Source organism: Mucilaginibacter ginsenosidivorans, from assembly GCF_007971025.1.
Lineage (GTDB): Bacteria > Bacteroidota > Bacteroidia > Sphingobacteriales > Sphingobacteriaceae > Mucilaginibacter > Mucilaginibacter ginsenosidivorans.
In genome coordinates this window covers 4,840,778-4,898,448 of record NZ_CP042436.1, presented here as the reverse complement: position 1 = coordinate 4,898,448, position 57,671 = coordinate 4,840,778, and the positions used below count along the sequence as shown (strand labels likewise).

59 protein-coding genes (2 of these 59 running past the window's edge) are annotated in these 57,671 nt (G+C 44.8%); 28 read left to right on the top strand and 31 right to left on the bottom strand.

Features of this window, described 5'->3' with window-relative positions; all coding sequences use genetic code 11:
* Positions 1-506 carry the 3' portion of an NADP-dependent isocitrate dehydrogenase gene (locus tag FRZ54_RS22340; protein WP_147034024.1) on the top strand. 724 nt of this gene lie to the left of the window's left edge, so the window shows 506 of its 1,230 coding nt (coding positions 725-1,230); its start codon lies beyond the left edge, outside the window; the stop codon is at positions 504-506.
* Between the two features lie 54 nt (positions 507-560).
* On the opposite strand, the gene FRZ54_RS22335 is transcribed toward FRZ54_RS22340, so the two are convergent.
* Both FRZ54_RS22335 and FRZ54_RS22330 read right to left on the bottom strand, forming a co-directional pair.
* Entirely contained in the window at positions 561-1,094 is a 534-nt protein-coding gene (locus tag FRZ54_RS22335) for a DUF3267 domain-containing protein (RefSeq protein WP_147034023.1), read from the bottom strand.
* A gap of 9 nt (positions 1,095-1,103) precedes the next feature.
* Positions 1,104-2,132 (bottom strand): tetratricopeptide repeat protein, encoded by a 1,029-nt coding sequence (locus tag FRZ54_RS22330; protein ID WP_147034022.1) that lies wholly within the window; start codon positions 2,130-2,132, stop codon positions 1,104-1,106.
* Between the two features lie 112 nt (positions 2,133-2,244).
* Between FRZ54_RS22330 and FRZ54_RS22325 the strand changes: the two genes are divergently transcribed.
* Complete coding sequence (locus tag FRZ54_RS22325) at positions 2,245-3,225, top strand: type I phosphomannose isomerase catalytic subunit (RefSeq protein ID WP_147034021.1); 981 nt, start codon at positions 2,245-2,247, stop codon at positions 3,223-3,225.
* 82 nt (positions 3,226-3,307) lie between these two features.
* Here the strand turns inward: FRZ54_RS22325 and FRZ54_RS22320 are convergent, their stop codons facing one another.
* The 5 genes from FRZ54_RS22320 to FRZ54_RS22300 form a co-directional block, all read right to left on the bottom strand.
* Positions 3,308-4,789 (bottom strand): PAS domain-containing sensor histidine kinase, encoded by a 1,482-nt coding sequence (locus tag FRZ54_RS22320; protein ID WP_147034020.1) that lies wholly within the window; start codon positions 4,787-4,789, stop codon positions 3,308-3,310.
* A gap of 358 nt (positions 4,790-5,147) precedes the next feature.
* Positions 5,148-5,609: a YciI family protein gene (locus FRZ54_RS22315; protein ID WP_147034019.1), complete on the bottom strand. Its 462-nt coding sequence runs from the start codon at positions 5,607-5,609 to the stop codon at positions 5,148-5,150.
* A 50-nt stretch (positions 5,610-5,659) separates the two neighbouring features.
* Positions 5,660-6,316, bottom strand: a complete 657-nt coding sequence (locus tag FRZ54_RS22310; protein ID WP_147034018.1) for a DNA alkylation repair protein — start codon at positions 6,314-6,316, stop codon at positions 5,660-5,662.
* Between the two features lie 65 nt (positions 6,317-6,381).
* A complete protein-coding gene (hppD, locus tag FRZ54_RS22305; RefSeq protein WP_147034017.1) occupies positions 6,382-7,506 on the bottom strand; it encodes a 4-hydroxyphenylpyruvate dioxygenase in 1,125 nt (374 codons plus the stop codon).
* A gap of 108 nt (positions 7,507-7,614) precedes the next feature.
* Complete coding sequence (locus tag FRZ54_RS22300; protein ID WP_147034016.1) at positions 7,615-8,775, bottom strand: homogentisate 1,2-dioxygenase; 1,161 nt, start codon at positions 8,773-8,775, stop codon at positions 7,615-7,617.
* 434 nt (positions 8,776-9,209) lie between these two features.
* Here FRZ54_RS22300 and FRZ54_RS22295 point away from each other — a divergent pair, with 434 nt between their 5' ends.
* Both FRZ54_RS22295 and FRZ54_RS22290 read left to right on the top strand, forming a co-directional pair.
* Positions 9,210-10,208 carry a fumarylacetoacetate hydrolase family protein gene (locus FRZ54_RS22295; RefSeq protein ID WP_147034015.1) on the top strand — a complete coding sequence of 333 codons (999 nt, stop codon included), beginning with the start codon at positions 9,210-9,212 and terminating at the stop codon, positions 10,206-10,208.
* On the top strand, positions 10,208-11,098 hold the full coding sequence (locus FRZ54_RS22290) for a flavin reductase family protein (protein WP_147034014.1): 891 nt from the start codon (positions 10,208-10,210) through the stop codon (positions 11,096-11,098). Before FRZ54_RS22295 ends, FRZ54_RS22290 begins: the two co-directional genes overlap by 1 nt.
* Before the next feature lie 19 nt (positions 11,099-11,117).
* Here FRZ54_RS22290 and FRZ54_RS22285 read toward each other — a convergent pair whose 3' ends face one another.
* From FRZ54_RS22285 to FRZ54_RS22245, 9 genes are all read right to left on the bottom strand, one after another.
* On the bottom strand, positions 11,118-11,822 hold the full coding sequence (locus tag FRZ54_RS22285) for a L,D-transpeptidase family protein (protein ID WP_147034013.1): 705 nt from the start codon (positions 11,820-11,822) through the stop codon (positions 11,118-11,120).
* A gap of 202 nt (positions 11,823-12,024) precedes the next feature.
* Positions 12,025-12,771: a LytR/AlgR family response regulator transcription factor gene (locus tag FRZ54_RS22280; protein ID WP_147034012.1), complete on the bottom strand. Its 747-nt coding sequence runs from the start codon at positions 12,769-12,771 to the stop codon at positions 12,025-12,027.
* Positions 12,771-13,802, bottom strand: coding sequence for a sensor histidine kinase (locus tag FRZ54_RS22275; RefSeq protein WP_187359696.1), 1,032 nt, complete (start codon positions 13,800-13,802; stop codon positions 12,771-12,773). Before FRZ54_RS22275 ends, FRZ54_RS22280 begins: the two co-directional genes overlap by 1 nt.
* 25 nt (positions 13,803-13,827) lie before the next feature.
* Positions 13,828-14,691: a LiaF transmembrane domain-containing protein gene (locus tag FRZ54_RS22270; RefSeq protein WP_147034011.1), complete on the bottom strand. Its 864-nt coding sequence runs from the start codon at positions 14,689-14,691 to the stop codon at positions 13,828-13,830.
* A gap of 227 nt (positions 14,692-14,918) precedes the next feature.
* The gene (locus FRZ54_RS22265) at positions 14,919-15,266 is read right to left on the bottom strand and encodes a LiaF transmembrane domain-containing protein (protein WP_147034010.1); all 348 of its coding nucleotides are present in this window, start codon (positions 15,264-15,266) and stop codon (positions 14,919-14,921) included.
* A gap of 152 nt (positions 15,267-15,418) precedes the next feature.
* Positions 15,419-15,787 (bottom strand): type II toxin-antitoxin system VapC family toxin, encoded by a 369-nt coding sequence (locus FRZ54_RS22260; RefSeq protein WP_147034009.1) that lies wholly within the window; start codon positions 15,785-15,787, stop codon positions 15,419-15,421.
* 12 nt (positions 15,788-15,799) lie between these two features.
* Entirely contained in the window at positions 15,800-16,018 is a 219-nt protein-coding gene (locus FRZ54_RS22255; protein WP_147034008.1) for a hypothetical protein, read from the bottom strand.
* Positions 16,019-16,119: 101 nt separating this feature from the next.
* Positions 16,120-17,196, bottom strand: a complete 1,077-nt coding sequence (locus tag FRZ54_RS22250) for an agmatine deiminase family protein (protein WP_147034007.1) — start codon at positions 17,194-17,196, stop codon at positions 16,120-16,122.
* The gene (locus FRZ54_RS22245) at positions 17,186-18,055 is read right to left on the bottom strand and encodes a carbon-nitrogen hydrolase (RefSeq protein WP_147034006.1); all 870 of its coding nucleotides are present in this window, start codon (positions 18,053-18,055) and stop codon (positions 17,186-17,188) included. The genes FRZ54_RS22250 and FRZ54_RS22245 overlap by 11 nt, the downstream gene beginning before the upstream one ends.
* Positions 18,056-18,235: 180 nt before the next feature.
* Here FRZ54_RS22245 and FRZ54_RS22240 point away from each other — a divergent pair, with 180 nt between their 5' ends.
* From FRZ54_RS22240 to FRZ54_RS22225, 4 genes are all read left to right on the top strand, one after another.
* Positions 18,236-19,207, top strand: coding sequence for a lysylphosphatidylglycerol synthase transmembrane domain-containing protein (locus tag FRZ54_RS22240; RefSeq protein WP_147034005.1), 972 nt, complete (start codon positions 18,236-18,238; stop codon positions 19,205-19,207).
* 61 nt (positions 19,208-19,268) lie between these two features.
* Positions 19,269-21,035, top strand: coding sequence for an aromatic amino acid hydroxylase (locus FRZ54_RS22235; RefSeq protein ID WP_147034004.1), 1,767 nt, complete (start codon positions 19,269-19,271; stop codon positions 21,033-21,035).
* 23 nt (positions 21,036-21,058) lie between these two features.
* Positions 21,059-21,763 carry an SDR family NAD(P)-dependent oxidoreductase gene (locus FRZ54_RS22230; RefSeq protein WP_147034003.1) on the top strand — a complete coding sequence of 235 codons (705 nt, stop codon included), beginning with the start codon at positions 21,059-21,061 and terminating at the stop codon, positions 21,761-21,763.
* A 71-nt stretch (positions 21,764-21,834) separates the two neighbouring features.
* Complete coding sequence (locus FRZ54_RS22225; protein ID WP_147034002.1) at positions 21,835-23,259, top strand: PAS domain-containing protein; 1,425 nt, start codon at positions 21,835-21,837, stop codon at positions 23,257-23,259.
* Positions 23,260-23,270: 11 nt separating this feature from the next.
* Here FRZ54_RS22225 and FRZ54_RS22220 read toward each other — a convergent pair whose 3' ends face one another.
* Together FRZ54_RS22220 and FRZ54_RS22215 are read right to left on the bottom strand one after the other, a co-directional pair.
* Entirely contained in the window at positions 23,271-23,549 is a 279-nt protein-coding gene (locus FRZ54_RS22220) for a hypothetical protein (protein ID WP_147034001.1), read from the bottom strand.
* Positions 23,550-23,682: 133 nt separating this feature from the next.
* Positions 23,683-24,027, bottom strand: coding sequence for a single-stranded DNA-binding protein (locus FRZ54_RS22215; RefSeq protein WP_147034000.1), 345 nt, complete (start codon positions 24,025-24,027; stop codon positions 23,683-23,685).
* A gap of 220 nt (positions 24,028-24,247) precedes the next feature.
* On the opposite strand from FRZ54_RS22215, the gene FRZ54_RS22210 reads away from it, so the two are divergent.
* On the top strand, positions 24,248-24,985 hold the full coding sequence (locus FRZ54_RS22210; protein ID WP_147033999.1) for a hypothetical protein: 738 nt from the start codon (positions 24,248-24,250) through the stop codon (positions 24,983-24,985).
* 296 nt (positions 24,986-25,281) lie between these two features.
* On the opposite strand, the gene FRZ54_RS22205 is transcribed toward FRZ54_RS22210, so the two are convergent.
* The 4 genes from FRZ54_RS22205 to FRZ54_RS22190 form a co-directional block, all read right to left on the bottom strand.
* Positions 25,282-26,256: an IS1595 family transposase gene (locus FRZ54_RS22205; RefSeq protein WP_147033998.1), complete on the bottom strand. Its 975-nt coding sequence runs from the start codon at positions 26,254-26,256 to the stop codon at positions 25,282-25,284.
* Between the two features lie 282 nt (positions 26,257-26,538).
* Entirely contained in the window at positions 26,539-26,835 is a 297-nt protein-coding gene (locus FRZ54_RS22200; RefSeq protein ID WP_147033997.1) for a hypothetical protein, read from the bottom strand.
* A complete protein-coding gene (locus tag FRZ54_RS22195) occupies positions 26,832-27,209 on the bottom strand; it encodes a hypothetical protein (protein ID WP_147033996.1) in 378 nt (125 codons plus the stop codon). The genes FRZ54_RS22200 and FRZ54_RS22195 overlap by 4 nt, the downstream gene beginning before the upstream one ends.
* Positions 27,210-27,521: 312 nt before the next feature.
* Positions 27,522-27,950 (bottom strand): hypothetical protein, encoded by a 429-nt coding sequence (locus FRZ54_RS22190; RefSeq protein ID WP_147033995.1) that lies wholly within the window; start codon positions 27,948-27,950, stop codon positions 27,522-27,524.
* 163 nt (positions 27,951-28,113) lie between these two features.
* Here FRZ54_RS22190 and FRZ54_RS22185 point away from each other — a divergent pair, with 163 nt between their 5' ends.
* On the top strand, positions 28,114-28,476 hold the full coding sequence (locus FRZ54_RS22185; protein ID WP_147033994.1) for a hypothetical protein: 363 nt from the start codon (positions 28,114-28,116) through the stop codon (positions 28,474-28,476).
* A 6-nt stretch (positions 28,477-28,482) separates the two neighbouring features.
* Here the strand turns inward: FRZ54_RS22185 and FRZ54_RS22180 are convergent, their stop codons facing one another.
* Positions 28,483-29,679 (bottom strand): cation:proton antiporter domain-containing protein, encoded by a 1,197-nt coding sequence (locus tag FRZ54_RS22180; RefSeq protein WP_147033993.1) that lies wholly within the window; start codon positions 29,677-29,679, stop codon positions 28,483-28,485.
* Positions 29,680-29,889: 210 nt separating this feature from the next.
* On the opposite strand from FRZ54_RS22180, the gene namA reads away from it, so the two are divergent.
* A complete protein-coding gene (gene namA / locus FRZ54_RS22175) occupies positions 29,890-30,957 on the top strand; it encodes an NADPH dehydrogenase NamA (protein ID WP_147033992.1) in 1,068 nt (355 codons plus the stop codon).
* Positions 30,958-31,065: 108 nt separating this feature from the next.
* Complete coding sequence (locus tag FRZ54_RS22170; protein WP_147033991.1) at positions 31,066-31,485, top strand: OsmC family protein; 420 nt, start codon at positions 31,066-31,068, stop codon at positions 31,483-31,485.
* 50 nt (positions 31,486-31,535) lie between these two features.
* Here the strand turns inward: FRZ54_RS22170 and FRZ54_RS22165 are convergent, their stop codons facing one another.
* Positions 31,536-32,354 (bottom strand): SDR family NAD(P)-dependent oxidoreductase, encoded by an 819-nt coding sequence (locus FRZ54_RS22165; protein ID WP_228462568.1) that lies wholly within the window; start codon positions 32,352-32,354, stop codon positions 31,536-31,538.
* A 188-nt stretch (positions 32,355-32,542) separates the two neighbouring features.
* On the opposite strand from FRZ54_RS22165, the gene FRZ54_RS22160 reads away from it, so the two are divergent.
* Both FRZ54_RS22160 and FRZ54_RS22155 read left to right on the top strand, forming a co-directional pair.
* Complete coding sequence (locus FRZ54_RS22160) at positions 32,543-33,922, top strand: M16 family metallopeptidase (protein ID WP_147033990.1); 1,380 nt, start codon at positions 32,543-32,545, stop codon at positions 33,920-33,922.
* 15 nt (positions 33,923-33,937) lie between these two features.
* A complete protein-coding gene (locus FRZ54_RS22155; protein ID WP_147033989.1) occupies positions 33,938-35,269 on the top strand; it encodes a M16 family metallopeptidase in 1,332 nt (443 codons plus the stop codon).
* Between the two features lie 29 nt (positions 35,270-35,298).
* Here the strand turns inward: FRZ54_RS22155 and FRZ54_RS22150 are convergent, their stop codons facing one another.
* The 4 genes from FRZ54_RS22150 to FRZ54_RS22135 form a co-directional block, all read right to left on the bottom strand.
* The gene (locus tag FRZ54_RS22150; RefSeq protein ID WP_147033988.1) at positions 35,299-37,569 is read right to left on the bottom strand and encodes a tetratricopeptide repeat-containing sensor histidine kinase; all 2,271 of its coding nucleotides are present in this window, start codon (positions 37,567-37,569) and stop codon (positions 35,299-35,301) included.
* Between the two features lie 215 nt (positions 37,570-37,784).
* Positions 37,785-39,242: a glycine--tRNA ligase gene (locus FRZ54_RS22145; RefSeq protein ID WP_147033987.1), complete on the bottom strand. Its 1,458-nt coding sequence runs from the start codon at positions 39,240-39,242 to the stop codon at positions 37,785-37,787.
* A gap of 109 nt (positions 39,243-39,351) precedes the next feature.
* Positions 39,352-39,720 (bottom strand): response regulator, encoded by a 369-nt coding sequence (locus FRZ54_RS22140; RefSeq protein WP_147033986.1) that lies wholly within the window; start codon positions 39,718-39,720, stop codon positions 39,352-39,354.
* 208 nt (positions 39,721-39,928) lie between these two features.
* Positions 39,929-41,047, bottom strand: coding sequence for a PAS domain-containing sensor histidine kinase (locus tag FRZ54_RS22135; protein WP_147033985.1), 1,119 nt, complete (start codon positions 41,045-41,047; stop codon positions 39,929-39,931).
* Between the two features lie 244 nt (positions 41,048-41,291).
* Here FRZ54_RS22135 and FRZ54_RS22130 point away from each other — a divergent pair, with 244 nt between their 5' ends.
* Positions 41,292-41,999: an ATP-binding cassette domain-containing protein gene (locus FRZ54_RS22130; protein WP_147033984.1), complete on the top strand. Its 708-nt coding sequence runs from the start codon at positions 41,292-41,294 to the stop codon at positions 41,997-41,999.
* 82 nt (positions 42,000-42,081) lie between these two features.
* Here the strand turns inward: FRZ54_RS22130 and FRZ54_RS22125 are convergent, their stop codons facing one another.
* Positions 42,082-43,143 (bottom strand): hypothetical protein, encoded by a 1,062-nt coding sequence (locus tag FRZ54_RS22125; RefSeq protein WP_147033983.1) that lies wholly within the window; start codon positions 43,141-43,143, stop codon positions 42,082-42,084.
* A 267-nt stretch (positions 43,144-43,410) separates the two neighbouring features.
* Here FRZ54_RS22125 and FRZ54_RS22120 point away from each other — a divergent pair, with 267 nt between their 5' ends.
* The 7 genes from FRZ54_RS22120 (at position 43,411) to FRZ54_RS22090 (ending at position 50,518) form a co-directional block, all read left to right on the top strand.
* Entirely contained in the window at positions 43,411-43,938 is a 528-nt protein-coding gene (locus tag FRZ54_RS22120; RefSeq protein ID WP_147033982.1) for a hypothetical protein, read from the top strand.
* Between the two features lie 119 nt (positions 43,939-44,057).
* Entirely contained in the window at positions 44,058-44,549 is a 492-nt protein-coding gene (locus FRZ54_RS22115) for a hypothetical protein (protein ID WP_147033981.1), read from the top strand.
* Positions 44,550-44,713: 164 nt separating this feature from the next.
* Complete coding sequence (gene gldG, locus FRZ54_RS22110; RefSeq protein ID WP_147033980.1) at positions 44,714-47,113, top strand: gliding motility-associated ABC transporter substrate-binding protein GldG; 2,400 nt, start codon at positions 44,714-44,716, stop codon at positions 47,111-47,113.
* 35 nt (positions 47,114-47,148) lie between these two features.
* A complete protein-coding gene (dnaN, locus tag FRZ54_RS22105) occupies positions 47,149-48,273 on the top strand; it encodes a DNA polymerase III subunit beta (RefSeq protein WP_147033979.1) in 1,125 nt (374 codons plus the stop codon).
* Between the two features lie 113 nt (positions 48,274-48,386).
* Positions 48,387-49,082, top strand: coding sequence for a DUF4397 domain-containing protein (locus FRZ54_RS22100; protein WP_147033978.1), 696 nt, complete (start codon positions 48,387-48,389; stop codon positions 49,080-49,082).
* A gap of 2 nt (positions 49,083-49,084) precedes the next feature.
* Entirely contained in the window at positions 49,085-49,822 is a 738-nt protein-coding gene (locus FRZ54_RS22095) for a DUF4397 domain-containing protein (RefSeq protein WP_147033977.1), read from the top strand.
* A gap of 39 nt (positions 49,823-49,861) precedes the next feature.
* A complete protein-coding gene (locus FRZ54_RS22090) occupies positions 49,862-50,518 on the top strand; it encodes a DedA family protein (protein ID WP_147033976.1) in 657 nt (218 codons plus the stop codon).
* Here the strand turns inward: FRZ54_RS22090 and FRZ54_RS22085 are convergent.
* Together FRZ54_RS22085 and FRZ54_RS22080 are read right to left on the bottom strand one after the other, a co-directional pair.
* Positions 50,508-51,236, bottom strand: a complete 729-nt coding sequence (locus FRZ54_RS22085; protein WP_147033975.1) for a TMEM175 family protein — start codon at positions 51,234-51,236, stop codon at positions 50,508-50,510. The genes FRZ54_RS22090 and FRZ54_RS22085 overlap by 11 nt on opposite strands.
* 1 nt (position 51,237) lies before the next feature.
* Complete coding sequence (locus FRZ54_RS22080; protein ID WP_147033974.1) at positions 51,238-52,197, bottom strand: zinc dependent phospholipase C family protein; 960 nt, start codon at positions 52,195-52,197, stop codon at positions 51,238-51,240.
* 192 nt (positions 52,198-52,389) lie between these two features.
* Between FRZ54_RS22080 and rpsT the strand changes: the two genes are divergently transcribed.
* The 6 genes from rpsT to rny all read left to right on the top strand — a co-directional run.
* The gene (gene rpsT, locus FRZ54_RS22075) at positions 52,390-52,644 is read left to right on the top strand and encodes a 30S ribosomal protein S20 (RefSeq protein ID WP_147033973.1); all 255 of its coding nucleotides are present in this window, start codon (positions 52,390-52,392) and stop codon (positions 52,642-52,644) included.
* 344 nt (positions 52,645-52,988) lie between these two features.
* Positions 52,989-53,690 carry a RadC family protein gene (gene radC / locus FRZ54_RS22070; protein ID WP_147033972.1) on the top strand — a complete coding sequence of 234 codons (702 nt, stop codon included), beginning with the start codon at positions 52,989-52,991 and terminating at the stop codon, positions 53,688-53,690.
* Between the two features lie 149 nt (positions 53,691-53,839).
* Entirely contained in the window at positions 53,840-56,239 is a 2,400-nt protein-coding gene (gene pheT / locus FRZ54_RS22065) for a phenylalanine--tRNA ligase subunit beta (RefSeq protein ID WP_147033971.1), read from the top strand.
* 85 nt (positions 56,240-56,324) lie between these two features.
* Positions 56,325-56,615: a hypothetical protein gene (locus FRZ54_RS22060; protein ID WP_147033970.1), complete on the top strand. Its 291-nt coding sequence runs from the start codon at positions 56,325-56,327 to the stop codon at positions 56,613-56,615.
* A gap of 21 nt (positions 56,616-56,636) precedes the next feature.
* Positions 56,637-56,927: a cell division protein ZapA gene (locus tag FRZ54_RS22055; protein ID WP_147033969.1), complete on the top strand. Its 291-nt coding sequence runs from the start codon at positions 56,637-56,639 to the stop codon at positions 56,925-56,927.
* Positions 56,928-57,145: 218 nt separating this feature from the next.
* A protein-coding gene (gene rny / locus FRZ54_RS22050) for a ribonuclease Y (RefSeq protein WP_147033968.1) crosses the window boundary here: on the top strand, positions 57,146-57,671 show its 5' end (the start). It continues 1,040 nt past the right edge of the window; only the first 526 of its 1,566 coding nucleotides appear in the window; it begins with the start codon at positions 57,146-57,148; the stop codon falls past the right edge of the window.

Genomic DNA, 57,671 nt, shown 5'->3' with positions numbered 1-57,671 from the left:
AGCTGACTTATGAGCACCGCCTGATAGACGATATGGTGGCTTCGGCCCTGAAATGGCATGGCAACTTTGTTTGGGCTTGCAAGAATTATGACGGCGACGTACAGTCGGACACCGTGGCACAGGGCTTTGGATCGTTAGGGTTGATGACATCCACCCTGGTTACACCCGACGGTAAAACCATGGAGGCTGAAGCGGCGCATGGTACCGTTACCCGCCACTACCGCGACCACCAGGCTGGCAAGCCAACATCAACCAACCCTATTGCATCTATTTTTGCATGGACAAGAGGTTTGGAGTTCCGCGGCATGCTGGACGATAACAAAGAGTTAATAAAGTTCTGCAAAACACTGGAAGAGGTTTGTATCGAAACCGTTGAAAGCGGCAAAATGACCAAAGACCTGGCTATCACCATTAAACCAAAAGTTGAGCACGGCACAGACTACCTGTATACCGAAGAATTTTTGGAAGCGATAGATGAGAATTTGAAGAAGAAGTTAGGTAAATAAATGGCCATGTATGTCCGGATATAATAAAAAATGCCCGCATTATGCGGGCATTTTTTATGCAAAAAGTTTTACGATCAGATTAGGAAGGCCAACGGCAACAGCACCTCCGTATATCAGGTCGAGCCAAAAGAAACTACCAAGAGATCCCACATAGATCAGGCCGATAACAGGGTACCCTACAATCTTTACCCAAACAGGTGTTTCCGGCTCTTTCAGGTCATTTAGTATCGATTTGGCATCGCCGGTGCTTGGAAAAGCGTGCATGGCGATAGATACTCCAAGATAGATAAGAAGATAATCCAGCGGGTTAGCATTGTTGAATACAAAAACCGGCATGGCTGCCGGGAATGCAATGAGCGCACCCAAGATTGTGTTGACAAAGAATGGTCCCACGCTTATCATCATCGAATGCCACTTGTTTGATATGATCTCGTGCTGAACATATCCGGCCGGATTTCCGGCCCTGAAATATACCACCCGAAAAACCGGTATTTTAAACCATCTGCAAAATAGCTGGTGTGCAAGCTCGTGTACAATTACGCCTGGAAACGTAGCTATAGTGATCAATATGCCTGGTACGAAAAACATAATTTTTGATTATTGGTATTTTATTTTTCCTGAAAATATATCCTTCGCGTACTTCATGTACGAATTTGAAGCACTGTCCTTTTCCGCTTGTTTAATAAGTTGGTCGCGTTTCTTATAGTCCTTGTTGAAGTGATAAGCAATCGCAAGTGTTGTAACGTTATATGGGTCGTCTTTGCTAAGATCATCGACCTGTTTTGCAAGTTTAAGTCCTTCCGCATTCTTCCCTGATTTTATAAAAGTACGTGCTTTGGCCGACATGGCATATGTGGATTGATGATTGATAGCCAGCAGCTTGTCGCAATAATAAAATGAAGAATCAAATTGACTCAGCTCTCTTTTCACCATACATTTCATACAGATAGCAGGCATAAAATTTGGATCGATGGCCAATATTTTGGACACGGCTGTATCTGTCTTTCCATATTGCTCTTTGTCTGAATAGGAAGAAGCTAATAGATACATCGCATAGGTGTCGCCGGGACTCTTGTCAACATATCGTTCAAGAGCGCTGTCGGGAATAACGGATTTCTTATACGCGCTGAAGGCGGTATCAAACGACGCCGAAGGATAATAAGATTTAACGTTTTCCAAAAGATCATTTACCTTACCCAAAAGCGCCGTATCTTCAAAGGTCCGATTTTGTATCTTTTTTAGTACCGAATCCATACTAGCGTATTCCAGGTTATAGAAATCGGCAATAGCCAAATGTGATAATATGCCGATAGAATTGGGTACGGTCTTTTCGGCCTTTTCAAGTTCGTGTTTTTCTGTCAGATAGTTTTTGTTTTCTTCTGCATGCTCAGCGCGCTTTAATGCGAGCGCGGCACCGAAATCTCCTCCCGACCAGAAAAGCGACATTAACGATAATACGGCAATAGCTGCACCAAATAACTTTACCCAAACAGGAATAGGGAATTTAATTAATTTATCGCGGCATTCAGCGCAGAGTTTATTCGGATACCCTTCTAATATTTCAGGGTTTCCGCAGGCAATGCAAGCAGGCTTTTCGTCAGGTTCAAGGTTCAGGTCGGTATCCACTACAATTATGATTAGGTAGCCTAAAATATAAAATTTTGAGCAAACAATTCAACGAAACTTAAATTTTTCATTGAATATTTAACTTTTATCTTAGCGGTCAAATTAAAGAAACATGTCACCACTCTATCCTTTAAAATTCAAAACCATTTACAAAGACAAAATATGGGGAGGTCAGAAGATAAAAACTTACCTGCATAAAGACTTTGGCGGCCTGCCCAATTGCGGTGAAACCTGGGAGATATCGGGCGTTAAATCAGATGTTTCTGTAGTGGCAAATGGGGCGCTGGAGGGCGAGTCGCTGGCCGATCTGCTGGAAAAATATAAGGGTCAGCTGGTAGGCAAAAAGGTGTACGATCATTTTGGAAATATATTCCCGCTGCTGGTGAAGTTTATCGATGCCAATGATGATCTTTCGATACAGGTGCACCCGGATGATGAATTGGCTAAAAAACGACATAATTCGTTCGGCAAGACCGAAATGTGGTATGTGATCGAGGCTGATCCCGGTTCGACGCTGATATCGGGCTTTAATCAGCAGGTGAGTGAGGAAATATATGTTGATAAATTGAATAGCGGCCACATTATGGATATCCTGAACCGTGAGGATGTAGCAGCGGGCGATGTTTTCTTTTTGCCTGCCGGCAGGGTGCATACCATAGGCAAGGGTTTGCTGATAGCCGAGATACAACAAACATCAGACATCACCTACCGTATTTATGACTTTGACAGGGTAGATGATAAAGGCAACAAGCGCGAATTGCATACTGAAGAAGCATTGGCCGCCATTGATTATAATTTTTATCCGGATTATAAAACCAAATACCAGCCAGAAAAAAATGAGACTGTTCCCCTGGTAAAGTGCCCTTACTTCACTACCAATATTCTTGATTTTACAGAAAGCACGACGAAGGACTACACGGGCCTCGATTCATTTGTTATTCACGTTTGCGTTGAAGGCAATTATGTGATAGAGTGCCAGGGTAAGCAACATCCGGTAAAAATGGGAGAGTGCATTTTGCTGCCAAAAACCATTGATCGGGTAAACCTGATAACCGTGAACGGATTTAAGATATTGGAGAGTTATATTGAATAAAGATGTGATGGTGATTAGTTAACTAGTGACTTGTTTTTACTTATCATCCTAACCACGAATCACCAGTTAACTTATCACTAACTCAAACCAACTTCACAGTAAATTTCGTGCCTTCGTTAACGGTGCTGTCAATGTCGATGGTACCGCCCAGTGCTTCAACCTGGTTGCGGGTCATGAACAGGCCGATGCCCTTTGCATCGGGGTTGTGGTGGAAGGTTTTATACATGCCAAATACCGAGTCGCCGTATTTGTCAAGATCGATACCCAGGCCATTATCTTCAAAATATAAATAGATATGGTGCCTGATCTTAGCCGACCGGACCTTAATAAGCGGCTTGCGGTCGGGGTGGCGGTATTTGATCGAATTGGTGATCATATTCTGGAAGATACTTTCCAGGTAAGCAGGAATATAAAATACCTCGTCAACCTCGCTGAAATCATATTCTACTTTTGCGCCTGACGATCTGATATTACTTTGAAGTACTGAAAGCACTGATTTCAGCGAGTCTTCAAGGTTTAGCATCTTTCTTTCCTTGCCTATTTCGGCCTGTATCTTTACTATCTCGCTCAGGTGCTCGATCGTAGTATTTAAGCTGCCGCTGATAGATTTGATATGGGAGAATATCTCCTTACGGTCGTCCTCGGTTTCGGTTTGATCGAACAGGTCGACCATAAACTGTAAATTGCCGGTATGCGAGCGCAGGTTATGCGACACGATGTAGGCAAAATTTTGCAGGCGCTTATTTTGATCGCTCAATAAATTAACAGCGTCCTGAACTTCCAGCTCTTTCTTTTTGATATAGTCGATATTCTGGAAAATGCTGCGTACTGTTATACATTTGCCATAATCGTCGATAACTGCAATACCCTTTGCACGCAGCCAGATGAGGTTATTGCGCGCCGTACGGAATTGCAGTTCCAGGTCAAACGGGCGGGAATATTTTATAATATTATCGATGGCCCGGGCCATTATTTGCCGGTGATCGGGCTCGAAAAAGCTGATGGCCTCTTCGATACTTAACTTTACGCTTTCCTGCAGCTCATAAATTTCATAAGTCTCGCGGGAAAGGGTAAGCGTCATGCTCCTTACGTCTATCTCCCAGCCGCCAACTTTTGCGATTTTGATGGTTTCCTTAAACAGGAAATCATTCCGGCCCGACTGCAGTTCGAGAAGTTTGTTCTCATGAATATCGGCGATGGAACCCGTTATTTTCGGTACCGAATTATCATCCCATCTTTTGGCGGTGCTTTTAAACCAGCGATAGCCCGACTGCTTGGTAAGGAGCCTTACCCTGATGGTTTCGGGTGCATCATTAAAGTGGCGATTAATTGATTTTAGAAAGGCCGGCTTGTCGTCGTAGTAGAGCAGGTTCTCAAAAAAGTAATCGTACGAAGGCGGTATCTCGCCAGGTTCATAGCCCAAAAGGACATAAAAACCCGGCGACCATTTTACTTCCCTGGTGCTGATGTTATATTCCCATAAACCCGTATTCAGATCATTGATGATATGGGTTATATGGAAGTCACCATCATAAGAAAATTTATCACCTTCCGTAATGCTCATCTTAGCTTTCTGACCACAGAAATTTTTTCAATGGTGGCTATCAATAGTCAATTAATTAGTGTTATACGTATTACAGGCCTTTCGGGGTGCAGTACGCGTATGTGCGATTGCAAATTCGGGACCAATAATTTTTTCGCCGAAATTTGCCGGTTTAAGTGTTCTTTACATTTACTTCATTCACAATCCATTGTTATACGTAAAATTGGCAATGCGGGTTATTGAAAGCAGCGGCTTGAAAGGGATAAAATATAGATTTATTGAGGATATGGGTAATATTTTTCCCATGATTATCAACTGTTTAACGTAACATTTAATGTTTGTATTTTGATTTAAAAAACAACCTAAAGATTTAAGAATATCAGTCTGCCACACTTTTTTTCTCTACTTTTTTGTGCAAATGGAATGCTTCGACTAAACCAACCGAACCATACCATGGATGCAGCTCCATTACCAGCGAACCCGCTTTGATGGCAGGATCGGTTTCGGTCAGAGCCTTGGCTTCTTCCACGGTACTTACATTAAAAATAAAGATCCCGCGTATGGGCTGATCATCCAAAAATGGTCCGGCTACAATTAGCTTACCCTCGTTAGCCAGGCGCATGATATTTTTAAGATGGGCCATTTGCAATTCATTGCGGGCTACCGAATCTTTTACACGGTTGGGCCCATCCTTCAGGAAAGCCATTACATACGTTTTCATACCGTAATCATCCGCGCCAAGTTTTTGGGCCAGTTGGGCATCATATTGCGGATTATTGGATTGCGCAAAACATGTGCCTGCTGCTATTAGCAACAGGACAATAAAAGTGTTCCTGATCATGGGGATAATCAATTAATTAAGACTTTAAAGATACGCTTTAGCCTTGAAAATCAGAAGCGTTTTTCAAGTTCCCTGAGCGCATCCGCAGCGATCCATTTGGCTGCTTTGCTGTCCTGAAGTGCTATCCGCAGAGCCGTAGCGATAGCCATTTGATGGAGTGTTTTGTTCCTTTTGCCGATCTGCCGCAAAGCCCAGTTAACGGCTTTTTTTACAAAATTCCGTTTGTCCCATGCTTCCCGTTCCATTACGGGAAAAAATTGGACGAACACTACATCGTCCGCTTTCTTATCATGTACCGCAAATTCAGCCATCAGCACAAAGCCGGCGCGTTTTACAAATTCGTTTTCAGATGCCGAGTATTCAAGCGCCTTCTCAACAGCAAAAGGAGTGCGGTCAAATAAATTTCCACAGGCCTGGTCGCATATATCCCATGAGTAAAATTCACCTGTCCATTTATCCATTTGTTCCCGCGTTACCTGTTTAGCGTCGCCGATCATCGAGGCTAGTATCCGGCATTCATGTATGCCTGTATCCCACAAGTCAATTGATAGTTGCTGATCTTTTTTGATTGTTTTGGCTAATTGGCGTAATTCGGGCACTTTTACACCTAATGCTTTCGAACTATCAATGCCAAAATGAGCCATGCCTTTGCGATAGGCCGGGTCAGATTTTTGTTTGAGGAGGTCGATTACATCGTCAGTATCCATCCCGCTAATTTAAAGCAAAAAGCCCCGATTCGCCGGGGCTCCTAAACTCATATCTCAAATCTACCTTACAAATTCCCTCTCAACTCCTGCTCATGCTCGATCGCTTCAAACAAGGCCTTGAAGTTCCCGGCACCAAAGGAACGTGCTCCCTTGCGCTGGATGATCTCGAAGAATACGGTCGGCCTGTCTTCGAGCGGCTTGGTAAATATTTGCAGCAGATATCCTTCGTCATCACGGTCGACCAGGATGCCCAATTCCTTTAAAGGCGCAAGGTCCTCATCGATACGCCCGACGCGGCTTAATAAGTCGTCGTAATAAGTGGTTGGTACATGGAGGAACTCCACACCGCGGTTTTTCAATTCGGTTACCGTCTCAACAATATGGTCGGTAGCCAGCGCTAAATGCTGCACGCCTTCGCCTTCGTAAAACTCCAGGTATTCCTCAATTTGCGATTTCTTTTTGCCCTCGGCCGGTTCGTTGATCGGAAACTTCACATAGCCGTTGCCATTACTCATCACCTTGCTCATCAGGGCCGAATACTCGGTCGAGATCATTTTATCATCGAAAGTGAGGATGTTTTTAAAGCCCATCACATCTTCATAAAAATTCACCCATTCGTTCATTTTATGCCAGCCCACGTTGCCTACACAATGGTCCACATACTTAAGGCCTGTTTCTGACGGGTTGTATTCTGTTTTCCATTCCTCGTATCCGGGTAGGAAGATACCATTGTAGTGTTTGCGCTCGACGAATAAGTGCACCGTTTCTCCATAAAGCTTAATGCCGCTTGTTTTTACCTCACCGTTTTCATCTGTAAGGGTTTGAGGTTGCTGAAATGTTTCAGCACCGCGACTGGTAGTTTGCTCAAACGCATCATAAGCGTCATCAACCCAAAGGGCCAATACTTTTACCCCGTCGCCATGCTTTTTGATGTGCTCTGCGATAGGATGGTCAGAATGTAAAGGCGTAGTCAACACCAGGCGTATCTTATCCTGTTTCAAAACGTATGACGCCCGGTCGCGCACGCCGGTCTCGGGCCCTGCATAAGCCAGGCTCTGAAAGCCGAAGGCCGTTTTATAAAAGTGAGCAGCCTGCTTGGCATTGCCCACATAAAATTCAACATGATCCGTGCCTTTCAAAGGCAGGAAATCGGTTGACGTTGGTTTTCTATCTAAAGTTTGTGTTTGCATTTTTGTTGTTTTGGCCTCAACCCGGCCCTCTCCAAGGAGAGGGAGTGGTTGGCGTTGCTAATTTTATTTTATTAAAGTCCTCTCCTTTGGAGAGGATTTAGGTGAGGCTTATTCACTCGCCCAGCTTTTATAATAATTCGGATCCTCAATTTTTATGGCGTCCTCGGTAAGCATAAGGGGTTTGAACGGGTCTATCATCACGGCCAGTTCTTCTGTCGATTCTTTGCCGATGGATTTTTCTACCGTGCCGGGGTGCGGGCCGTGCGGTATGCCACCCGGGTGAAGGGTTATCTGGCCTTTAACCACGCTTTTGCGGCTCATAAAGTCGCCATCTACGTAATAAAGCACCTCGTCGCTATCCACATTGCTGTGGTTGTATGGCGCCGGGATAGAAAGCGGGTGATAATCGTACTTACGGGGCACGAAAGAGCAAATGACAAAATTATGCCCTTCGAAGGTTTGATGCACAGGTGGCGGCTGATGCAGACGGCCTGTTATCGGTTCAAAATTGTGTATCGAAAAACCGTATGGATAGTGGAAACCATCCCAGCCTACAAAATCGAAAGGATGCGTGCCGTAAATATACGGATAGATCAGGCCCTGTTTTTTTATCAGGATCTTGAAGTCGCCTTTTTCGTCGTGCGTTTCCAGGTTTTCCGGTAATTTCAGGTCGCGTTCGCAATAGGGCGAATGCTCCATTAACTGGCCATATTGGTTCAAATACCTTTTTGGTGAACGTATCGGGCTGAAGCTTTCAACAATAAAAAGGCGGTTATCCTCGCTGTTAAATTCCAACTGGTAAATGGTACCGCGCGGAACTATCAGGTAATCGCCATATTCAAACTTGATATTGCCGAAACCGCTTTTTAGCGTACCCGAACCAACGTGCACAAATATTACCTCATCGGCCTGGCTGTTCTTGTAGAAATATTCCGTCATGGATTTACGCGGAGCGGCCAGCGAAATATGCAAATCGCTGTTTACAAGTACAGGTTTGCGGCTTTTCAGGTAATCGTCCTCTGGCTGAATATTAAAGCCGATGAGGCTGGTATGCTTCAAGTGCTTTTCCCGGGCTATTTTGGGCTCGACCGAATACGGTTCACCCAAAGTTTTGACGATAGTAGGGGGGTAGGCATGGTACACCAGCGAATACAGGCTCGAAAAGCCTTCGGTTGATACCAGTTCCTCGGCATATAAAGTGCCGTCGGGCTTACGGAATTGTGTATGCCGCTTCGGTGGGATCTGTCCTGATTTATGATAAACGGGCATGTCGGTTATATATTGGTTTAATATAAAACGTTTAAGAAGTTGTAAAAGTTTAAAAGGTTTGCAGAGGGTAGCGGTAGTCGAGGTCTAAAATATCAGTTTAAATTTAACCAATTCGAACAGTAAAACTACTATGATTTTTATTAACCTTTCAACAGCAAATTAGTATTGCGCGAGGACGATCTTTGCCAGCACAGCATCCCTGAAGGAAGAGGCATCGCTCATGGAAGTGAGCCCAAGGGAGAACAGAAAATGGCATTGTATGCTAAGCATGGTATGCAAAATTAAGCAATAATTTATTTATTATGCAAGGTTGGTTGACTGGTTGATCAAGTTAAGTGGTTGAATGAGTTTTTGAACTCAACTTATTCAACCTATTCAACTCAGTCCAACTAATCAACTAAAACCATTAGCTTTGACGCACCAACTAACCCATTATGAAACTTGTATCCTACAAAACGGAAGACCGTGAGCACCTGGGCATATATGTGAACGGCCATATTTATAATCTCAACTCGTGCCATAAACTGCTGCCCGATAATATGAATGATTTTTTGTGGGGTGGCGATGAACTGATGGACCGCGCCCGGAAAGTGAACGATGATATCGCTTCGGGCAAGCTGGAAGCTAAGGAGGAGTTATTTTTCGAACTGCTAGCGCCCGTGCCGCATCCGACATCGTGCCGTGATGGGTATGCGTTTCGCCAGCATGTGGCGGCTGCCAGGCGTAACCGGAAAGCCGAAATGATACCGCAGTTTGATCAATACCCGATATTCTACTTCACCAATCATAACGCGATACAGGGTATAGGGGAGATAGAATGCATGCCCGACCATTTCGAAAAATTGGATTTCGAGCTGGAAGTTGCTGTTGCACTAAACAAAAAAGGTCGCAATATTAAAGCGGCTCACGCTGATAGTTACATAGCAGGTTACATGATCATGAATGATATGAGCGCCCGCACGCTACAAATGGAGGAGATGTTGCTGAACCTTGGTCCGGCAAAGGGGAAGGATTTTTCGACCGTTATTGGCCCCTGGCTGGTAACGCCGGATGAACTGGAAAAATATAAAGTTGCGCCCAAGCCAGGTCATACAGGGAACGCCTATAATTTAACGATGAAATGCCACGTGAACGGCAAGGAAGTATCCGCCGGCAACATGGCCGATATGGACTGGACCTTCGCCGAGATCATCGAACGTTGTGCTTACGGCTGCGATGTTTTACCGGGCGATGTTATCGGTTCGGGCACAGTAGGTACAGGCTGCTTTCTCGAACTGAACGGAACAGGTTTGCTAAATGATCCTGATTATCAAACCCAATGGCTACAGCCGGGTGATCTGGTGGAGATGGAAGTAACAGGGTTGGGTGTTTTGAGTAATGTAATAAAAAAAGCAGATAGCGATTTTTCGATTTTGGCTTTGAAGAAGTTGTAATGTTGACGTTAAAAACATCAGATTTATCCCCCGTCGATCTGCAAAACTACCTGCAATACGCTATTGCACCCCGACCGATATGCTTCGCCTCGACAGTAGATAAAGATGGCAATGTGAATCTTAGCCCCTTTAGCTTTTTCAACATGTTCAGCACCAAGCCGCCGGTTTGCGTGTTTTCGCCATCGCGCAGGGTGAGGGATGCCACAACCAAGCATACGCATGAGAATATATTGGAGGTGCCGGAATGCGTGATCAATATCGTCACCTACGATATGGTGCAGCAAACATCGCTGGCAAGTGTGGAATATCCGAAAGGGGTGAACGAATTTGTTAAGTGCGGCCTCACACCCATAGCTTCCAAACTGGTGAAACCACCGCGTGTAGCTGAGTCACCGGTGCAGTTTGAGTGTGTGATAAACCAGGTTATTCCTTTAGGTGAAGGCGCCGGCGCAGGTAATTTGATCCTGGCCGAGATCAAATTGATGCATATAAGCGAATCCATTTTAGATCCTGACGGAAAAATCGATCAGCAAAAACTCGACCTGGTTGCGCGCCTCGGCGGCGATTGGTACGCCCGTATAAACCGCGACAACCTTTTCAAGGTTGCCAAGCCTGTGCGTACTATCGGCATAGGTGTCGACTCGATCCCTTATGCCATCCGCAATTCAAAGATACTGACAGGGAATAACCTGGGGCAATTGGGAAATGTGGAATCGCTGCCAACGGACCAGCAGATAGATGATTACGCGCAGGCGGCCGAAATAAAAGAGATATTGGATGCCACCATTGGCGACGGCCAAACCCGCGAAACGCAACTACATTTGAAAGCCAAACAACTGCTTGATGAAGGCAAGGTAGAAGAGGCGTGGAAGACATTGTTAATATCGTAGAGACCAATATTTTGCGTCTCTACCTGAAGGAATAATTCTTATTCACCACACTCACCGCCGGTGGTATATGCGTTTTTTCAAAAATATCATACCCGGGTTTCAAATGTTGCCAGAATGAAACATAAGGGTAAGCGGAGTATTTATCAATATTTGCATTAGTTAGTTTAAAGGGAAATATATTGACATCCACCGATTTTTGTCCGTGTAAAAACGCTTCGTAAACCATCGTATAAATTTCTTCAATCATCTGGTCCGTCATGGCGTAGCAGCCGATGGAGGCGCAATAACCGTGTATCATAATGGCATTGCCGGTGTAACTGCGCGATTGGTCGAATGCATTGGGGTAGCCAACATTCATGGCTAAATGATAGGTGCTAACCGGGTTAAGCTGCGTTGGCGTGATGGTATAGTAACCCTCCGGGCATTTACCGTCGTGGTCTTTGGTTTTGGTGCCGAGGCCGCCGGAATAAGCGCAGATGAGATAGTTCTTGAACAGTTTATATTGCTTGCCCGATTTTACCCAAATCTCTAATATTCCCGGCTCTTTAAATATCCGGATAAATACAGGCTGGTCATTTTTTAACCCCGCAGCCTTAAGATCGCCTTGCAATTTCGGCCATATTTTGGTGCGGATATCCGCAGCGCGTTTACTATCCGGAATGTAAGTTTTCTGATCCGCTGCAAAAAGCAGCGGAATAATTAGGGTGATGAGGAATTTAGGCATGGGTGCTGGTTTATTGTGATGTATAATAAACGCCGTTTGAGTGCCATAATTGTTTTAATAGAAAAAGTCATCCTGAACTTGTTCCAGGGTCCCACAAAGAGATCGCCGGCATACGGGCCATTTAGCATGAGAGGTGCCGAAACAAGTTAGGCATGACCTAATTATAAATTCGAAATTGAACATTCGAAATCCAAAATCAAACTCATATCCCCAGCACCTGCTTCAGCTTGGCATACCCTGTTTTGCTCACCGGTATTTTGGCGCCCGATTTTAGTATAGCAATATGCGCATCCTTTTCGTATGGGTCGATACGGGTGATGTTTTGGATTTTGATGATATAGGAGCGGTGCACACGTACGAAGGTGGATGGATCGAGGGTTTGTTCGAAAAAGCTCATGGTTTTGTTTTTCAGGAATGAACCTTCGGCGGTATGCACACTTACATAATCGTCGTCGGCTTCCAGGTATTCCACGTCATTTACAGGGATGATCTTTACCTTGGTGCCGGTTTTCACCACAATACGTTCGTGCTGCGCGGGCGATTGCGAAGCGGCCTCCAGCAGGCTTTCGGTTTGCCTGGCAGGATGCACCACAGGGGCTTGCGACAGGAATTTTTCAACCGCTTTATGAAACCGGTCGCGGGTAAACGGTTTCAGCAGGTAATCTACAGCGTGGGTTTCAAAAGCTTTAATGGCGTACTCATCAAACGCTGTGGTAAATATCACCGATGGGGCCTGTTCCACCAGCTCCAGCATTTCAAATCCGTTTATTTTCGGCATCTGCACGTCCAGAAACACCAGGTCGGGCTGGTATTGCTGTATGGCTTTCAGGCCCTCAAAGCCATCGCCGCATTCCTGTAATACCTCTATCTGGTCCTTAAAATCCTGCAAATATTCCAGTACAACCATGCGGGCCAAAGGTTCGTCGTCTATCACAAGCGCTCGTTTCATTATTGCGGTATTTTGATTATGGTTGTAAAGATATTATCATCTGCGAAAGTTTCCACCAAATCGGTGCGTGCATATAGCAAATAAAGTCGCCTTTGTACGCCGCTCAAACCAAAACCTGTTCCTTTGCGCGGCCGGGCGGTCTTAGGGTCGTAAGGGTTTTGCACGGTCATAGTCAGGTAGTTGTCCTCAATTTCGGCCCTGATGCTGACCGTTACGCTTTCGGTGGTGTCGTACAAACCAAATTTGATCGCATTTTCGACGATCGGCTGCAAAATCATGGGCGGCAATACGGCCGTGTCGCATTTATCGTCGCAGCTGATCTCCGTTTTTAAACGATGCCCAAACCGCACTTTCTCTATGTCCAAATACAATTGAAGATGCGAAAGTTCATCCGGCAGGGTTACCTGCTGCTGGTCGTCTTTCTTCAGCGTTCCACGTAAAAAGTCGGAAAGCTGGTGTATCATCTTACGTGCCTCATCCGGTTTAAAGCCGATAAGCGCATTGATGGAATTCAAACTGTTAAAAAGGAAGTGCGGCTGCAATTGCTGGCGCAGATTATACAATTCTGCATCGCGGGCCAGCTTTTCGGCTTCGCCTTTACGCTTTTCGTTTTCTTTCTGGTCCAGTTGCGAATACCATATCATACTGATCAGGGCCATCCAGCCTATAGCCAGAAAGTTGGTAAAAAAACGTATGGTTACTGACTGAATATGAAAGTTGGAATATATGTTGTTGCCGATAATGTAAGGCAGAACCCACCGCGCGCCGAAGGTTGCGGCAGCAGTAAGCGCCAGGCACCAGAAAAACAGGTTGATATAACTACCCTTGCCCGGTTGATAATATTTAAGGTTGTTATTGATGAGCCAGCAGGCAGCCCCAAGCAGCAGCGTGCATATTGCCCCATCCATAATGGAGATGTACCACGTAAAACCAAAGGTATGCACCACGTATGTAAGCAGGATGGCCCATACCAGGCCACCTGATACAAACGCGATGCGTATTTTGGAAAATGTTAGTTGCGTGCTTGCCAAAACCTTGGTTTATGTTTTTACTTGCTTAAAAAGTTCTTATTTCGACCCCGGCGAAGATGGACACACCTTCCAGCACGAGTATTTTATTGTTATCGCCTGCACCCACCTTTCTGAGGCGTTTATCATCTACCCCGGCAAATACCGCTGAAAGGTTGGAAATTACCTGCCAGTGCGGCGGAACAATGATCTTGGTGCCCCCGAATAACTGGGTAATGTCCAATACCACCTTGCCGTCGATATCAGCTTGTGTAAGATCGATCTCGGCCCCGCCGAAAATATTGGTAATGTCGCCACCCCTGAAGTTTTTCGAAAGGATCGTTTTTTTAACACCGCCGAATATGGACGTGGCATCCAGGAAATCATCGCCTGTTATAGGGCGCGCGTTCGGATTAACCGGTGGAATATTGCCCGAGGTTTCGTCGTCGGCGGGTGTTTGAGGCTGAGGATCGATGGGCGTGTGGTAATGCTTATCCCATTTTTGCTGCCATTTGTATTCCCATTTTTGCTCCCACTGTTTTTCCCATTTGTTACGGTTTGCACCGGAGTGATTGCGCCTTAATATTATCCATAAGCCTATCATAATGATCATCCCGGGCCATATCAGGTTCCCTATATGCAACCCCGGAATGGCATTGTTCAATGTTCCGGCTAATCCTATAAATACTAATATGAACCATATTGATCTGCGGTAATTATGTTTGGCCCCTATATAAAGCCCGGCTACGATGAGCCAGGTTGGCCACTCCCATATCCAGCCCGGTATCAAAAAGTAGCTGAACTGGCGAACCAGTAATAAACCCCCAATGATCAACAGTACCATTCCGATAATTGCCTTTCCGTTATTGTTAGGTTTATTCTGGTATTCTATATCATTTACATGCTCGCTCATTGTCTATTCTGTCAAAATTAAATCTTATTCAAAACTAAGGTAATACTTAAGGCGAACCTATCAAATATTGGCGATATTATTGAACTAATCGGTAAGGGCGGAAAAATTGTCGGTGAAAAAATTGTCGTATTGTTCGTTTCTGCTTTGGTATTTGTATTTGACTGTTATTACAATAAAAAAGGAGAGGGTTATATGCCTCTCCTTTTGTTGTAAAAGTATATGAATAGTTAGTATTTCAAGTGGTGACGGCCGCGCCTCATGATAAGGTAAACGCCTAAGGCAATAATGCCTATTGGCCATACAAAATCCTCAATGTTCCAATCGGGCAGGGCATCGTCGAGTAAAAAGGCGCCGCCTATAAAAATCAATATTGCCCAGGTCATATTCTGAAAGTTATGTTTGGCACCGCTGTACAGCCCTATTGCTATCAATAACATTGGCCAGCTTAACAGCCAGTCGGGGATATAAAACATGTCGAACTGATCGGCAAGTAGTGCGCATCCAACCAGAACTATAATTGCTCCTGCAACCACTCTGCCATTGCGCCTGTTGGTGTTATCTATAATAGTGTTCATCGTTTTAAGTTTTAAATCTTACTCAAAACTAAAGCGGTATTGAAGTGACGGCAACTGTATATAGGCGATGTATTTGAAGAAGTCGGTAAGGAAAGGGGAATGGTCGGTGAATGAGTAATCCGAGCAAGAGACTTTCAGTATAGAAAGGCATCTCAAACCAATATAACACCGGGTATAAAATCGAAATCTTTTACGTTATAAGTAAAAAGTGGGATTTGATGCACAGACGCGGTTGCGCCGATTATGGCATCAGGAATTTGAAGACCGTGACTCAATTTGAAGTTTTCTATAAGAGAGGTTGCTGTTTTTGAAATAACGGGATCAATTTCAATCACATCGTAATACCGAATCTTTCTTTTTAATTGTGCCAGTTCGGTTTTGTTAGCCATGCCCTGGTAAAGTTCCATCACGGTGATTACAGAAAGTACGATCTGGTCAAGACCTATAGACAATAACTTGTCAATTGTTTCCTGTCTTCCATTAAATGCGTGGATGAAAATATTGGTATCACATAAAACCATTGCGAAGCTTCATTATCGTTGCCAGGCCGTTTTACGAATATTATCCAATGATCTGGGCTTTTCGGCCCACATACCAAACAGCTCCTTTGGATCGATCTTTTTATCGCCTTTAATCAGCAAAGCATTTTCATCAATGGAAATAACTTTAACCGTATTGATTTTAAATGTTTTGAATAAAGCGGATAATTTGTCCAATTCACTTTTACTATCTATTTCGATCGTTATTTTCATAAAAGTTATACAATAGCATAAAGGTACAAGTAATTCTTCAAAAATGAATAATTACCCAATTAGCTGAACTAATGCCTGACTATAAAACGGTAATCCAATATCTACACAGCCGGTTCCTGCTGGCTCAAACAATGAAAGCTGCCCAAACCCCAGATAATATCAGTCGAATCAATGCCGATGACTTTTCTATCGGGGAAGCACTGTATCAGGATATCTAATGCCCGGTCATCGTTTTTGGAGCGATAGGTGGGCACAATAACGGCTGCGTTTGCGATGTAAAAGTTGGCATAGGAAGCCGGCAGGCGCTGTCCATCGTAATAAACAGGGTCGGGCATTGGCAGCTCGATAATATTGAGTTGCTTGCCGCTGAGCAACCGCATGGTTTTAAGCGTTTCGAGGTTTTCCTGCAGGATATGGTAGTTCTCATCCGCCTTGTTTTCCTCTATAACGGTAACTACGGTGTCCCCGTTTACAAAGCGGGTAATATCGTCGATATGGCCGTCGGTATCGTCGCCTATAATACCGTCGTCAAGCCATAATACCTGCTGAACACCATAATAATTTTGAAGATAGTCCTCAATTTGCTGCTGGTTCAGTTGCGGGTTGCGGTTTTTATTGAGCAGGCAGGCGGTGGTGGTTAAAACGGTTCCTTTTCCATTAAAATCGACCGATCCCCCTTCCATTACAATGCCCGGATGGTAAACCGGCAGACCGAAATGCTGCGCAATTTTAGTTGGGATGACATCGTCAAAGTCGTAGGGCGGATATTTATCGCCCCAGGCGTTATAGCCCCAGTCAACGATCACTTTTTGTTTGGTTTCCGGGTTGATCAAAAACGCCGGACCGTGGTCGCGGCACCAGGCATCGTTGGTGGGGAAATTGAAAAACTCAATTTTTGTCAGATCGGCGCCCGCGGCAGATAATTGTTCTTTGGCAAAGGCCATCATGGTATCATTAATAACATTGATGCGCACCAATTCGCCTTTGGCAACTTCTTTTACAAATTCCGCATAGCGGCTATAGATCATACCGATCTTACCGGGCCACGATTCTTCCTTGTGCGGCCAGCTGAGCCAGGTAGCTGTATGCGGCGCCCATTCGGCGGGGAAGTGGAAGCCTTTTGCCTTCGGCAAGTCCGAAAGTCCGAAAGTCCGAAAGTCCGAAAGATTATTGTTCATCAATCAGGCGCTTAGTAATTGGCTGGTATGAATCGATACGGCGGTCTCTCAAAAACGGCCAGTGTGTACGATAATGATCTGTCTTACCCAAGTCTATTTCTTGTACAATTACCTCTTCATCGGTATGGGAAGCCTGGTAAAGTATGGTGCCAAATGGATTTGATATAAATGATCCTCCCCAAAACTTCAGTTCTTCTTCCTGTCCCACACGGTTCACGCTTACAACGTGTACGCCGTTTGCTACCGAATGCGAGCGCTGGATAGTTTGCCAGGCGTTGTATTGTTCAACGTTAGTAGCATCGTCCTGGCTGGTAGCCCAGCCGATGGCCGTTGGATAAAACAATATTTCGGCACCCATCAAAGCCGTTATGCGGGCAGCTTCCGGGTACCACTGGTCCCAGCAAATGAGCACCCCAATGGTAGCATATTTGGTTTTGAAAACTTTATAGCCCAGGTCGCCCGGCGTGAAATAGAATTTCTCGTAAAAGCCTGGGTCGTCAGGTATGTGCATTTTGCGGTATTTCCCGAGGTAAGCGCCGTCGGCATCAATTACCGCGGTGGTGTTGTGATAAAGCCCCTGCGCACGTTTTTCAAACAAAGAAGCTACGATTACCACATGCAGTTCTTTAGCTACTTTAGATAGCTCGTCAGTTGATGGGCCGGGGATTGCTTCGGCAAGCTTAAAGTTGTCGTAATTCTCCACGTCGCAGAAATACAGCGAAGTAAAGAGCTCCTGCAAGCAAACTATCTGAGCCCCTTTTTCAGCAGCTTCGCGCACTTTAACAATTGCCTTATCCAGGTTCTGCTGCTTATCTGCTGTGCACGACATCTGCACCAAACCAACCTTAACTTTTGCCATGCGCTTTAAAATTTGCGCAAAGTTAATTATTTTGATTACACCGATTGGTCCGGTTTGCGCTGAATTGTATTCTTCATCAAAATTTAACATCCGGCAGACACGTGCGTCCCTGGCACAAAATAATCGGTGAAATCATTGTATAGTAATCTGTGAAATCAAAATCTTACTTTTGCAGCCGAAATGACTGAAATAGAAGAGATAGTCGAAGATAACCCGAATCCGCGCACCTGGAAACATAAGGTTTGGAACGTTACCAAACTTATTTTAAAACTTGCAGTCACTTCGGCCCTGCTGTATTATGTATTCAGCAAGCAGCCAATCAGCGAAATAAAAGACAGGTTATTTCACGCCAACTATTGGTGGATGTTTGCAGGGGTCATCGTCTACTTCTTTTCGATGGTAGCATCTGCATGGAGGCTTATGAGTTTTTTCAAATCCATTAACCTCAGACTGGATACCCGTTTCAATTTTCGCCTGTACTTACTCGGTATCTTTTACAACCTTTTACTTCCGGGCGGCATAGGCGGGGATGGGTACAAGATATATTTACTGCATAAAACCTATAAACTGCCCGCCAAAAGAGTGTTTTGGGCGATAGCGTTCGACCGGTTAAGCGGCTTGTGGGCCATCGGGTTGATCGTCGTCACGCTGACCATATTTATCCCGCAGATACAGGAGCAGATACACCTGGCTATTCCAATGGCGGCTTTTTTGCTTGGGTCGATTATTTATTACGTCGTTGTAAAGATATTTTTCAAGGATTTTACCAGGCATTTTTTCAAAGGGCACGCCAAGGCAGTAATTGTTCAGTCGTTACAGGTACTTACCATCCTCTGTGTACTTATGGGGCAGGATTTTCACGGTAAATTTGCGCCTTATTTACTGTCTTTTCTAATCTCGGCTTTGGCAGCAGTTGTACCCATTACCTTTGGAGGTGCAGGAGCGCGGGAAGCCATTTTTGCCCGGCTTTCCCCGATATTTCACATGAATGTTGGTTTGGCAGTTTTCCTGAGCGTTTCTTTTTACCTTACCTCACTTATCGTAGCTATGCTTGGCCTTTATTATGTCATTCGGCCGAAGCGTCTCGAGGAGGGGCTGCCTTCCATAGGTGTTAACGAAAACGGTAATGTTGAAAACAGCCAGGCCGAATAGCTGCAAACCTTTCCAACCAAATTCCTAATTTTACGTTCTCTTAATAAACCAACTGAACGTAATGAGCCGTTTTAATGATTTTAATAACCCGCAGGTTGCGGCGCTGCCTTCCCATTTAAAACAATTTATAGTCGACCAGCACTACGAGCATTATACGCCTATCGATCACGCCGTATGGCGCTATGTGATGAGGCAAAACTACAGTTACCTTAAAGATGTTGCCTATTACCCATATATACCAGGGTTACTAAAGGCCGGCCTGACCATCGAAAAGATCCCGAGCCTGCAGGAAATGAACGATGCGCTCGGCAAGATAGGCTGGGGAGCGGTTACGGTAGATGGTTTTATACCGCCGGCTGCCTTTATGGAATACCAGGCATATCGCGTACTGGTGATAGCGGCCGATATACGCCAGTTGAAACACATTGAATACACGCCTGCTCCAGATATTATCCACGAATCAGCCGGTCATGCGCCTATCATAGCCGATAAGGATTACCATGAATACCTGAGCTATTTCGGTTCGATAGGGGCGAAGGCTATGTTTTCGGCGCAGGATTTTGAATTGTACGAGGCCATCAGGTCGTTGTCCATTTTAAAAGAGATGCCTGATGCCGATGCGGAAGAAATAAGGAAGGCAGAAGAATTATTGGCTTACCGGCAGGAAAATATGGGCGAACCATCCGAAATGGCTTTGTTGAGCCGCCTGCATTGGTGGACAGTTGAATACGGCTTGATAGGAAACCTGGAGAACCCAAAGATATACGGCGCCGGTTTACTTTCTTCCATAGGCGAAAGCTCGACCTGCATGAAAAGTGATGTGAAAAAACTATGGTATAATAAATACGCCGTAAATTATCCTTATGATATCACCAAGCCACAGCCGCAACTTTTTGTTACCGACACGTTTCAAAACCTGATAGATGTTTTGGAGGAGTTTGCCAATACCATGTCCTTCAGGGTGGGAGGGATATACGGCCTGCAAAAAGCCGTAGAAAGTAAAAATACCTGTACCGTGGTTTATAGTTCTGGTTTGCAGGTTTCTGGGGTGATCTCAGAGTTTAAGAAATATGGCGATCAGCCAGCTTTTATAAAAACATCAGGGCCAACAATGCTGTCCCATAATAATAAACAGTTAAAGGGTCACGGAAAGGATCACCACCACGATGGGTTTAGTTCACCCGTCGGAAAATTGAAAGGATTCTCAACGTCATTAGAAGAAATGTCTTTGGCTGATATCGGTATTGAACAAGGCAAGCAAACCGATCTGGAATTTGAAAGCGGTATCAAAGTAAGCGGCATTGTAAAGAACATAATCGTTAATAATGAAAAGATCCAGGTGATCGCTTTCGAAGACTGTACTGTAAAAGATCCAGAGGGGGAAATACTGTTCAGTCCAGCCTGGGGAGATTACGATATGGCTGTCGGCGAAAGGATAATCTCAGTCTTTTGCGGCGCGGCAGATAAAGAAGCTTTCGAGGAGATACCACCAAAGTCCAACACAGCCACCCATCATGTGCACTATGACCCCCGGACTATAGAATTGCACAAGTTATATCAGCAGGTTCGCAACCGCCGGCACAATGGCGGCGATTATGGGTTTTTGGGCAACGTATGGATGATGCTGCAAAAAAATCATCACGATGACTGGCTTTGCGCGCTCGAGATACTGGAAATACTGGATCATGAGAATACAGAACCTTCGGTGGCCAGGGAGATCAAAACGTTCCTGGAAACGAGGGCTGCTAATGAGCCAGAATTAACCAAGCTCATTAATGACGGCCTCTACCTGATAAAACACCCGGTTGAGCAGAAGCTGGTGGTGTAGGAAATTTAATACCTTAGCGTAGTATGAACATCATTATAACAGGCGCAAGCAGCGGTGTGGGGTTTGAGGCGGTATTGGAACTGATCTTGTCTGATCAGCATAAAGTAATAGCTCTTGCGCGCTCCGAAGATAAACTGGGCCGACTGGCCGAAATAGCGCAGGGGTTAAACCCCGATTGTGAGCTTTATCCGATCGCCTTCGATATTGTGCACGATGATTACGCAGGCCTTTTGCAGTTTATCGCGAGCCGCCTTGATAACCGGGTGGATATCCTGGTTAACAATGCAGGCCAACTGATCAACAAGCCTTTTCCCGAACTGGAGGAGAGTGATTTTGTGGAGATGCTGCAAAACAATTTTATCGGGCACGTCCGCATGATCCAGAGCCTGTTGGGATTGATGCCTGCAAATGCCCATATCCTCAACATTGGCAGCATGGGAGCTTACCAGGGGAGTTCAAAATTCGCCGGACTGTCCGCTTACTCGGCAAGCAAAGCCGCCCTTCATACCTTGACCGAATGCTTGGCACAGGAGTTAACTGACAGGCAAATAAAAGTGAACTGCCTGGCGCTTGGCTCGGCGCAGACAGAGATGCTCGAAAAAGCTTTCCCGGGCTACGAGTCGCCTGTACTTGCTTTCGAAATGGGCAAATATATAGCCGATTTTGCTTTGACGGGTCATAAGTTCTTTAACGGGAAAATATTGCCGGTAGCCGTTACCACGCCCTGAAATTATATATTATTACCGTTGCATAATAAGTAATCTATTATTGTATATTTACTAATAATAAATAGCTTGCTATGGACGAACGGCTTGCTTTCCTGTTAAATCATTCTGACGATATATTTTTCGTAGCCGATACCAAGGGGAATATTATTTATACCAATGCTTCCTGGTCGCATTTTACGGAATATAGCAGGGAGGAGTCTGCCGGAAAGAGCCTGGCCGATCTGTCCCATCCCGATGATAGGAACAAACTTGCCGATTTGTTTCAAAGTATTATTTCACTCCAGAATGCCGAAGGATTTATTTCGAGGCTTGAAGCCAGGAACGGAAGCTTTTTTACTGTAAGTTGGTCGGCTTGTTATGACAAGAAGGAACAACTTATTTATGCATCGGGTATTTACCGCGATGAGGACCTGAATATCCGTAACCCGTACAATATTTCGGATAAAGTACAGCATGTACTGGCCAGCCTTACCGAGGGCTTTTTTATGCTCGACCGGCATTGGCGCATTAATGCGTTTAATCCTGCGTTCCAAAAACTGGTAAAAATGACCGGCGACGAGTTGTACGGAGCCGATTTCAGGCTTATAGACCAATTGACAACGACGGAGGAAGTAGTTCCAATGTTTGAAGTTGCCTTTCAAACTAATACGCCTCAGCAGCTTCAATACTATGACAAGCATTGCAAGGGTTGGTTGCGGTTGAACATTTACCCTTACAAAGGTGAACTCATTGTTTTTATCCGGGATATCAGTCACATCAAGATAGAACAACTGATCCTTGAACTGGAAAAAAAGGTATTGCAACTGAATTTTATGGCAGAATACCCGCTTTCGAAAATTGCGGAAAAACTGCTGGTGGGTATCGAAAGTATTTTCCCCGAAATGTATTGTTCGATACTGGAAGTAGACCGGGAGCAGGAAAAAGTGTACCACCTTGCGGCACCCCGTTTGCCACAGGAATACTGCACGGCCATCAACGGCGCCCGGATAGGGCCCAACGCAGGGTCGTGCGGAACAGCAGCATATCACCGGGAACAGGTGGTGGTTAGTGACATTGCCAACAGCCCATTGTGGCAGGACTATAAACAATATATTTTGCCTTATGGCCTTAAAGCATGCTGGTCGACCCCGGTTATCAGTCCTAAGGGGACGCAGGTGCTGGCAACATTCGCCATTTATTATGATACGGAGCGTGAGCCGGGCAAAGATGAACTGCAAATGATAGACCGTACCATAAACATATTGCGTGCATTGATAGAAAGTAAGCGGAACGAAGAACATACCGCCGAACAAACCAGGCGCTTGCAGGATATAGCGGCTATCAGCTCGCATAATATTCGCCGGCCGGTAGCAACCATTATGGGCCTGGTTAACCTGTTTGACCGGAAGAAACTGGATAACCCGCTAAACAGGGATATTATAAGTCATTTAGAAACAACTGCGCTTGAACTGGACGATGTGATCCACATTATTGTGGAGAAGACAATAAATGTTTAAAGTTGCCCCAATTATTTTTTAAGGAACAGGAGCACAATAGCCAGCGTAGCACCTACTTGCCCTATCCAGAAAATAAACATCCATTTGATCGTATCTGCTTTTGACTCACTGATCTCTTTTCGGACAATGCCGATCTCCCGGTGAAGGTCATCCTTTACAAAATAAAGATCATCTTTTGTAGCTAATGCTTTGATGGTTACTTCCACAGATCGTTCTGTTTTACTATCAATATATTTAAACATCGCCTCGGCAGTGTCATTGCCTAATTTGTCGCTCAGCAGTTTATACAACCGGGCGGTTTCGCGTGCCTCTAAGTGGATAACAAATATAATAAATAAGGTTTAAGTTTTTAATTAATCAAAGCAGCCCCGGCAAATACCGGAGACTGCTTCTTCATTATGATGGTTTAGGTTTGGATGCTTTTTATTGTTGCTTTTTCAGGCCGACTTTCAGGAACTCGTTAACAACAACTTCCGTCATGTAACGCTTGTTGCCGTCTTTGTCAACATAACTCCTGCTGGAGAGCTTGCCTTCCACGGCTATCTCATCACCTTTCTTCAGCAGGTCCTCGGCCAGTTTGGCCTGGACACCCCATAATACAAGGTTGTGCCATTGGGTGTCCGTTATGCGCTCGCCCTTATCATTCTTGTAAGTTTCATTAGTGGCGATAGAAATTTTCGCCAGTTTACGGTTGTTATCAAAACTCTTTACTTCGGGGTCCATACCCAGGTTACCAACCAGGCGTACGCTATTCTTTAATGTGCTCATGTTCTTTTAAACTTTAATTTTTCTCTTCGTTTGGTTGAACAAAGTTGCAACGCCACCCAAAACTTACCCGGTTATTAACCGCTTATAGGGCATCTATCCCGCAGTTTAACCCAACAAAACACAAGGCGGTTACAAGTATGGACATACATACCGCTATTATGGCTTGTTTAAGTGAGTATTTGTTGTTAGGTTTATGGGAAACCTTTTAAACCTAACAACAATGAAATACCTAATCGCACTAATCTTTCTCGTTCCCTTTATTGGATATAGTCAAACTTGTATCGTTGCTATTAAACGAAATGATACAATTATGGTAGGTGCGGATAGCAGGGTTTCGCAATCAGGTATTAATATTATAACAAAGCAACCAATAACGCGATATGCTGATACGTCTTGTAAGATAATCTCAAATGGAAATGGTAGTATTAACTTTTCCTTAAGCGGCTATCAGGGAGTTTCGTTAAGGAATTTAGCTAAAAGAATTATAGACACAGCCAAGTCAATAACCGCATTTGAGAAAGCATATCAAACCTCGGTTATTGATTACGTTTTTAATTCTTTTGTTTCGGCAAATAAACATGAAGTTCAGTATCTATTAAAAAGATATAAGGTAGGTTACGCGATAACGGACTGTGTTGTATTTGGTAGGGAACAAGATACGATGATATTGCATTATTTAGCTTTAAGAAGAAAGGTAACTGACACGCTATCTATTGACCTCGAATGGGGTAGACAAGACAAAGTAGATAGCGTAGCTTTTGGTGAATGGAAAGAAATTTCTGACAACCACCTATGGAGTAATAGAGAAGTATGGAAAAATGGGCTTAAAAGCGGCATCGAGTTTTTAATAAACTTCTCACATACATATCATCCCGACCATGTTGGCGGCCCGATTAATGTTTTGATGGTAACAAGAAAAAAAACTATGTGGTTGGACAAAAAGCCACCGTGTTATTAAAATTCAGGTCTAAACCATATTAATGAGTCCCGATTGCCTTTAAACTCGATCAGTTTATGATAATGGTAAAAATAAGGCGTGTTTGGCTTTAAACTCCGGGTAGAACAACACCCAAACAAGCAGAATAAAATCAATATTATCACATATTTCACACATATAAGTTACTGAATATAAGTGAATTAAACAAGAAAATAGCCTTTTATTTTTGACTATTTTCTGTTTTATTTGGCTGTGAGAGTATGCCCATAGCTTGTTCAAAAGACACACCTAATCCGTCAATTACCTGTTTATCCGTCTTAGGCTTTTTTGGTTTGTCCTTTGTCTTTTTGTTTCCCTGTGAGCGTGGCATAATCAATCCTGTGGTTAGACAAAGATATTAATTTATCAAACCTTTGCGCCTCTGTAATTTCACGGCTGTTAAACCTGAAAGCAAACTCCTCAAGATAATTTTGCACGTGCTTAGTGCTTACAAAATGATATGTACCGTAAATGCCACGTTTGAGCAAACTCCAAAAGTTTTCAATCGTATTGGTATGAACTTCCCCGCGTACATATTCACGCACGATGTGTTTAATACTTTGATGCTCATAAACACGACCTGCATTAACGTAGGCTAAATGCTCGTCCGTCATTAACTTGCTGCCCTGATGTACGTTTTTGATCAAAAATGGTATTAGTGTGTACACGCTCGTTTTTTCCACCGCTTCAACTTTTACCTTTCCGCTACGTTCCACAGCCCCGGCAATGACAATCTTTTTGTAACCGTCCTTTTGCGCTAACAGCCTTTTGCTTTTGTGCATGTTTTGAGGCTTGCCACCCAAATAACACTCGTCAGCTTCAACAACCTTGTCGCCACCTAATTTGGTGACGGTGTTAAAGGATTGCATTTTAAAAGCGTTCCTTACACGCTGCATCATAAACCATGCAGTCTTTTGAGTTACGCCAATATTCCGGCTAACCTGTACGCTACTGATACCCTTGCGATGGGTAGACATTATGAATATTGCCATAAACCATTTAGCCAATGGCACAGTAGAATTTTCAAATATAGTGCCTTTGATTGCGCTGAAATGCTTGCGGCACTTAGCACACTTGTAACGCTTGTTAGCCCCTTTCAATTCGTAAACATGCTCATGCTCACAGAAAGCACATTTAGGCTTGCCGTTCCAACGTAATTGAGTTATGTACTCAATACAAGTGGCTTTGTCCTGAAAGTGTATCGCTATATCATTGATAGTGCGAAATGGTAGTGCTTTGCCTAAAGGTTGCATAGTTGTTAGTTTATAACTGTGAACTAATAAGTCAAAAAAATATCACTTTTTAAGTGATGGAAATTTTTGAGTGTCTATAAATTGTACCCCGTCAATTGTAACGGCTTGTAGTTTGTTTTCTTTAACCAGTTTGTAAATATATGACGGTGTAACATGGTTACCCAGCGCATAATTCTTAATGGTTTTTAAGAAATCCAATTGCATGAAACAAATGTATGTAATTTAGTTGACAGTTGCAAACTTATAACAAATTATTTATAAAAAAACCTCCGTTAAGAGGTTTTAATTTTCTTGTGGAACAAAATAACCGCCGTCTTTCCAGTTGCGGTTATCTACATACCATTGCATGAGTTCATTTAAAAATCCAAGTCTTAGCGCCGTTGCCGTAGCCTGCATATAAAGGACTGCATTACCTTGTGTCTTCCTAAGATATATTAATCTCTTATGAACAGCTGAGTCACCCTTAACCAGTATAACTATTACATTACCTATCTGCTCCTGGGCTTGTACCTTATCAGAGGCACAAACCAATTGGTAGAAAAACATAAAATCTACGGTAGGGTAATGCGGGTCACTCATATCGCGGTCTGGAGTACGCGCGTGCTTCCTGTATTAATCATAAAATCGTATACAGGTCGTTCCGGGAGCATGTTTAACAATGATTGATTTACTTTGTGCTTTTTAAAGGATTTCCATCCAATAGCCTCAAGTTCATGCTCTAACCCGTTGCCGTGTTTTTCAACCATAATACAAAATGCTTTGAACATATCATCAATGGTCTTATCCACGTCATCCTCACTTTCAACAAATATTGTTGCTCCTCCAAGATGTGGCAGTAATATTTCAATACTACCATCATCTGCTTGCTTAGTCCATGTGGGTATAATGGCTTTTACAGAAATTAAAACGCCATCTTCCCTGAAAATTTCAAAGGTTGGCTCATTTTCTAACATTACAAATACCTCTTTCTTGAGTTGGTAACTTTTTAGTTGGTTTTGGCATTATGTCTATACATTCCGTATAGATTTATTCATAGTCGATTGTAAAAGTTTGTGCAAATATAATACAAAGTGTAAAAATAACACTCAATATTTTGTCATCTTTATATTTTTAAACACAATATAAATATAACTGTTTTACGTAAACTAAAATTGTTTGTTTGGCTCTTTTTTTGACAATTAGACGCATAAAAGGTTTAATCGTTACTCCGTAAATGTAATTACTTTTTTGGTAATGTCAACAATTAATACAAAAAGTGATTTATCTCATATTTTATTGGCTTTCAACTTATACCAATTCTTAGTCCCGACCTTTTCGCCCCCGATTTTCCCGGCATTGAACATGCGACTGGCTGTATAAGTGATTGCAGTTATTACCCGATGCCTGTTTTTTAGTTCCGGGTCGGTATGGATTAGGTAATCCGATATTTCAACAGCCGTTGCCCGTTTCATTTTGCTTAATGCCCATAAAACCTTTTGCTCATTGGTCATGGTCGGGCTGTAACGCTTATCGGCGGCTAAATCCGTGTCCACATCGGTATCGATTGCCATAAGGTCAAACTTATTCATGCCCGACACATCTACCTCCTCAAAAGCCTTAATCGCTATGTCTACCCGCTCCAATTCGAGCGTTAATTTTATCTTTCTTAATCGCAGTTGTGTTAGCACTTGTGCATCGGTTAATTCGTAACTCATTGACTTGCTGATTTAGGGAATTCCAGCACAATATATAAATAAATAATTATTAATAAAATGGTCACTTTCAATGGGTTAAAGTGAGATATAGATGCCGCTTATAGTCGACAATTTCCGTTTGTAAACGTTTGCAAATGGATAAATAATTATTTAGCTTTACTGCATGAGCGAAAGATACTGCCTCGACTGCGGCGAAGTTTTACATGGGCGCGCCGATAAAAAATTTTGTAACGACCAGTGCCGCAATAATTACAACAACCAGTTGAATAGCAGCAGTTATAACATGGTTAGGAACATTAACAATATCCTGAAACGAAACCGCCGCGTAATGGAAGAGCTTAACCCGGGCGGCAAAACAAAAACTACCCGCCAAAAAATGGCTGCAAAAGGTTTTGATTTTGAGTATCATACCCGCACCTATCAAACGCAGAACGGCAAGACCTATCATTTTTGTTATGAATACGGATACCTGCCTTTGGATGGCGACGAGGTTTTGTTGGTGAAGCGGGAAGAAAAGATGGACTAAAGCGGATCATACCTTTTCACTTTCACCTGGCTGCGGCTCTTTCTTTGTCAGCAATAGTCCGACGCTCATGATGATGCTGGTTGCCAGTATCACTACAAAAAGCAATCCTGTCTCTATGCCTTTAATCCTAAGTTCTTTTGGCAGGTTGTAATATAGAAGCACGCTGATCAGGCCGCGTGGTATTAATACCAGTTCAGGCATCAGATCGATCTTAGAAACAAATTTGATATAGAAAAACCGGATGATATAAATGGCCAGCAGTATGGCGCCGCCGGTGGCAAGCAGGGCCCAGTTCTCCAATTGGTAAATGTCCATCGAAAATCCGAACATCACAAAAAAGAACGTCCGCATCAGGAAAGCACTTTCTGCAGAAAGCTGCAATAGCTGTTTCAGATCAAAAGCATAACCGGGGTACAGAAAATTCTTTCGGAACCAGGGTAGCCTGATCTGCCCGGCGTTGTTGAGGAAAAGGCCGAACGATAACACGATTATAAGTGCTGAAAGATGATAGGTTTGACCTATCGAATAAACCAGGATAATGAGTGAAATGATAAGAAAAAATTTGATATGATGCGTGATGCGGCCGATCAGGTATAAAAGCAATACGCACGACGAAGCAGCGAACAGGATGATAATGATCAATTCGATACCCAAACCGCTGAAAGCCTTAATATCGAAACTGGTATTGGATACGGCAAAGTTGAACAGCACAATGGCCAGGATATCGGAAAAGGAAGATTCGTAAATAATGAATTCCCGCTTTTGTTTACTTATGCCCGAGGACGATGGTATAGCTATAGCAGAACTGACCACGCAAAACGGGATAGAATTAAGGAAACAAAGGTAAATATCGCGACCGCTGAGGTAATAGATGATGGTAGTAACAGATGCGCAGGTAACAAGCAAAATGATAAGCGCGGAAAGAAAAGTTTTTTTTATGATACGGTTCTTCTCGGGCGTATACTTCAGTTCAAGTGATCCCTCAAAAACGATTAAAATCAAGCCGAGGGTGCCGAGTGCAGGTAATATCGGTGTAAAATCATAGGTTTTGAATCCAAAATAGTTAACTGCCTGCTTAATGGTTATACCCAAAAACAACAGCAGCAGCACCGAGGGCAACTTAATTTTACCCGCAATAAGATCGAACAGGTACGAAAAAATTACCAGCCCGCTTAAAATGATCAAAGTTGTGTAAGTGGTCAAATCCGGATCGGTAGATTAATAATAGTGTACACATTTCTAATCTAATGCTTTGCTGTTAATTGTTCGTTAACAGCGCAAACATTTTCAGCCCAACAATGGGATTGATAAAAATGTTCGTTGTTTGCCGATTTAAATGATGCCCGCAGGTATTTGACAAAACTGTGAGGTATTCGTGGTGTTACTTTACTTTATTTGCGAAAACAAAATAACATGCCTCATCTTTTTTCTCCTCTTACTATAAAAAGCATCGAATTTAAGAACCGTATTGTAGTTTCGCCGATGTGCGAATATTCCAGCGCCGATGGTTTTGCAAACGATTGGCACCTGGTACACCTTGGGGCATTTGCCGTTGGCGGCGCCTCGTTGGTCATAACGGAAGCTACGGCGGTATCGCCCGAAGGGCGTATCAGTCCGGGTGACCTGGGTATCTGGAAAGATGAACATATCGAAAAGCTAAAGCAGATCACGGACTTTATACACCAGCAGGGAAGCGTTGCCGGCATCCAACTGGCGCATGCCGGCCGCAAGGCAAGTCACGACGTTCCGTGGCAGGGCAGCAAACAGATAAGGTCCGATGCCGCTGGTGGCTGGAAAGCTTTGGCGCCAAGCGCAATTCCGTTTACCGATGCAGAAGAAGCCCCGCAGGAATTGGACAGGGCCGGGATAGAAAAAATAAAAGCCGATTTTAGAGCTGCCGCGATAAGGGCATTAGAAGCTGGCTTTAAAGTGATAGAAATACACGGTGCGCACGGTTATTTGATCCACGAATTTTATTCGCCGTTAAGCAATCAACGCACCGACGATTACGGCGGGACGTTTGAAAACAGGATAAGGCTGTTGCTTGAAATTACAGAGTCTATAAAGGAAGTTTGGCCGGCCGATCTGCCGCTCTTTGTTCGCATATCGTCAACCGACTGGACGGAAGGCGGATGGACAGCTGATGATTCTGTGGCCCTGGCTAAAATATTGAAGGGCAAAGGCATCGACCTGGTGGATTGTTCATCGGGTGGCAACGTGGCGGCGGCTAAAATACCGCTGAAGCCCGGCTACCAGGTTGAATTTGCGGAGAAGGTTAAAAAAGAAGCAGGCGTACTTACCGGCGCTGTCGGGCTGATCACTAAATCGTCGCAGGCCGATGAGATAATTCAAACAGGACAGGCAGATATGGTGTTATTAGCGCGTGAAATGCTTCGCGATCCGCATTTTGCATTGCGGGCGGCACATGAGCTTAGGCACGAAGCAAAGTGGCCGGTACAATACGAACGTGCGAAGTGGTAAGCCAAACCCAATCCCCTTCTGGCAGAAATGTGGGCTTAAATAAGGTAAAATTTAAACGAGTTTAATATTAATTGTCTTAATTTCGGTCAATCTTTAAAACAACAAACTATGAAACGTACAGCAAAAGCACACTGGCATGGCACCTTCAAAGATGGTAAAGGTGAAATCACGACACAAAGTACTACGCTTAACAATACCCAATATTCATTTAAAACAAGATTTGAGCAAGGCGTGGGCACCAATCCCGAAGAGTTGATAGCCGCTGCACATGCCGGATGCTTTACTATGGCAGTTGGCTATGGTCTGTCCGAAGCCGGTTTTACCCCGGGCGACCTGACCACCGAGGCAACGCTCGAACTTGATCTTACCACATTCACCATATCAGGCATTCACCTTGATCTGAAAGCTACACCGATCGAAGGCGTTTCTGAGGAGAAGTTTAAAGAAATTGCAGAAGGCTCAAAAGCAAATTGTATTGTATCAAAGGCCCTTAGCGTGCCAATTACAATGACCTATCAATACGCATAAAAAATTATTACCTGTTAATCGAGAGCGCCCTGTTTCCACCGGGCGCTTTTTTATTGCACCTCGTTGAACGACGGCATCCCGACCCGGTAATTGATACCTTCGGTGGTGCCGCATGTTACGTCGATCGTAACGCCGGTTATCATCCGGGCCAGGTCCGAAACCAGGAATACCGCCGTGTTGGCGATATCAGCCATGCCGGGTAGTTTTTTTAACATGGTATCGGCTTCCATTGTTGAAAGTATCGATCTCATCAGCTCGGGTTTGGCCGCAATGGTATCGGCAAAAACTTTTGAATCGGGCGAACCGGCCGACCGGATATTCACCGACCTGATGCCATACGCGCCGAACTCTGCCGCCAGGTTGCGCGAAAGGCTCTCGATAGCAGCACAGGTAGGAGCGAAGCCGCCGGTGTAAGGATAGCCCGTGCCGCCGGGTGTGGCAGTAAGGTTTAGGATAACGCCCGACCGTTGCTGCATCATTACTTTGACAGCAGCAACCGCTGTGATAAACCTGCTTTGCAGGGCCATATTTACCGGCGTTATAAAATCAGAAACCGATATCTCTGTTAGCGGGACACCCTGTACAACGCCGTTCCATGCAGTGTTGAACGAGATATCCACAGTGCCCGCCTGCTCCGCAACTTTGGCAATATGTGCCGCAACCGCCTGTTCGTCCAGCGCATCCACCTCGTCGGCTACTCCGTAACCGCCGGATGCTTGTATCTCTGCTGCAACTTTTTGTACTTTCTCTAGGTGCAGACCGGTTAAGTATACCCTGGCGCCGGCCGCGGCAAAAGCTTTGGCAACAGCGCCGCCCAGCGAGCCGCCTGCGCCGTAAATAACTGCGTTTTTGTTGTGAAGTGAGATCATGGATTAAAGTTAGGTTATTGAGATGAAAGGCGAAATGTAAAATTAGTAAAGCGCGCCCGGGAATAACGGTGACAGCCAGAGTCCTGATCATTTGCATTCAGGGCGTTTTTGTTAAATTGTGTTATTCGCACATAAGTTTCGTAACAGAAGCAATATATTTATAGTCTTATTGCAAAAACCATTCTTTTATGACATTCAAATTTGTACGATTTTTACTTTTAAGCTGCGCCGTTTCCTTATTTGCCTTCCAGTCGAAGGCACAGTTGCGCCTGCCCGAAGGGTATTTCTGGAAAAAACTTCCGAACGGTCTCGAGGTATTGGTGATAGAAAACAGCAAGGTGCCGCTGGCAACCATCGAAATTGCTGTAAAGAACGGCGCCTACACTGAAGGGCCCGAGTTTAGCGGGCTTTCGCACCTGTTCGAGCACATGTTCTTCAAAGCGAACAGGGATTACCCGAACCAGGAAGCTTTCCTGAAGCGCACGCAGCAACTGGGCGCCATCTGGAACGGTACGACCGATGTGGAGCGTGTGAACTATTTCTTTACGTTCGACAGGGACAGCTTGAAAGCCGGGTTGAAGTTTATGAATGCGGCTATCCGGTTCCCGATATACCGCGAGGAAGATATGAGGAAAGAGCGGCCGGTAGTCGACGGCGAGTTCCAACGGGCCGAAAGCGACCCCGGTTTCCAGCTTTGGTACGAGGTGCAGAAACACCTTTGGGGCGACCTGATAACCCGTAAAAATCCTATCGGCATACACGAGGTGATCAACACGGCTACGCCGGAAAAGATGATGATCATTAAAAACAAATACTATTTCCCTAATAACAGCCTGTTGACCATTTGTGGAGATGTGAAGCATGAACAGGCATTTGCCTTAGCCGAAAATACTTTTGGCGACTGGGCCAGCAGCGGTTTCGACCCGTTGCAGAAATATCCTATTCCGCCGTTCAAACCTTTGGACAAGAGCGAATTTTTTGTGAAGGAAATGGCTATAGCCCAAACACCCGATATGCAGTTTTCGTGGCAGGGGCCATCTTACCTCACCGACTCGGCTTCGACCGTGGCAGCTGACGTTTTTTCGACGATAATGGGACTAAACTCGTCTAAATTCCAGCAGGCCCTGGTTGATAAGGGGCTGGCTACCAATGCATCGCTGGGCTATACAACCTGCAAATATGTTGGCCCGATAGATATTTTCGTTAATCCTAACCCAAATAAGTTAAAGGAATGTTATGCAGAGGTAATGAATCAGATAGCCCAGTTTGCCAAACCGGATTACTTTACCGACGAGCAGTTGAAGGATGCCAAGGCCATCATGATCCGCAACAGCGTTCACCGCAAGGAAAAACCTTCTACCCTGGCCAGCCAGGCAAGTTACCAGTGGTGCAGTACATCGCTTAATTACTACACCGATATGGACAGCAACTACCAGAAGGTAACGCGCGAGGACATTATCAGGTACATCAACAAATATATCACCGGTAAACCCATGGTGGCCGGACTGATCATTAACCCGGAGCTGAACAAACAGCTTAATGCAAGTACATTTTTTGCAGCCCAATAAATAAAGCGCATCACAATGAAGAAGAAAATATTACTATTAGCCGCTGCCGGAATTTTAAGCCTGCAGATGGTATACGCCCAATCGAACAAGGGTTACGATATGATGATCAACGGTGTCAAGGTCATCGTTCAGCCAAGCGGCAACGATATTGTTGAGATACAAACCGTGATAAAGGGCGGCGTACAAAATTACCCGGCCGATAAAGCAGGTATCGAATCGCTCGCGCTTAACGCGCTTACCGAATGCGGTACGCTGAAACACGATAAGAACAGCTTTAAAAATGCGCTGGATAAAGTAAATGCATCGGTTTACGGGTTGTGCGGCAAGGATTATTCGGTAATCCGCATGAATTGCATTAAGATGGATTTTGACGATGTATGGCCCCTGTACGCCGAAGCGATAACCATCCCGAAATTTGACGCAAAGGAGTTTGCCCGTATCCAGCAGGATGCTGTCAACAACCTGAAAGAACAGGACAGCCAGCCAGATGCCGCTATCAACAAATATGCCGACAAGGTTGCCTTTGCCGGCCGCGACTATGCCAAAGACCCGTACGGAACCGTTGCAGTGATAGAGAAGCTGACCCCCGAAGAAACAAAAGCCTATTATCAGTCTATCCTGACGCGTTCGAGGATGACGATCGTTGTGGTTTCGAGCCTTGACCGTGCCGTTATTGAGCAGCGTGTTGGCCAGTTGCTTTCGGGTATCAAACAAGGTGCGCCTTTCCATTTAAAAAAGGATTTTTTCAGGGCCTATAAAAACTCCATCGCTATAGAGCCACGCGAATTGGCAACCAATTATGTTGAAGGCACCACAAGCGGCCCATCGCCCGGCATGGACGATTACAATGCATTTAATGTAGCCATGCGCATATTTGCCAACAGGCACTTTTTGTATATCCGCACTAAAAATGGACTTTCCTACGCGCCCCAATCATGGTTTACCGGCGGCAGCACCGCGGTGGCCAGGTTCGCAGTGTCTACGACACAGCCTGATAAATATATCGAGGTATTCAGCAAATTGGTGGATACCATCAAACAGACCGGGTTTACCAAGGATGAGGTGGATGATATGAAAGTGACCTACCTAACGGGTTTCTATTACCGCCAGGAAACTAACCAGGCCCAGGCAGCTTCTATTGCGGCTAATGAGGTGCTTTTTGACAACTGGCGCCGTTCGATGACCCTGGTGGACGATGTAAAGAAATTAACCGTTACGCAGGTAAACGACGCCTTCCGCAAATACATAGGCAATATTGTTTGGGTTTACCAGGGCGATCCTAAGAAGGTTACCGCGCAGGCCTATATCAATGGGTTGAACCGGGGCGATGCCGGTGCCGGACAATAAAAATGTGTTGATGAGATAGGGGGAAGGGGTTACGATGCCATCGCAACTTCTTCCTCTTCTTTTACAATGCTCATGGTCATGGGCAGGGTAAAGAAGAATTCGGTGCCCGAGCCCTGTACACTTTCTACCCATATTTTGCCGTTGCATTTTTCGATGAGGTCCTTGCAGAAAAGCAGGCCCATACCGGTGCCCGACTCATTATTGGTGCCCGTGCCGCTATCTACTTTGCTCCTGAACAGCTTATTCAACTGTTTTTCCGACATGCCCACGCCGGTGTCCTTTACGGATAGCAGGATAAAATTGTCCTCGTGGCGATGTGCCGTAACCTGGATCGTATCATCCTTCCTTGAGAATTTGATGGCGTTGGTTATCAGGTTGCGTATAACTATGCGTATCGAATTGGGGTCGGCGGTTACAGCCATTGACTCCGGTACGCTGTCTAATAGTTTTATACCCTTTTCGGCTGCCTGTTCCTGGTAGTTTTGCACCTCGAAGGCTGCAATTTCTTTTAGTGTGAAGCTCTTTGTCGAGCTGTTGAAGTTTTCCATCTGGCTGTTGATCCAGAATAACAGGGTATCCAAAAAGTCGGATGTGTATTCCAGCTTTTTCAACGCCTGCGGTATCATACTTAAAAACTGCTCGTGCGTAATGCTTTCATCTTCAAGCAAACCGAATAAACCCCTTAGCGTACTTAACGGAGCCCTAAGGTCGTGTGCCAGTACGGATATTAAACGGTCCTTAAGGTTATTCGATTCGTTAAGCTTATAGGTCTGATTATTCAGATCGGCCTGCTGCTTCAAAACCTCGTGGTTCTTGTCTTCCAGTATGGTATTGATCTTTTGTTGTTTGCGTTTGGCTTTGTAATACACGATCAGCACGGCGATCATACCCAAGATGATAATAAAGAAGATAACACTCAGCAAGCCCTGCCTTTGTATCTTTTCCTGGTATTGCTCATCCTTACGCTGGTGCTCTTCGGCAATGCGGCGCTGCTTTTCCTGGAAGGTCGATTCCAGGTTGAAGGATGTTAGTTTTTGTACATTTTCCTCGCTTTTCAGGCTATCCTTCAAATCGTCATACTGCTTGCGCATTTCAAAGGCTTCCTGGAACCTTTCCAAACCCGCCAAAGCCGAACTTAATTGAAGTGCAGCGTTTGCACGCAGGGATATGTTTCCAAGTTTCTGGGATGCTTCCCGGGCGATTGTCGCATACTGGTAGGCATTCTTATAGTCTTTCTGGAGGTTATAGACTGATGCAAAACTGCTCAGAGATACGGTTTTGTCATAGTCGAGCTTATAGTCGGTGGCTATTTTCAGTGACTTGGCCATATAGGCAAGTGAAGTGGCGAAATCCTTTTTGTTGGCATAACACAATCCCAGGTCGCGGTACAAGCCTGCCAAACCGTCCTTATCATCCTGGTCGATGGTGAGCTTTAACGATCTGCGGATGTAGGGCAGCGCTTCGTCAAATTTCTTTTGCAGCATCAGTATCTCGGCAATGTTCTGATAGCCGGTACTCATGCCTTGTATGTTTTTTGAATTTTGCCATATTAACAGGGCCCTTTTGTAATATTCCATGGATTTCGGGTAGATCTCCATGCCTTTCATAATCTCGCCTATGTTATTATAGTTGGATGCTGATGAAAACTTATCGTGAAGCTTGATGTTGATAGACAGCGACTTGAAATAATTATCAAGCGCATACGACGATTTGCCGATATTATCGGCCACCATACCAATGTTGTGATAGCTGTCGGCTATACCCGCCTCGTTGCTTATCCGCCTGTTTATTTCGAGGGATTTGTTAAAATAATACGATGCCGTATTGAAGTTGGACATGCGGTTATATAACCGGCCCGTGTGTATGTAGCAATTAGCGAGGCCGGCGTCGTCCTTTATTTTGATGTAAAGCAGTTCGGCTCCTTTAAAATTCTTTTCTGCTTTTGTGTAATCGCCTTTCAGGCTGTAAACCTTACCCAGCTCAACCATCCCGTCGGCAATACCGGAGTTGTATTTTATTGCAATGGACCTTACGATCGCCAATTTGCTGTAATAAATAGTGCTGTCGGGATTGATATCAATAAATTCGGCGGCAAGCTTGTTTATCCTGTTTATGGTAAGCGTATCAATAGGGGTATCCTTATTGGCCAGCGACGCAGCAAGCAGTGTTTTGAGGCTGTCCACCCGGTAACTTGCCATGCCATAAGCCGAGGAGCCGGCATAAGAGCCATCATACGGTCCCCTGGCGAAACCAGATAAAGCTGTAAGCAGAAGAATAAATAAAGTTAAATAACGCTTCAAGTTCTGTTTTTTTAGTTAAGCATAGCATCCCAAAAATGCCTTACATCACCCACTTCACAAATAAGCTTTACTACAGGGGTTAATAAGTTATTTGTTTAAACTTCAACTTTATACGTAACACTAAGGTGTTTTGGTTATACCTAATTATGCTTAAAGCAAAAAAGCCCGCCTGCGGTTAGCAAACGGGCTGATTTATAGTAACTTATTTTTGTTTTTTACAACACGTTCTTCCAGCTTACCAAATCGCCGATGATTCTGTCCAGGTCGGCGGCATTTACACGTTCCTGCTGCATGGTGTCGCGGTAGCGGATGGTCACGGTGTTATCTTCAAGCGTTTGATGGTCCACCGTAATACAAAATGGTGTACCTATAGCATCCTGCCTGCGGTAGCGTTTGCCGATGGCGTCCTTCTCCTCGTATTGCAGGTTAAAATCCACCTTCAGCCTATCCATTATCTCGCGGGCCTTCTCGGGCAGGCCGTCTTTTTTCGTCAGCGGGAATATAGCAGCCTTAACCGGGGCAAGGCAGGGATGAAGCCTTAATACCACGCGGCTGTCGGCACGTTCTTCGGTGCTCAGGTCCTCTTCCTCGTAAGCGTTTATCATCGTAAGCAGGAACAGGCGGTCGAGGCCTATCGAGGTCTCTATCACGTAAGGCACATAGTTCTGGTTGATCTCGGGGTCGAAATATTGCAGTTTTTTGCCCGAATATTTCTGATGCTGGCTCAAATCGAAGTCGGTACGGCTGTGTATGCCTTCCACTTCTTTAAAACCAAAAGGGAACTCAAATTCAATATCGAAAGCCGCATCGGCGTAAAACGCCAGCTTGGTATGTTCGTGAAAACGGTATTTTTCCGGCGACGTGCCTAAGGCAAGGTGCCATTTTAAACGAACTTGCTTCCAACGCTCGAACCATTCCTTTTGCGTGCCGGGACGAACGAAAAATTGCATCTCCATCTGCTCAAACTCGCGCATACGGATGATGAACTGCCTGGCGATAACCTCGTTACGGAAAGCCTTGCCTATTTGCGCTATGCCGAACGGGATCTTCATGCGGCCCGACTTCTGTACATTCAGGTAGTTCACAAATATGCCCTGCGCAGTTTCGGGGCGAAGATAGACCACGTCCGATTCCTCGGCTAAAGCGCCCATCTGCGTGCTGAACATCAGGTTAAATTGGCGAACATCGGTCCAGTTGGCAGTGCCGCTTACGGGGCATTTGATATTATGCTCAATGATCAGTTCGCGCAGCCGCGGCAGATCCTCGGCTTTCAGCGCTTTATCCATCTCCAGTTGCAACTCCTCGGCCAGGTCGGTTTTGCCCTCGCTGTCATATAGCGCTATCTTATCTTCCAAAAGCTGGTCGGCACGGTAGCGTTTTTTCGAATCCTTGTTGTCTATCATGGGGTCGGCAAAACCTGCCACGTGACCGCTTGCCTCCCACACTTTTGGGTGCATAAATATGGCAGCATCAAGCCCAACGATATTCTCGTTCATCTGTACCATAGCCTTCCACCAGTAGGTTTTCAGGTTATTCTTCAGCTCGGCACCGTTCTGGCCGTAGTCGTATACGGCGCTCAGGCCGTCATATATTTCGCTCGACGGGAATACAAAGCCATATTCCTTGGCGTGTGATATTACGTTCTTGAAAATTTCTTCGGGGTAATTGCTCATAATAGCGCAAAGATAGTTTTTAGTCCGAAAGACGGAAAGGGTTGATTGAGTTAGATTAAGTTGAATAGGTTTTTGGCATCCAATTCGAATTAAGCAATAATGATATTGCTTAAGCCAAACCGGGCGCACAATGCGCCAGGCTGTATAGGATATGCTGAAGTTCGTCCAGGTTAAAGGGTTTGGAAAGGTAAGCGTCGCATTTACAGCCTTTGGCTATTTCCTCGATATTAGGGCGGGTGGATATAAGCATTACCTGGACATGCTTTGTAGCACTGTTTAATTTTACCAGGTCGCAAATGCTGGTTCCCTGGTAGTTGTTCACCCAGTCATCCAGTATCAGCAGGTCGGGTGATATTTTTTTGATACGTGACAGTGTGATGTCCCCATCGCCGTAATACACCCGGCAACCCTGCTCCGCTGCGATATAACCCAAAGCTTCGCGGGTATCCTCGTCATCCTCAATAATCAGCACTTTCATTGTAATGGGTTAATTGCCAGTAAATTGTTTCAGTAATTTACCCAATAATAACAGCGCGAAAAATGATAGCGGTCACTTAGGCGATAATATTAATTTTTCAGTAACACCGCCGGTGTGCCGCCGGCGCTGAACGATTTTATCGACCCTAAAAAGGCTGTTTTGAAGCGGTAATAGCCTTTGACGCGCCGACGGTGTTACTGATTGTTTTTTACGACGGTAACTGAACCGATTTGAGCAGAAAGTATACGCTAAAGGTACTGCCCTTATTAACTTCACTTTCAACGCAGATACGGCCGCCCATCGCTTCGGTCTGGAACTTGGTTATGAACAGGCCTATGCCCTTTGCATCCTGGTTGCCGTGAAAGGTTTTATACATGCCAAAAATATCCTTGCCATGCCGTTTAAGATCGATACCCAATCCGTTATCCCTTATCCTGAAAACCAGTTCGCGGCCTTCAACCGCGGTTGTCAGCTCGATAAGCGGCAACCTGTCGGGGTGGCGGTATTTAAGGGCATTGGTCAAAAAGTTTAAAATGATACTGTCAAGGTAAGCCGGGTTAGCCCAAAGCATCAGCGTGGTGTCAATGCGGTTCAATATCAGCGCGTTTGTATCTTTCACCTGTTTGCACAACATGCCGGCAGTTTTTTCAACATAATCGTACAAATTGAGCCATTCGTATTTAAGCTTATCCTGATTGTGAGCGTCGGCCACCTCATTCAGGTTTTTTATTGTTGAGCTGAAATTTTTTGATACGGCACGCAAATAGCCCATCAGCTCATTTTTTTCCTCTTCGGTTTTGGCCTCGTCAATAAAATCCAGCAGGGTCGCCAGGTTGAAGGCGTAAGTATTCAGGTTGTGCGATACGATATTAGCGAAATTAAGCAGGCGGTTATTTTGTTCCCTGATGATCTGGTTGGAGCGTTGCAATTCCTTGTCGAGTATTTTCATGGCTGTGACATCGGCCACATGCACATAAAAACCTTTGACTTCGCCTTTGCTGTCTATATCGGGGAAATAATTAGCGATCGACGGTCGTATGCTGCCATCGGGCATTGGGATATCCCGCTCGAAAGTCTGGGGACTGCCGGCAAGCGCACGCATAATATAAGGGTGATTTTTCGCAAAAAGCTCGGGGCCAAGCAAGTCCATCAGCGTCATTTTATTTACAAGCTGCTCGCTCGACTTGCCAAACCAGTCCAAATAGGCTGTATTGGCGAAACGGCACACCAGGTTTTTGTCCCAGTAGGCCAGCATGGCCGAGATGTGGTCGGCTACTGCAAGGTCAAACCCATCGTTGTGGTTTGCTTCCATGATCTGTGTTCCCATTAGTTAATTCAATAGGGGTAATAAATTCCAATCCAAAGGCACCTGAATGCATCTATAAAAATAAAAGCAGGCTAAGCTTTAAAAAATGACGCTCATCATACCGGCAAATAAAAAAGGTCGTTTGAAGGAATTATCCGTTTGGAAGGGTTATAAAAGTTGAAGATGTCGCTCATCATCTTCGACAACTAATCTTTCGGACTTTCCGACTTGCGGACTTTCCGACTAAAACCTACATTTACACCCCATGAGCATCAGTGTAGAATCATTGACCAAGGTTTACGGCCAGCAAAAGGCTGTGGATGGCATATCGTTTAGCGCGCAGCCTGGTGTGCTGGGCTTTTTGGGGCCAAACGGTGCAGGCAAGTCAACTACCATGAAGATTTTGACGGGTTATATTCCGCAAACATCGGGCAAGGCGTCGGTATGCGGTTTTGATGTGGAAACTCAGGCCCTGGAGGTAAAACGCAATATTGGCTACCTGCCCGAAAGCAACCCGCTTTACCAGGAGATGTATGTACGCGAGTCGATGGCGTTTATTGCCAACATTCATGACGTGCCTGATGCTGAAAAGCGAATTGACGAGGTGATAGAGCTTACCGGCCTTACGCCCGAAAAACATAAAAAGATAGGTCAGCTAAGCAAAGGCTACAAACAAAGGGTAGGGTTGGCACAGGCTATACTGCATGATCCGCAGGTGCTGATACTGGATGAACCAACCTCGGGGCTTGATCCGAACCAATTGATAGGTATTCGCCAGTTGATACGTGACCTGGGCAAAACCAAAACCATCATCCTGAGTACCCATATAATGCAGGAGGTGGAAGCCGTATGCAACCAGGTGGTAATTATCAACAAAGGAAAAATAGTGGCTAATGATTCGCTCGACGGATTGCGTGCTGCCAATAAAGGGAAATCGCTCGAAGATATTTTTATCAGGCTGACGAATAATTGACCACTGTGTCATGCTGATTTTTCCCGTCGACTGTTTCTCATTACTCCCAACCCCAAAAAAACGGGCGGACAAGCGTAACTCGTTAACACAAACAATCCACCCAATCGCAGCCGACCGTGCCGCTCCAGCTCAAAAGTGCCATTCCAATCCATATCAAGCCTTTTTTGCGCTCTGCGATTTTATTACGAATGGTATTAAAGAAAATACTCCGCTGCTTTTCGCCCACAACGCTAATGTGGGTTGATTTGCGTATCACATTTTGCAGGTGCTTATAGGTAAACTCGCAGAAATCCGGCGCCTGGGTCGACATATAATTCAAACCGTTATGGTTGATGAAGGTTATGCGCCGGTTGTCGCTTTGTACGTACACCGTGTTGTCGCCAATCAGGCTCTCATTAATATAGGCATCGTAGGGCGCATAGTGCGCGGCATCGGACTTGCCATAAAAGAATTTTCTCCCAAATTCAAGCTGCTGCTCCAGGTGGTCGATCAGTTGTTCAAGTTGTGCGTATATCTTCAGTAGTATATCGTTATCCGCAAAAACATTGGCCTGCTTGTACATTTCTATCTGGCTGAGCGTAACATTTACACTCTCCTCGTTAAATATATCGGTTGACGGCAGCGTAACAAATAACTCATCGATCTTTTTTGCCAATTCATTGGATTCAGGGTCATTTTCCCCGCCGGTAAACTTTTGCCGGGCCAGCTCGGGATACCCAATTACGGTACGCTTCCAGAAAAAGAATTTAAATGCTGCCAATTCGGGGAACGGCATAAAATGAAAGATGGGCAGGTCTTTGCTGTAATAGTACATCACGGGGTTTTGCAACTTATTAAAAAGTGCGAGGTTACCTGCTACAAACCGCAGGAAATTGCCAAACCCGTGAGAGAAATCGACCCTGTCGTCCGAAAAGATAATTGTTTTGGAATTTACCTGCAGCAACTCATCCAGGGAGATATTGTATTTACTTGACAGCAGGTGTGTTTCGTCAAGGCTTAACGGCTTTTCGCCCCTGATGCGACGGTAAGCGCTGTCGTTGCTGATATTCAGTGTTTCCGCTATTTCCTCAACCAGGGAAAGATGCGGGGGGATTTTTGATTTGATGTGATTAAAGAATAGAAGCTGGGTTTGGGTTGTCTCCATGAAGCCGGGTTTCAGTGATATTTCTTTAGGGATTACTCATTACCGTTATGGATATTATTGGCAGAAATTGCAACGGGTTGATAATCAAACATTAAATTTAGTAATAATTACTGTTAAATAATAATACACAGCGGAGTAATATTATTATTTACTTAATCCGCAGCTTGGGCAGGATTTATCAATTTTCCGCAGGGTACGCGCCCCGGTAGCTTTACTTCATCATTAGGGCTACAAACAAATTAATCTTTAACAATTAAACTTAAGATCATGAAAAAATTACTATTAACACTCATTATTCTGAGCGGGACAGCAGTTTGCTGTTTTGCCCAGGAAACCACCACCGTCTCGAACAGTTCAACCGGCGCCGGTGTGAAATTTAGCATTGGGGCGGAAGCCGCATTGCCGGTTGGCGATATAAGCAATCTTTACAGCTATGTGATCGGCGGCTCGGTCAAAGCGGAGATACCCACGGCTAACCACACCTTTCTAACCTTGTCGGCGGGCTACAATTCCTGGATGGTTAAAAGCGACCTGAAGGGCCTTTTGGGTTCATCATCGACGGGATTTGTACCGCTGAAAGCCGGCATCAAGTATTATTCGGACGGGAATTTCTTTTTGGAGGGACAAGCGGGCATTGTATTCTCAACAGAGTCGGATGGCGGGCACGCTTTCGTATTCTCGCCGGGCATTGGCTATACCTTTAATGGCGGTTTTGAGGCTGGGTTACGTTACGAGGGCTGGAGCAACGGTGGCACAACCAGCCAGGTGGGCCTTCGGCTGGCGTACAGGTTCTGAACAAGCAATAGATACGTCATATTACATTGACGGCCCTATGATAGCCCGGCGGCCGGGAGGTTGCCGGGTTTTTATTATGTCTCCAACCTTCACCAACAGGTCATCAAAATCAAAAAATCATGAAAAATCAAATCATACTATTTTTATTGTCATCAATAGCTCTGTGCGGCTGTACAAAAATTGTACATACTCATCAGCAGGTAATGCAGGGTTTCCGCAACCGCGAGGATGTTGCTCAGCGTTTTGGAAGGCCTGACGAAATTATGACCAGGAGTGGCGTTACCGGCTGGCTGTATATTTGCGACACTCTGTCAAACCGGACAATGGCCAGCCGGGCGGCCAATGATAAGAATTATAAATTCGAAACCGATAGTGCGGGTCTTAAGAAAGCTATGGTGCCACAATTCAGTCAACATAAAAGGTATATGGTATTTAACTTTAATTCGCAGGGAGATGTATTGGCTTACAGCTCGCGCGGGGTGAGCATTGCCCAAAAGAAGAATAATCCGCTTGGTACCGCATTGCTTATAACCGGAGTAGCCGCAAGTGTAGCTGTTATCATATTCGCGGTAACCTTCCGGCTCGATTTCTCGGGTTTGGGCGGATATTAGCTGTATAAGTTGCTGCGTTTTTAAGCAGAAAGCTAAAAGATCAAAACAGAAGGTTTAGATCATATTATAAAATGCTTTCACCTTTTGGCTTTCTGCTCAATACCCTCCTTTCACAATCCCAAATAATATTGTAATTTCGGCACCTTACAGCCGTTAATTTCGCAGTGTATAGCATTCTAAAGAAGGAGATCACATCCTACCTCAGCTCGCTCGTAGCATACGTAACCATTGGTGTATTTTTATTGGTGCTGGGCCTGTTCCTGTGGGTATTCCCCGAATCGAGCATTCTTGAATATGGTTACGCAGGGTTGGACAGCCTTTTCAGTACCGCGCCATACCTGTTCATGTTCCTTATTCCGGCCATTACTATGCGCTCACTTGCCGAGGAACGCAAGGAAGGAACCTTCGAACTATTGCTCACACGCCCGCTGACAGACGGACAAATTGTACTTGGCAAATTCTTCGCCTGTGTACTATTGGTGCTTTTCGCACTGCTGCCAACGCTGGTTTATTATTATACAGTTTACCACCTGGGTAACCCGCAGGGCAATATCGATAGCGGTGCGGTTATAGGCTCTTATATCGGCCTGTTCTTATTGGGGTCGTCTTTCGCGGCGATAGGGCTTTTCGCCTCGTCCATCAGCAAAAATCAAATTATTGCCTTTACCATCGCGGTATTCCTGTGCTTCTTCTTTTATACTGGTTTTGATTCGTTAAGCACCTTGTTATCGCTCCAGAACTTAGGTTTGGAAAGCCTGGGCATTACCAATCATTACGACTCGGTGAGCCGTGGCGTACTGGATACCCGCGACCTGGCTTATTTTTTATGCCTTAGTGCGCTATTTATTGGCTTTACCTTAATGGTGATCAAAACACAGCGGCAAAAGGGCAAAAAAGGCACCCTGATAGTACTGGCAGTTATTGTCGTAGTTGGATATCTGTCGACCTTAAGCTTTACACGCATCGACTTTACGAAGGAGAAGAGGTTCACCCTGTCGCCCGTGACCCGGCAGGTAATGAGTAACCTGCACCAGGAAGTTAAGGTGACGGTTTACCTGAAGGGAAAAAGCTTTCAAAGCTGGATGAAGAGCCTTCAGCGTGCCACCCGCGATATGCTGAGCGATTTGCAGGCATACTCGCACGGCAATTTGCATTTTGACTTTGTCGACCCGATAGAAAATATCAAAAACCTTTCCGACGATCAGCAAAAGGCTATCTATGACTCGCTTGATGCGAGAGGCATCAGCGGGCAGCCTTTCAGCATAAAAACGGATAACGGGCTTTCTCAGATCATGATCTTTCCCGAGGCACTGGTTGAATACAAGGGGCAAAGCATCGCCGTAAACTTATTACAGTCACGTATCGGTTTATCCGAAGAAGAAGTAGCCAAAAATTCGATACAAAACCTTGAATATAATTTTGCATCGGCCATCAGGAAGATCACCAGCGGCGGCAAGCCATTGATCGGGTTTACCGAAGGGCATAATGAATTGAACGACCGCCAGCTGAACGATGCCATGCGTTCTTTAGCCAATGGTTTTGTTGTAGGGCGGGTCGATCTGAAAACCATTCCTTTCGAAGCTTTGATGCACCTGCGCATGCTGGTTATCCCAAAACCTGATAAACCGTTTACTGAGCTCGAGAAATTTAAAATAGACCAGTATGTAATGCGGGGCGGTAAGGTATTATGGACGATAGACCAGGTAAGCGCCGAACTTGATAGTTTGAAAGGACATGGCAACGAGCAACTATCATTCCCCAAGCAACTGAATTTGGATGATCAGCTATTTGTTTACGGCGTGCGTATCAACTATGATTTGATAGCAGATATGAGCTGCGCTTCCATACCCGTTGTCACCGGCAATGTTGGCGGGCAGCCGCAGATACAAAACGCACCCTGGCTGTTCTTTCCCGTCATTATCCCGCAATCCAAAAATCCTGTGGTGAAAGACCTGGATGGCATCCGCACCGAGTTTGTAAGCACCATCGATACCATTGGGGTTAAAGGAATAAAAAAGACTATCCTGCTCAGTTCATCTATCCATAATAAGAAATTTTCGGCGCCGTACCTGTTGTCGCTGCAGGCACTGGAGCAGGAACCCGATCCGAAGCAGTTTATCAACGAACCGAAAACTGTTGGGGTGTTACTGGGAGGGAAGTTCAAATCAGATTTTCTGAACAGGCCGCAGCCCGAAGGATTAACAGATAAAATGGAGTCGCTGCCCGAAAGCAAGCCGACTAAAATGATCGTGATAAGCGACGGCGATATTTTTAAAAACCAGGTAGGGCAGGACGGGTCGGTATATCCTTTGGGCTACGACCGTTACACCCAGCAAACTTACGGCAACAAGAATCTTCTGCTTAATATTGCCGACTATATGACCGACGATTCGGGCCTGATAGAACTGCGCACAAAAGAGATAAAGATACGCCTGCTCGACAGGGCAAAAATACGAAGCGAAAAGCTGTACTGGCAGGTGATAAATAATGCCGTTCCCTTGGCGTTTGTGTTAATATTTGCTATTTTTCAACATTATATTCGCAGAAGAAAGTATGCTCATTAATTTTTATACTTTTGGTTGATTAATACTATTCACTTATGAGATTTATAGTTTCAACATCCACATTACTCAAGCAACTGCAGGCCGTAAGCGGGGCACTGAGCAACAGCACAGTTTTGCCCATATTGGAGAATTTTTTATTTGAGATAAAGGATGGGAACTTAACCATTTCTGCCACTGATCTGCAGACCAGTATGACCACCTCGCTGACGGTGGAGGCCAAGGAGAACGGCCGCATCGCCATACCTTCGCGCATACTGCTTGATACCCTGAAGTCGCTGCCCGAGCAGCCTATTGCTTTTAATATTGACGACAGCACTTTTGCCATTGAAATAAACGCGGGCGACGGTAAATACAAACTGAGCGGCGAGAACGGCGAGGATTTCCCGAAAATACCGGTTGTGGAAAATGCGTCGTCGGTTAACCTGCCGGCTTCGGTATTGGCGGAGGCGATTAACAAAACTATCTTCGCGGTAAGCAACGATGAGCTTCGCCCGGCTATGACGGGGGTTTACTGCCAGCTATCAAGCCAGTATATCACTTTTGTGGCAACTGATGCTCATAAACTGGTTCGTTACCGTCGTAAGGATGCAAAAGCTGCAAGCACCGCCTCGTTTATTTTGCCAAAAAAAGCTTTAAATTTGCTTAAATCGGCATTGCCTTCCGAGGATATCAATGTTTCGGTAGAGTATAACAGCACAAGTGCGTTCTTTAAATTCAGTAATATCAACCTTGTTTGCCGTTTGATAGACGAGCGTTACCCGGATTATGAAGCGGTAATACCGCAAAACAATCCGAATAAACTGATCATCGACAGGCAATCGTTCCTGGGTTCGCTTAACCGCGTGGCCATTTACGCCAACAAAACCACGCACCAGGTAAGACTGAAGATCAACGGCAGCGAACTGAATATATCTTCGGAAGATATTGATTTTGCCAACGAAGCGCATGAGCGTTTAAGCTGCCAGTATGATGGTGAGGATATCGAGATCGGGTTTAATGCACGGTTTTTGATAGAGATGCTGAAAAACCTGGGCAGCGAAGAAGTTGTGCTTGAAATGTCGACACCAAACCGTGCCGGCCTGTTGCTGCCTGTTGCAGGTGATGAGAATGAAGATGTGCTGATGCTGGTGATGCCGGTAATGCTTAATAGTTATGCTTAAGTTGTAAACTTAAATTATAAATCCAAATCCAGAGTCCGGTGTACAAACCGGACTTTTTTGTTCGACCAAATAACAAATGAACAGATAACAAGTTATAATAGCATTTAACAGGTATGAATATCCGTATAACAGGCTTGTTCCTTGTTGCCCTTATAGCTGCTTTTGCGTCCTGTAAAAAAAGCGGCGATGTGCCCGTTGCTGTAACCCTTGCCGACAGCCTGAATATTGTCAATGCTTCAACCAATACTATCAATTATTACCTGAACGGTACACGCCTGAATAATAATTCGAATTTGTACCCGGGGGGCTCATCGGGTTACTATTATGTTCCTACGGGGACACAAACTTACCAGGTAAAAAAGGCGTTCGACCCCGCTACCAGCGTGGTGCAGCAACTATTCAGCATTCCATTGGATCTTGAAGCACACCATTATTATTCGTTATTCATAACCGACGACACAGCCGCCCATGCGTTTTATATAAAAGACGCGCTGCGACCGGAAAACCGGACGGACACCTGTTTAGTGAGATTCGTAAATGCTTCGCCCAATAGCGGGAGCCTTGATTTTGCTGTCGGAGATACATTAAAGTTTAGTAATAAGGCATTTACCGATACCAGCGATTTTCGACCTGTGGGTGTTAGCGGCTTAAAAGCAATTGCCTTATACCAATCAGGTTCCGCAGAGCCGCTTGTGAGCGGTCACTATCCACTCGTCGCCGGGCGATCGTACACGTTCTACGCCAAAGGGAAAAAGGGCGGTTCGGGAAATACGGCGCTTAACTTAGGCGTTACCTTGAATTATAATTAAGAATGAAAAAGAAGCATAGCGGTGGTGTAAAGGTTTTGATCATCCTGTTTATAATGGGGGCTTTTGCTGTTCCGTTTATTTCGTCCTGCGGCAAAACTTCGGTCAATGCCAGCTCACAAAATATACAATACCAGGTAGTAAATCTTAGCCCCAGCCTGGGGCCAATTAGCTTGTATATTAACTATAGGATTTACAATAATGCCAATTTTTATTATCCAAGGCCCTCAGGCTATTTTTACCTCAGTTCGATCAATCCGCCGTTCCAGATCAGGTCGTCACCTAATCAAACCGCAGGTACTATAATTACTGTACAGGGCAATATCTTGAGCATGAGCGATACGCTGAAACCTAACCTGAGATATACCCTATTCGTAACCGGGCTGCTTTCCGACAGCAGTATTAACCGTGTTTTCCTGACGGATACTTCATCTGCGCCAACAACCGGCCGGGGGAAGGTAAGGTTTTTGAATGCTTCGCCGTTATCGGGCGCATTTGACCTGTGGGCCAACGACAGGCTGGCGTTCTCGAATGCTAAGTATAATATTGTTACACCTTACATGGAGTTGCCGGCAGGCAGTTATAATTTTAATGTCTACAGCCAGGGGACCTCTACGGGAGTGATCGGTTCGGAGCAGAATGTGACCATCCAGGACGGACGGCTTTATACCATTTACTCCTACGGTGTAGCCGGCCACACCGACAGCCTCGCATTCGGCATGGGCACCATCACCAATAAATAATCCCGTTTTAATTTATATTTTTGCCAAAATCTCAAAAAATTGGAAGTAGTAAAAAGCCTGATCGACTTTATCCTTCATATTGACAAGCACCTGGCTGACATCATCAGTCAATATCATACGCTTACTTACCTTATATTATTTGCCATTATTTTTGCTGAGACGGGCTTTGTTGTTACCCCATTTTTGCCGGGCGATTCACTGCTGTTTGCAGCAGGAGCTTTGATCGCGGCCGGAAATACCGGGCTTAATATTTACCTGCTTGCGCTGATACTTATCGTTGCCGCGTTCACGGGTAATACGGTCAACTACCTTGTTGGCAATTATCTTGGTCCCAAAGTATTTAAGCCCGAGAATAAAATACTGAAACTGGATTACTACCTGCAAACCCAGGCTTTTTTTGATAAGCACGGAGGCAAGGCGGTTATCTTCAGTCGTTTTATGCCTATCATCCGCACCATAGCGCCCTTTGTAGCAGGGGTGGGGCGTATGCCTATGCTGCGCTACAGCCTGTACAATATTATCGGCGGGGCGTCATGGATATTGGTTTTCCTTTTTACAGGGTATCTGCTTGGCAATGTGCCTTTCTTTAAAGCTCATTTCTCGCTGATAGCGGTTGCGATAATCATTGTTTCGGTTTTGCCGCCAATTATCGCCGCCGTCAATAACCGGGTAACGAAAAAGGCCGCTAATCGATAACTACCCCGAAAAGCTTTCGTGATCTTTTGCCCCTTATGCTGAAAAACAAGGGATAAACGACAGCCAGCAGAAAGTAAACATAACCGGAGGCTCCCTTGATATTTGGAGGTAGTACCGTGGTAATGAGCATGGCCAGCAAGCCTATCATCACATTTAGCAGGTTGATGTACATTTGGCTCCTGGTCTCGAACAATTCAAAAGGCGTAAGCTCCAGCTTTTTTTCGTGGCTTTGTGCGTGCCGGTACATCAGGTAAAACAGGAAATAGATAAGCACATATCCTAAATTGTAAACATATAAGAGCGTGGGTACCTGGTCGGTGCGGATCATTGACAACTTTACCCCGTTGCTGAGATAGGTATTATCGCTCGAGAAAACAAGCGTAAAAAGGAATTTGAGCGGATAAGTGTAGGTCAGCACAACAAATAACAGCACGGCATTAAGGAATGTGGTATAGGCATCCACAATGCCATAGCGTCTGAAAAATATGTTTTGATTGTTCCAGATAAGGAAGAGCAGCGCAAAACAAACGCCGAATGCAACAAAGCCCTTCATGGTTTCAAAAAGCTCATCAAAAGACTTGGGCACCTCGAGCGATACGATGATGAGCGTAACCGCAAATGCAAACACGGCATCGCTGAACGTTTCGAGACGACCAGGCTCATGGCTGCGCCAGCGGATAGTTTTTTTACTGAGTGTGGCTGCTTTTTTCCGGAACATATCAATGGTTTAAGGTAAGTATTTTTCCGGCTTTGTACAAAATGGCTTCCTGCCGGATCTTTTTCCTTTCTTCCGGTGTCGGTGGTTTTGCGATAAGTTTATTCAGATCGGGCTGCCCGGCATCTACCCAGGCCGAATACCAAAAGCTGCCGACTGACAATATGGACGACCGCATGCGCCTTTCGACCATCCCTTTTAATGCTGCCTGGTAAGCTTTGGCATAGGCTTCGGAGTAATCTTTCATCATTTTTCCGTTGCGCTTCAGCATGACATATTTCTTATCCGCCGGAAAGTTTTTGTCGATGTTTTTTTCAAACCGAAGTACCGAATCCACACAGGCAAAAGAGGCGCGGCAAATTTTGAAAGCCTCGTTCAGCGGGTTTTCAATATATCTTGCCTTACCCACATAGTAATTGTATTTGTCGCTGAATAGTTCGGGTATGCAGCTTTCCCAGAGTGCATGGATACCGGCCTGGTTTGTGGTTTGCCCGTCGTAGTTTTGAGTAAGGTGAAGCGGTACATGTGCATCGGCAATATAATGGCCCAGGTTTGCCGAGGTTTTTAATATGCCGGTGGTATCGTGCTTTTTAAATGCATCTACCAGGCGATAATATTGATATTGCATCTCCCATGGAACCGTGCCGTATTTCTTTAAAGTATCTTCTGAGTATTTCCTGGCGGCTTCTTTCCATTTTACCGGCATCTTCATGAATGGTCTTTTGCCGTAATGGTCAGCGTCGAAAAAGTGCCGCGGCGCTTCAAGAGAGTCTACATACCTTCGTTTGTCCGGGTCAATGGCGTGTTCGGTAATGAAATCGATATTTGCTTCGTAAAAGCCTGACATGGCCCTGGGTAAAGTAAATACAGCCACGTGGTTTATCCGCCTGTGCGCGAAAAATCCCCAGGACGAACAGGTAAGCAATGCTGTCAGCGCAATAAAGGTTCGGATCAACGATTTCAATAATCAAATATGCCTTTTTAAGTTGGAAAGTTGTAAGGCTGGAATGTTGAAAGGTTATTGTTTATAGGTACTAAGCAACTTTCCAACTTTGTAACATTTCAGCCTTCAAACAAAATTTCACATCCCATTTGACATTATAAAAAAATCACTCTATATTTGCAGTCCGAAAAATAAAAAGAAGAATTAGCTAAAATGGCAAATCATAAATCATCAATAAAAAGGATCAGGGCAAATGCTGCGAAGCGTCTGCGCAACAGGTACCAGGCTAAAACCACCAGGAACGCAATCAAAAAATTGAGAGGCACAGCTACAAAAGCTGAAGCTGCTCCGCTTTTGACCAAGGTGATCTCGATGCTTGACCGTTTGGCTAAGAAGAATGTTATCCACAAAAACAAAGCTTCGAACAATAAATCAAAGCTGACCAAATTTGTTAACGGTCTGAAATAATATAAAAAGATCATTCTTTTTTAGAAAGGCGATAGGTGCGAACCTATCGCCTTTTTGTTTGAACCAGAATTTCTAATTCTTTGTCGATCGTGCTTTTTAACAAAAATGATTTGTAAATGCACCAATGACCAGTGAAACGAAGCGCCATTTTATGGTTAACACGTTTAAAAGTTAATTAATTGATTATCAAATAAATAACTATAAAATAGGTAAAAATGTGTTAACCATGTTAACCCTGTTTTGCCGGTTTGGGGCATGGAGATATTATTTTTGGACACAATTGATGGATTCGATAGCTTTGGAAGGATTACAGCTATCCACAGAATCATTATAATCATTCAATCGTGTCGAAACCTTACGAAACCAAGATCAGCATTAAAGCATGGGCGGAAGAGGACCGCCCCCGCGAAAAGTTAAGCGCACAGGGTCGGCGGGCACTTACAGATGCAGAACTGATGGCTATCCTGATCGGGTCGGGGAATGACAGCGAATCGGCGGTTGAGTTGAGTAAGCGCATCCTGCATCATTACGATAACGACCTGAACAAACTGGCCAAGGCCACAATAGCCGAACTTTGCAATTTTCGCGGCATTGGCGAAGCTAAGGCTATCTCCATTATTGCTGCGCTGGAGGTAGGCCGCCGGCGAAGCGAAACCGAAGAGAAGCCCGCCGAATTTATCCGTGGCAGCAAGGATGCCTGGAACCTGATGCGCCGTCATATGCTCGACCTGAATCACGAGGAATTCTGGATCATCCTGCTGGGGCAATCCAGTAAAGTATTATCGAAAGAATTGATCAGTAAAGGCGGCCTGACGGCTACTATCGCCGACCCGAAGATCATTTTCAGTATAGCTTTGCAGCAACATGCTACAGGTATCATCCTGGTACACAATCACCCCTCAGGCAACCTGAAGCCAAGTCAATTGGATATCGACCTAACCAAACAGCTTAGGTCGGCCGGGCGATTATTGGACATCCAGATATTCGATCATCTTATCATCACGGATAACGGCTACATGAGTTTTTCGGATCAGAGCCTGCTATGATTTTGGATCTATGAATTACGATTTTAGAATTACAATAGTTTAGATGACTCGATAAATCGTACATAGCAACTCTAAAATCGTAATTCAAACCTTTCACCTTTCGCCTTTCCCCTCCAAATCCTATCTTTGCCGATTATCTTTTTGCTGTAATGAAAATATCCTATAACTGGCTTAAACAATTTATTGATACGGATAAAACTCCTGAGCAACTGTCGCAGATACTTACCGGCATTGGTTTGGAAGTGGAAATGATGGATAAGGTACAGTCCGTGCCCGGTGGCCTTGAGGGATTGGTTATAGGTCATGTTAAGGAATCGCAGGATCATCCCAATTCAGACTACCTGCATCTTACTAAGGTTGATGTTGGTACCGGTACCGATCTGCAAATAGTTTGCGGTGCGGCTAACGTTGCAGCCGGGCAAAAGGTAGTTGTGGCCGTAGTAGGCGCAACGGTTTACCCGATGGAAGGCGATAATTTCAAGATCAATAAAACCAAGATCAGGGGCGAAGTATCGGAAGGCATGATCTGCGCCGAGGATGAGATAGGCCTGGGCCATTCGCACGAAGGTATCATGGTGCTTGATGCTGATGCAATTCCGGGTACCCCGGCTAAGGAATATTTCAAACTTAATGATGACTATCTGTACGAGATCGGTTTGACCCCCAATCGTGCCGATGCAGCTTCGCATTTAGGGACGGCGAGGGATATTGCCGCATTCTTAAAGACCAATATCAATAAGCCCGATATTTCAGCTTTCAGGGTTGATAACAACGACCGCAAAATTGAAGTGGTTGTTGAAAATACCGAAGCCTGTCCGCGGTATTCGAGCCTGACCATTTCCGGTGTTGAAGTAAAAGATTCACCTAAATGGCTGAAAGAAAAGCTTGCGGTAATAGGTCTGCGTTCTATCAATAACATTGTCGATGTAACCAACTATGTGCTGCATGGCCTTGGCCAGCCGTTGCACGCTTTTGATGCCGATGCTGTGAAGGGCAATAAAGTAATTGTAAAAACCTGTCCGGAAGGAACAGTCTTCAAAACGCTGGATGATGTCGACCGCAAACTTTCAGCCGACGACCTGATGATCTGCAATGCTGATGAGCCGATGTGTATCGCCGGTGTTTTCGGTGGTGCAAGTTCGGGCGTAAAGGAGACTACGAAGAATATATTTCTGGAAAGCGCGTATTTCAACCCGGTTTGGGTGCGCAAAACCTCCAAACGTCATGGCTTAAAGACCGATGCCTCGTTCCGTTTCGAGCGCGGTACCGACCCGGATATTACTGTATTCGCGCTGAAATATGCTGCGATGCTGATCAAAGAGGTAGCAGGGGGCACGATATCTTCTGATGTATCTGATATCTATCCAAATCCTATTGCACCTTTTGAAGTAGAGATCACTTATAAAAATGTTGACAGGCTTATCGGCAAACACATTTCGCAGGAAGAGATAAAATCGATCATCGGCGCGTTGGATATACAAATCTTAAACGAAACGGCTGATGGTTTATCTTTAAAAGTTCCGCCATACCGCGTCGACGTTACCCGCGAGGTGGATGCGATAGAAGAAATATTGCGTATCTACGGTTACAATAATATCGAGATACCCACCCAGATCAGGGCATCTCTGAATAACTCTGTTCGGCCTGAAAAGGATGATGTACAAAATACCATATCCGATTTGCTAAGCGCGAATGGGTTTAATGAGATATTGTCAAACTCACTGACCAAATCGGCTTATTCAACCGATCTGGATCATGCTGTGAAGATTCTCAACCCGTTGAGCAGTGACCTTGATGTGATGCGCCAGAGCATGGTGTTCTCGGGCTTGGAGGCAATTGCCTACAACCAAAACCGTCGGAACAGCGACCTGAAATTGTATGAGTTCGGTAAAGTTTACAGTCTGAAAGAAGACAAATACATCGAAACACAACGTTTCGCCATTTTCCTATCCGGCGCAAACCAGGCCGAGCAATGGAACCAAAAGCCGCAGCCGGTTTCGTTCTACATGCTGAAAGCGATCGTCGATGGTTTGATCCGGCGCTTACGCATTGCTGATCTGATTACAGAAGATGCCACCTGCAGCAAAATGGCTTACGGCCTGCAATACATGCGCAATGGTAAGCAGTTGGTGAAATTTGGCGCGGTAGCGGCATCGGCGCTGAAAAAGGTCGGCCTGGATAAAGATGTGTTTTATGCCGATTTTAATTTCGATATGGTGCTGAACGCAGTGCGTAAGAATAAGATCGTTTACCAGGATGTATCTAAATTCCCTTCCGTGCGCCGCGATTTGTCTATGCTCGTAGATAATGCAGTAACATTTGGTCAACTGAAACAGGTCGCGCTAAAAACAGAGAAGAAACTACTGAAGGATGTTAACGTGTTCGACGTTTACCAGGGTGACAAGCTACCCGCGGGCAAAAAATCCTATGCCTTAAGTTTTACTTTACAGGACGAGGAAAAAACTTTGACCGACAAGGCGATAGATTCCATTATGCAAAAATTAATTTATAATTTCGGCAGGGAAGCGGGCGCGGAGGTGAGGAAGTAAAGGCTGAATTATAGAATTACTGAATTATTGATTAAACCAATTCATTAATTCAATAATTCAGTAAATCAATAATTTAAACTAAAGCATGTCAACAACAGCCGATCAACTCAGCAAAGTCGTAGAAAAAACCGAGCGCCTGATAGCGCTTTGTTCGGCATTGCAGGAGGAAAATGACCTGTTGAAGCTGGAAAATCAGTCGCTTGCGGTGGCGGTGGATGCCGGCAAAGAAAAGACAAAAGAGCTGGAAGAAAGAGTGCGTGTTTTGAAGATGGCAAAGTCGTTTTCGGAGACCAATGAAAAAACTCTTGACATAAAGCAAAAAATTAACGAATTTGTGCAGGAAATTGATAAGTGTATTGTATTGCTGAAAAGATAATGCAATAGTGAAATAGCTCAAATGGGAGAAATCTCAATAAAAATAAATATTGCTGACAGGGTTTACCCGCTAAAGGTAAACATGGAGGAGGAAGAAATAATACGCAGGGCGGCAAAACTGATCAACGATCGCATAAAAGAATACCAGGAAAATTATGCGGTGCGGGATAAACAGGATTTGCTTTCAATGGCGGTGCTGCATTACGCAACATCATCGTTAAAAGTGGAAAAGAAGGTGGCGGTGGAAGATACCGACGTCGCGGACAAGGTTTACCAGTTAGATCATATGCTTTCTGAATTTTTCTCTAAGTAATAACGTTCTTATACATACAGAGCAATTAAGATTTAACCGCAGTTAAATTTTAGGTTTCACTATTAAAAACTTAACGCTTCAATATCAGCGGATCAAAGGGAATAAAGCTACTTCAATCACGACTTGGCAAGAACCCGATCCCATCTGTGAAATGAGGTTTTTCAATACATGATACTTAAAAATTAGTTGCGGTTTTTTTTATTTTATAAACTTAAGAGATGAACGGATTATTATACACAATTATCGGCCTGCTGGTGGGGGTGCCCGCCGGATTTACCGTGGGCCGGTTCTTGCTCAAAAAACTATTCAAGGACCAGGAGCAAGCGGCCCAAAACAAAGTAAAGAAGATACTCAAGGATGCTGAAACCAATGCCGAAATTCTAAAAAAAGACAAATTGCTCGAAGCAAAAGAGCGCTTTTTACAGATGAAGGCCGAGCATGAACAGGAGATCAACTCAAAAAATAATGCTATCAACCAGCGCGAGAACAGCGTAAAGCAAAAGGAGCAGTCCTTCAATTCACGTTTAGAGAACATGTCGCGCAAGGAGGCTGAAATTGATAATGTGCGCAAAAACCTGGAACGGCAGACGGAAATAGCCGTTAAAAAACAGGAAGAAGTTGAGCATCTGAAACAGCAGCATGTAGAGCAATTGGAAACTATCGCCGGCCTGTCAGCTGAAGATGCAAAGAATCAGCTCATTGAGAATTTACGCGAAGAGGCGCGTTCAAAAGCCATGATGCAGA

Bases quoted from the DNA above. Each gene is read 5' to 3' on its own strand.
- FRZ54_RS22200 (WP_147033997.1), bottom strand. From the start codon at position 26,835: ATGAGTGACCCGCATTACCCTACCGTAGATTTTATGTTTTTCTACCAA.
- FRZ54_RS22280 (WP_147034012.1), bottom strand. From the start codon at position 12,771: ATGAAACGAGCGCTTGTGATAGACGACGAACCTTTGGCCCGCATGGTT.
- dnaN (WP_147033979.1), top strand. From the start codon at position 47,149: ATGAGATTTATAGTTTCAACATCCACATTACTCAAGCAACTGCAGGCC.
- namA (WP_147033992.1), top strand. From the start codon at position 29,890: ATGCCTCATCTTTTTTCTCCTCTTACTATAAAAAGCATCGAATTTAAG.
- FRZ54_RS22170 (WP_147033991.1), top strand. From the start codon at position 31,066: ATGAAACGTACAGCAAAAGCACACTGGCATGGCACCTTCAAAGATGGT.
- FRZ54_RS22215 (WP_147034000.1), bottom strand. From the start codon at position 24,027: ATGAGCACATTAAAGAATAGCGTACGCCTGGTTGGTAACCTGGGTATG.
- FRZ54_RS22155 (WP_147033989.1), top strand. From the start codon at position 33,938: ATGAAGAAGAAAATATTACTATTAGCCGCTGCCGGAATTTTAAGCCTG.
- FRZ54_RS22335 (WP_147034023.1), bottom strand. From the start codon at position 1,094: ATGTTTTTCGTACCAGGCATATTGATCACTATAGCTACGTTTCCAGGC.
- rpsT (WP_147033973.1), top strand. From the start codon at position 52,390: ATGGCAAATCATAAATCATCAATAAAAAGGATCAGGGCAAATGCTGCG.
- FRZ54_RS22315 (WP_147034019.1), bottom strand. From the start codon at position 5,609: ATGATCAGGAACACTTTTATTGTCCTGTTGCTAATAGCAGCAGGCACA.
- FRZ54_RS22060 (WP_147033970.1), top strand. From the start codon at position 56,325: ATGTCAACAACAGCCGATCAACTCAGCAAAGTCGTAGAAAAAACCGAG.
- FRZ54_RS22160 (WP_147033990.1), top strand. From the start codon at position 32,543: ATGACATTCAAATTTGTACGATTTTTACTTTTAAGCTGCGCCGTTTCC.
- pheT (WP_147033971.1), top strand. From the start codon at position 53,840: ATGAAAATATCCTATAACTGGCTTAAACAATTTATTGATACGGATAAA.
- FRZ54_RS22185 (WP_147033994.1), top strand. From the start codon at position 28,114: ATGAGCGAAAGATACTGCCTCGACTGCGGCGAAGTTTTACATGGGCGC.
- FRZ54_RS22235 (WP_147034004.1), top strand. From the start codon at position 19,269: ATGAGCCGTTTTAATGATTTTAATAACCCGCAGGTTGCGGCGCTGCCT.
- FRZ54_RS22210 (WP_147033999.1), top strand. From the start codon at position 24,248: ATGAAATACCTAATCGCACTAATCTTTCTCGTTCCCTTTATTGGATAT.
- FRZ54_RS22245 (WP_147034006.1), bottom strand. From the start codon at position 18,055: ATGGCAAAAGTTAAGGTTGGTTTGGTGCAGATGTCGTGCACAGCAGAT.
- FRZ54_RS22300 (WP_147034016.1), bottom strand. From the start codon at position 8,775: ATGCCCGTTTATCATAAATCAGGACAGATCCCACCGAAGCGGCATACA.
- FRZ54_RS22295 (WP_147034015.1), top strand. From the start codon at position 9,210: ATGAAACTTGTATCCTACAAAACGGAAGACCGTGAGCACCTGGGCATA.
- FRZ54_RS22140 (WP_147033986.1), bottom strand. From the start codon at position 39,720: ATGAAAGTGCTGATTATTGAGGATGACGAGGATACCCGCGAAGCTTTG.
- FRZ54_RS22285 (WP_147034013.1), bottom strand. From the start codon at position 11,822: ATGCCTAAATTCCTCATCACCCTAATTATTCCGCTGCTTTTTGCAGCG.
- hppD (WP_147034017.1), bottom strand. From the start codon at position 7,506: ATGCAAACACAAACTTTAGATAGAAAACCAACGTCAACCGATTTCCTG.
- FRZ54_RS22240 (WP_147034005.1), top strand. From the start codon at position 18,236: ATGACTGAAATAGAAGAGATAGTCGAAGATAACCCGAATCCGCGCACC.
- FRZ54_RS22325 (WP_147034021.1), top strand. From the start codon at position 2,245: ATGTCACCACTCTATCCTTTAAAATTCAAAACCATTTACAAAGACAAA.
- FRZ54_RS22100 (WP_147033978.1), top strand. From the start codon at position 48,387: ATGAATATCCGTATAACAGGCTTGTTCCTTGTTGCCCTTATAGCTGCT.
- FRZ54_RS22250 (WP_147034007.1), bottom strand. From the start codon at position 17,196: ATGAACAATAATCTTTCGGACTTTCGGACTTTCGGACTTTCGGACTTG.
- FRZ54_RS22085 (WP_147033975.1), bottom strand. From the start codon at position 51,236: ATGTTCCGGAAAAAAGCAGCCACACTCAGTAAAAAAACTATCCGCTGG.
- FRZ54_RS22290 (WP_147034014.1), top strand. From the start codon at position 10,208: ATGTTGACGTTAAAAACATCAGATTTATCCCCCGTCGATCTGCAAAAC.
- FRZ54_RS22130 (WP_147033984.1), top strand. From the start codon at position 41,292: ATGAGCATCAGTGTAGAATCATTGACCAAGGTTTACGGCCAGCAAAAG.
- FRZ54_RS22255 (WP_147034008.1), bottom strand. From the start codon at position 16,018: ATGAAAATAACGATCGAAATAGATAGTAAAAGTGAATTGGACAAATTA.
- FRZ54_RS22310 (WP_147034018.1), bottom strand. From the start codon at position 6,316: ATGGATACTGACGATGTAATCGACCTCCTCAAACAAAAATCTGACCCG.
- FRZ54_RS22270 (WP_147034011.1), bottom strand. From the start codon at position 14,691: ATGAGCGAGCATGTAAATGATATAGAATACCAGAATAAACCTAACAAT.
- FRZ54_RS22115 (WP_147033981.1), top strand. From the start codon at position 44,058: ATGAAAAATCAAATCATACTATTTTTATTGTCATCAATAGCTCTGTGC.
- FRZ54_RS22195 (WP_147033996.1), bottom strand. From the start codon at position 27,209: ATGTTAGAAAATGAGCCAACCTTTGAAATTTTCAGGGAAGATGGCGTT.
- FRZ54_RS22230 (WP_147034003.1), top strand. From the start codon at position 21,059: ATGAACATCATTATAACAGGCGCAAGCAGCGGTGTGGGGTTTGAGGCG.
- FRZ54_RS22205 (WP_147033998.1), bottom strand. From the start codon at position 26,256: ATGCAACCTTTAGGCAAAGCACTACCATTTCGCACTATCAATGATATA.
- FRZ54_RS22320 (WP_147034020.1), bottom strand. From the start codon at position 4,789: ATGAGCATTACGGAAGGTGATAAATTTTCTTATGATGGTGACTTCCAT.
- FRZ54_RS22165 (WP_228462568.1), bottom strand. From the start codon at position 32,354: ATGATCTCACTTCACAACAAAAACGCAGTTATTTACGGCGCAGGCGGC.
- FRZ54_RS22135 (WP_147033985.1), bottom strand. From the start codon at position 41,047: ATGGGAACACAGATCATGGAAGCAAACCACAACGATGGGTTTGACCTT.
- FRZ54_RS22145 (WP_147033987.1), bottom strand. From the start codon at position 39,242: ATGAGCAATTACCCCGAAGAAATTTTCAAGAACGTAATATCACACGCC.
- FRZ54_RS22125 (WP_147033983.1), bottom strand. From the start codon at position 43,143: ATGGAGACAACCCAAACCCAGCTTCTATTCTTTAATCACATCAAATCA.
- FRZ54_RS22225 (WP_147034002.1), top strand. From the start codon at position 21,835: ATGGACGAACGGCTTGCTTTCCTGTTAAATCATTCTGACGATATATTT.
- FRZ54_RS22260 (WP_147034009.1), bottom strand. From the start codon at position 15,787: ATGGTTTTATGTGATACCAATATTTTCATCCACGCATTTAATGGAAGA.
- FRZ54_RS22095 (WP_147033977.1), top strand. From the start codon at position 49,085: ATGAAAAAGAAGCATAGCGGTGGTGTAAAGGTTTTGATCATCCTGTTT.
- FRZ54_RS22190 (WP_147033995.1), bottom strand. From the start codon at position 27,950: ATGAGTTACGAATTAACCGATGCACAAGTGCTAACACAACTGCGATTA.
- FRZ54_RS22055 (WP_147033969.1), top strand. From the start codon at position 56,637: ATGGGAGAAATCTCAATAAAAATAAATATTGCTGACAGGGTTTACCCG.
- FRZ54_RS22120 (WP_147033982.1), top strand. From the start codon at position 43,411: ATGAAAAAATTACTATTAACACTCATTATTCTGAGCGGGACAGCAGTT.
- FRZ54_RS22265 (WP_147034010.1), bottom strand. From the start codon at position 15,266: ATGAACACTATTATAGATAACACCAACAGGCGCAATGGCAGAGTGGTT.